The organism is Asticcacaulis sp., assembly GCF_035497195.1.
GTDB lineage: Bacteria > Pseudomonadota > Alphaproteobacteria > Caulobacterales > Caulobacteraceae > Asticcacaulis.
In genome coordinates this window covers 1-57323 of record NZ_DATJDZ010000016.1, presented here as the reverse complement: position 1 = coordinate 57323, position 57323 = coordinate 1, and the positions used below count along the sequence as shown (strand labels likewise).

Annotated in this window: 54 protein-coding genes (1 of these 54 running past the window's edge); 25 read left to right on the top strand and 29 right to left on the bottom strand. The window is 59.7% G+C overall.

Annotated elements, in window-relative coordinates; all coding sequences use genetic code 11:
* Positions 1–2093, top strand: partial view of a beta-galactosidase GalA gene (gene galA / locus VL130_RS08785; protein WP_325362468.1) — the 3' portion only. 382 nt of this gene lie to the left of the window's left edge; only the last 2093 of its 2475 coding nucleotides appear in the window; its start codon lies beyond the left edge, outside the window; its stop codon occupies positions 2091–2093.
* A gap of 37 nt (positions 2094–2130) precedes the next feature.
* On the opposite strand, the gene msrA is transcribed toward galA, so the two are convergent.
* On the bottom strand, positions 2131–2733 hold the full coding sequence (gene msrA, locus VL130_RS08780; RefSeq protein ID WP_325362467.1) for a peptide-methionine (S)-S-oxide reductase MsrA: 603 nt from the start codon (positions 2731–2733) through the stop codon (positions 2131–2133).
* Between the two features lie 9 nt (positions 2734–2742).
* Positions 2743–3210, bottom strand: coding sequence for a peptide-methionine (R)-S-oxide reductase MsrB (gene msrB, locus VL130_RS08775; RefSeq protein ID WP_325362466.1), 468 nt, complete (start codon positions 3208–3210; stop codon positions 2743–2745).
* Between the two features lie 250 nt (positions 3211–3460).
* Here msrB and VL130_RS08770 point away from each other — a divergent pair, with 250 nt between their 5' ends.
* The 5 genes from VL130_RS08770 (at position 3461) to pstB (ending at position 8560) form a co-directional block, all read left to right on the top strand.
* Positions 3461–4486 carry a porin gene (locus VL130_RS08770; RefSeq protein ID WP_325362465.1) on the top strand — a complete coding sequence of 342 codons (1026 nt, stop codon included), beginning with the start codon at positions 3461–3463 and terminating at the stop codon, positions 4484–4486.
* 153 nt (positions 4487–4639) lie between these two features.
* Complete coding sequence (pstS, locus tag VL130_RS08765; protein ID WP_325362464.1) at positions 4640–5695, top strand: phosphate ABC transporter substrate-binding protein PstS; 1056 nt, start codon at positions 4640–4642, stop codon at positions 5693–5695.
* 178 nt (positions 5696–5873) lie between these two features.
* On the top strand, positions 5874–6854 hold the full coding sequence (pstC, locus tag VL130_RS08760) for a phosphate ABC transporter permease subunit PstC (protein WP_325362463.1): 981 nt from the start codon (positions 5874–5876) through the stop codon (positions 6852–6854).
* Between the two features lie 12 nt (positions 6855–6866).
* The gene (pstA, locus tag VL130_RS08755; RefSeq protein ID WP_325362462.1) at positions 6867–7721 is read left to right on the top strand and encodes a phosphate ABC transporter permease PstA; all 855 of its coding nucleotides are present in this window, start codon (positions 6867–6869) and stop codon (positions 7719–7721) included.
* A gap of 29 nt (positions 7722–7750) precedes the next feature.
* Positions 7751–8560 carry a phosphate ABC transporter ATP-binding protein PstB gene (pstB, locus tag VL130_RS08750; RefSeq protein WP_325362461.1) on the top strand — a complete coding sequence of 270 codons (810 nt, stop codon included), beginning with the start codon at positions 7751–7753 and terminating at the stop codon, positions 8558–8560.
* A gap of 35 nt (positions 8561–8595) precedes the next feature.
* Here the strand turns inward: pstB and VL130_RS08745 are convergent, their stop codons facing one another.
* The 3 genes from VL130_RS08745 to VL130_RS08735 form a co-directional block, all read right to left on the bottom strand.
* The gene (locus tag VL130_RS08745; protein WP_325362460.1) at positions 8596–10578 is read right to left on the bottom strand and encodes an ArnT family glycosyltransferase; all 1983 of its coding nucleotides are present in this window, start codon (positions 10576–10578) and stop codon (positions 8596–8598) included.
* Between the two features lie 55 nt (positions 10579–10633).
* Positions 10634–10948, bottom strand: coding sequence for a Dabb family protein (locus VL130_RS08740; protein WP_325362459.1), 315 nt, complete (start codon positions 10946–10948; stop codon positions 10634–10636).
* 87 nt (positions 10949–11035) lie between these two features.
* Positions 11036–11452, bottom strand: a complete 417-nt coding sequence (locus tag VL130_RS08735) for a MerC domain-containing protein (RefSeq protein ID WP_325362458.1) — start codon at positions 11450–11452, stop codon at positions 11036–11038.
* Between the two features lie 221 nt (positions 11453–11673).
* On the opposite strand from VL130_RS08735, the gene VL130_RS08730 reads away from it, so the two are divergent.
* The 6 genes from VL130_RS08730 (at position 11674) to VL130_RS08705 (ending at position 19292) form a co-directional block, all read left to right on the top strand.
* Entirely contained in the window at positions 11674–12879 is a 1206-nt protein-coding gene (locus VL130_RS08730) for a glycosidase (RefSeq protein ID WP_325362457.1), read from the top strand.
* Positions 12876–14039, top strand: coding sequence for an AGE family epimerase/isomerase (locus tag VL130_RS08725; protein ID WP_325362456.1), 1164 nt, complete (start codon positions 12876–12878; stop codon positions 14037–14039). Before VL130_RS08730 ends, VL130_RS08725 begins: the two co-directional genes overlap by 4 nt.
* Positions 14040–14065: 26 nt before the next feature.
* Complete coding sequence (locus tag VL130_RS08720) at positions 14066–15955, top strand: sodium:solute symporter family protein (protein WP_325362455.1); 1890 nt, start codon at positions 14066–14068, stop codon at positions 15953–15955.
* Positions 15956–16006: 51 nt separating this feature from the next.
* A complete protein-coding gene (locus VL130_RS08715; RefSeq protein WP_325362454.1) occupies positions 16007–16573 on the top strand; it encodes a hypothetical protein in 567 nt (188 codons plus the stop codon).
* 63 nt (positions 16574–16636) lie between these two features.
* Entirely contained in the window at positions 16637–17314 is a 678-nt protein-coding gene (locus VL130_RS08710; RefSeq protein WP_325362453.1) for a DsbA family oxidoreductase, read from the top strand.
* Positions 17315–17411: 97 nt separating this feature from the next.
* Complete coding sequence (locus VL130_RS08705; protein ID WP_325362452.1) at positions 17412–19292, top strand: ABC transporter ATP-binding protein/permease; 1881 nt, start codon at positions 17412–17414, stop codon at positions 19290–19292.
* A gap of 77 nt (positions 19293–19369) precedes the next feature.
* On the opposite strand, the gene VL130_RS08700 is transcribed toward VL130_RS08705, so the two are convergent.
* The 4 genes from VL130_RS08700 to VL130_RS08685 all read right to left on the bottom strand — a co-directional run bounded on the left by VL130_RS08700 (position 19370) and on the right by VL130_RS08685 (position 21388).
* A complete protein-coding gene (locus tag VL130_RS08700; RefSeq protein ID WP_325362451.1) occupies positions 19370–19588 on the bottom strand; it encodes a hypothetical protein in 219 nt (72 codons plus the stop codon).
* A 155-nt stretch (positions 19589–19743) separates the two neighbouring features.
* Positions 19744–20529, bottom strand: a complete 786-nt coding sequence (locus tag VL130_RS08695) for a 3-hydroxybutyrate dehydrogenase (protein WP_325362450.1) — start codon at positions 20527–20529, stop codon at positions 19744–19746.
* 4 nt (positions 20530–20533) lie between these two features.
* Positions 20534–20881, bottom strand: coding sequence for a phasin (locus VL130_RS08690; RefSeq protein ID WP_325362449.1), 348 nt, complete (start codon positions 20879–20881; stop codon positions 20534–20536).
* Between the two features lie 111 nt (positions 20882–20992).
* Positions 20993–21388 (bottom strand): Tat pathway signal protein, encoded by a 396-nt coding sequence (locus VL130_RS08685; protein ID WP_325362448.1) that lies wholly within the window; start codon positions 21386–21388, stop codon positions 20993–20995.
* 160 nt (positions 21389–21548) lie between these two features.
* Here VL130_RS08685 and VL130_RS08680 point away from each other — a divergent pair, with 160 nt between their 5' ends.
* The 3 genes from VL130_RS08680 to VL130_RS08670 are packed head-to-tail and all read left to right on the top strand — an operon-like array spanning position 21549 to position 24834.
* Entirely contained in the window at positions 21549–22475 is a 927-nt protein-coding gene (locus tag VL130_RS08680) for a response regulator (RefSeq protein ID WP_325362447.1), read from the top strand.
* The gene (locus VL130_RS08675) at positions 22472–23641 is read left to right on the top strand and encodes a hypothetical protein (protein ID WP_325362446.1); all 1170 of its coding nucleotides are present in this window, start codon (positions 22472–22474) and stop codon (positions 23639–23641) included. The genes VL130_RS08680 and VL130_RS08675 overlap by 4 nt, the downstream gene beginning before the upstream one ends.
* Positions 23638–24834, top strand: a complete 1197-nt coding sequence (locus VL130_RS08670; RefSeq protein WP_325362445.1) for a hypothetical protein — start codon at positions 23638–23640, stop codon at positions 24832–24834. Before VL130_RS08675 ends, VL130_RS08670 begins: the two co-directional genes overlap by 4 nt.
* Positions 24835–25008: 174 nt before the next feature.
* On the opposite strand, the gene VL130_RS08665 is transcribed toward VL130_RS08670, so the two are convergent.
* The gene (locus VL130_RS08665; protein WP_325362444.1) at positions 25009–27099 is read right to left on the bottom strand and encodes a prolyl oligopeptidase family serine peptidase; all 2091 of its coding nucleotides are present in this window, start codon (positions 27097–27099) and stop codon (positions 25009–25011) included.
* Between the two features lie 248 nt (positions 27100–27347).
* Here VL130_RS08665 and phhA point away from each other — a divergent pair, with 248 nt between their 5' ends.
* On the top strand, positions 27348–28217 hold the full coding sequence (gene phhA, locus VL130_RS08660; RefSeq protein ID WP_325362443.1) for a phenylalanine 4-monooxygenase: 870 nt from the start codon (positions 27348–27350) through the stop codon (positions 28215–28217).
* 53 nt (positions 28218–28270) lie between these two features.
* Entirely contained in the window at positions 28271–29086 is an 816-nt protein-coding gene (locus VL130_RS08655; RefSeq protein WP_325362442.1) for a sugar phosphate isomerase/epimerase, read from the top strand.
* A gap of 153 nt (positions 29087–29239) precedes the next feature.
* On the opposite strand, the gene VL130_RS08650 is transcribed toward VL130_RS08655, so the two are convergent.
* Positions 29240–31129: a glycoside hydrolase family 2 protein gene (locus tag VL130_RS08650; protein WP_325362441.1), complete on the bottom strand. Its 1890-nt coding sequence runs from the start codon at positions 31127–31129 to the stop codon at positions 29240–29242.
* A gap of 123 nt (positions 31130–31252) precedes the next feature.
* Here VL130_RS08650 and VL130_RS08645 point away from each other — a divergent pair, with 123 nt between their 5' ends.
* The 3 genes from VL130_RS08645 to VL130_RS08635 all read left to right on the top strand — a co-directional run bounded on the left by VL130_RS08645 (position 31253) and on the right by VL130_RS08635 (position 32747).
* A complete protein-coding gene (locus VL130_RS08645) occupies positions 31253–31549 on the top strand; it encodes a 4a-hydroxytetrahydrobiopterin dehydratase (protein WP_325362439.1) in 297 nt (98 codons plus the stop codon).
* A gap of 119 nt (positions 31550–31668) precedes the next feature.
* A complete protein-coding gene (locus tag VL130_RS08640; RefSeq protein WP_325362438.1) occupies positions 31669–32364 on the top strand; it encodes a response regulator transcription factor in 696 nt (231 codons plus the stop codon).
* Positions 32365–32564: 200 nt separating this feature from the next.
* Entirely contained in the window at positions 32565–32747 is a 183-nt protein-coding gene (locus VL130_RS08635; RefSeq protein ID WP_325362437.1) for a DUF1328 domain-containing protein, read from the top strand.
* A gap of 74 nt (positions 32748–32821) precedes the next feature.
* Here VL130_RS08635 and VL130_RS08630 read toward each other — a convergent pair whose 3' ends face one another.
* From VL130_RS08630 to VL130_RS08590, 9 genes are all read right to left on the bottom strand, one after another.
* On the bottom strand, positions 32822–33559 hold the full coding sequence (locus VL130_RS08630) for a sensor histidine kinase (protein ID WP_325362436.1): 738 nt from the start codon (positions 33557–33559) through the stop codon (positions 32822–32824).
* A gap of 144 nt (positions 33560–33703) precedes the next feature.
* Complete coding sequence (locus tag VL130_RS08625) at positions 33704–34036, bottom strand: hypothetical protein (RefSeq protein ID WP_325362435.1); 333 nt, start codon at positions 34034–34036, stop codon at positions 33704–33706.
* A 35-nt stretch (positions 34037–34071) separates the two neighbouring features.
* Positions 34072–34239 carry a hypothetical protein gene (locus VL130_RS08620; protein ID WP_325362434.1) on the bottom strand — a complete coding sequence of 56 codons (168 nt, stop codon included), beginning with the start codon at positions 34237–34239 and terminating at the stop codon, positions 34072–34074.
* Positions 34240–34264: 25 nt separating this feature from the next.
* Positions 34265–34912 (bottom strand): hypothetical protein, encoded by a 648-nt coding sequence (locus tag VL130_RS08615; protein ID WP_325362433.1) that lies wholly within the window; start codon positions 34910–34912, stop codon positions 34265–34267.
* Positions 34913–35022: 110 nt separating this feature from the next.
* Entirely contained in the window at positions 35023–36648 is a 1626-nt protein-coding gene (locus VL130_RS08610) for a response regulator (protein WP_325362432.1), read from the bottom strand.
* Between the two features lie 14 nt (positions 36649–36662).
* Positions 36663–37109 (bottom strand): response regulator, encoded by a 447-nt coding sequence (locus VL130_RS08605; RefSeq protein ID WP_325362430.1) that lies wholly within the window; start codon positions 37107–37109, stop codon positions 36663–36665.
* Positions 37106–38947 carry a sensor histidine kinase gene (locus VL130_RS08600; protein ID WP_325362429.1) on the bottom strand — a complete coding sequence of 614 codons (1842 nt, stop codon included), beginning with the start codon at positions 38945–38947 and terminating at the stop codon, positions 37106–37108. The genes VL130_RS08605 and VL130_RS08600 overlap by 4 nt, the downstream gene beginning before the upstream one ends.
* A 149-nt stretch (positions 38948–39096) precedes the next feature.
* On the bottom strand, positions 39097–39525 hold the full coding sequence (locus tag VL130_RS08595; RefSeq protein WP_325362428.1) for a hypothetical protein: 429 nt from the start codon (positions 39523–39525) through the stop codon (positions 39097–39099).
* 24 nt (positions 39526–39549) lie between these two features.
* On the bottom strand, positions 39550–39876 hold the full coding sequence (locus VL130_RS08590) for a hypothetical protein (RefSeq protein ID WP_325362426.1): 327 nt from the start codon (positions 39874–39876) through the stop codon (positions 39550–39552).
* Between the two features lie 352 nt (positions 39877–40228).
* Here VL130_RS08590 and VL130_RS08585 point away from each other — a divergent pair, with 352 nt between their 5' ends.
* Positions 40229–40417, top strand: coding sequence for a hypothetical protein (locus VL130_RS08585; protein ID WP_325362425.1), 189 nt, complete (start codon positions 40229–40231; stop codon positions 40415–40417).
* 55 nt (positions 40418–40472) lie between these two features.
* Here VL130_RS08585 and VL130_RS08580 read toward each other — a convergent pair whose 3' ends face one another.
* The 3 genes from VL130_RS08580 to VL130_RS08570 all read right to left on the bottom strand — a co-directional run bounded on the left by VL130_RS08580 (position 40473) and on the right by VL130_RS08570 (position 45160).
* Complete coding sequence (locus tag VL130_RS08580; RefSeq protein WP_325362423.1) at positions 40473–41789, bottom strand: glycoside hydrolase family 130 protein; 1317 nt, start codon at positions 41787–41789, stop codon at positions 40473–40475.
* Between the two features lie 114 nt (positions 41790–41903).
* Positions 41904–44237, bottom strand: coding sequence for a glycosyltransferase family 4 protein (locus VL130_RS08575; protein WP_325362421.1), 2334 nt, complete (start codon positions 44235–44237; stop codon positions 41904–41906).
* Between the two features lie 206 nt (positions 44238–44443).
* Positions 44444–45160 carry a DUF6445 family protein gene (locus tag VL130_RS08570; protein ID WP_325362419.1) on the bottom strand — a complete coding sequence of 239 codons (717 nt, stop codon included), beginning with the start codon at positions 45158–45160 and terminating at the stop codon, positions 44444–44446.
* A 311-nt stretch (positions 45161–45471) separates the two neighbouring features.
* Between VL130_RS08570 and VL130_RS08565 the strand changes: the two genes are divergently transcribed.
* Complete coding sequence (locus VL130_RS08565) at positions 45472–46311, top strand: alpha/beta hydrolase (protein ID WP_325362417.1); 840 nt, start codon at positions 45472–45474, stop codon at positions 46309–46311.
* Between the two features lie 51 nt (positions 46312–46362).
* Here VL130_RS08565 and VL130_RS08560 read toward each other — a convergent pair whose 3' ends face one another.
* From VL130_RS08560 to VL130_RS08540, 5 genes are all read right to left on the bottom strand, one after another.
* The gene (locus VL130_RS08560) at positions 46363–47670 is read right to left on the bottom strand and encodes an efflux transporter outer membrane subunit (protein WP_325362415.1); all 1308 of its coding nucleotides are present in this window, start codon (positions 47668–47670) and stop codon (positions 46363–46365) included.
* A 29-nt stretch (positions 47671–47699) separates the two neighbouring features.
* The gene (locus VL130_RS08555; RefSeq protein WP_325362414.1) at positions 47700–49661 is read right to left on the bottom strand and encodes a MacB family efflux pump subunit; all 1962 of its coding nucleotides are present in this window, start codon (positions 49659–49661) and stop codon (positions 47700–47702) included.
* Complete coding sequence (locus tag VL130_RS08550) at positions 49661–50890, bottom strand: efflux RND transporter periplasmic adaptor subunit (protein ID WP_325362413.1); 1230 nt, start codon at positions 50888–50890, stop codon at positions 49661–49663. Before VL130_RS08550 ends, VL130_RS08555 begins: the two co-directional genes overlap by 1 nt.
* Before the next feature lie 108 nt (positions 50891–50998).
* Complete coding sequence (locus VL130_RS08545) at positions 50999–51997, bottom strand: Gfo/Idh/MocA family oxidoreductase (RefSeq protein WP_325362412.1); 999 nt, start codon at positions 51995–51997, stop codon at positions 50999–51001.
* A 2-nt stretch (positions 51998–51999) separates the two neighbouring features.
* Positions 52000–52782 carry a DUF72 domain-containing protein gene (locus VL130_RS08540; RefSeq protein WP_325362411.1) on the bottom strand — a complete coding sequence of 261 codons (783 nt, stop codon included), beginning with the start codon at positions 52780–52782 and terminating at the stop codon, positions 52000–52002.
* A gap of 121 nt (positions 52783–52903) precedes the next feature.
* Here VL130_RS08540 and dinB point away from each other — a divergent pair, with 121 nt between their 5' ends.
* Both dinB and moaA read left to right on the top strand, forming a co-directional pair.
* A complete protein-coding gene (gene dinB, locus VL130_RS08535) occupies positions 52904–53992 on the top strand; it encodes a DNA polymerase IV (RefSeq protein WP_325362409.1) in 1089 nt (362 codons plus the stop codon).
* Between the two features lie 209 nt (positions 53993–54201).
* Positions 54202–55224: a GTP 3',8-cyclase MoaA gene (moaA, locus tag VL130_RS08530; protein ID WP_325362407.1), complete on the top strand. Its 1023-nt coding sequence runs from the start codon at positions 54202–54204 to the stop codon at positions 55222–55224.
* Here the strand turns inward: moaA and mobA are convergent.
* Positions 55210–55785 carry a molybdenum cofactor guanylyltransferase gene (gene mobA / locus VL130_RS08525; RefSeq protein ID WP_325362406.1) on the bottom strand — a complete coding sequence of 192 codons (576 nt, stop codon included), beginning with the start codon at positions 55783–55785 and terminating at the stop codon, positions 55210–55212. The two genes, moaA and mobA, sit on opposite strands and share 15 nt — an antisense overlap.
* 205 nt (positions 55786–55990) lie before the next feature.
* On the opposite strand from mobA, the gene VL130_RS08520 reads away from it, so the two are divergent.
* A partial coding sequence (locus VL130_RS08520) for a CHASE3 domain-containing protein (RefSeq protein WP_325362404.1) occupies positions 55991–57323 on the top strand: 1333 nt, incomplete at its 3' end.

The window sequence follows — 57323 nt, the reverse complement described above, 5'->3', positions numbered from 1 at the left end:
GTTACAAGCCGCTCGGCCGCGACTATCCGGAAACCAGCGTCGGCTGGTATCGGAAGACGTTCACGCTTGAGGCCACCGATAAAGGCAAGCGCATTTCGCTGGAATTCGATGGCGTATTCCGTGATGCGATGGTGGTCATCAATGGCTACATCGTAAAGCGCAATGACAGCGGCTATACACCTTTCCGCGTCGAACTGAATGACTTCCTCAACACCGACGACACGCCGAATACGGTTCTGGTGCGCGTCGATGCGTCGCTGGGCGAGGGCTGGTTTTACGAAGGTGCCGGCATCTACCGCCATGTCTGGCTGGTCAATACAAACCCGGTGCATATCCCGCAATACGGCGTCTGTGTTCGGGCGAAGACCGACGGCACGGTCGAGGTCGCGACGACGGTGCGGAACGATTCAAACGTATCGCAGAAGGTCCGGGTTTCGTCGTCTGTTCATTACCAGGATATGCCTTCCAGTAATCCGAACACCTATGATGATTCTTCAGTCGAACTTGCCGCCTGGGGTTCTGCTGAAGTGGTGCATCACATAAAGGTCGACAAGCCTGCGCTTTGGTCTCTGGAAGAGCCGCACCTTTATTTCATCAATAGCAATCTGTGGTTAGACGATTTAAATGTCGATCTGGTTTCTACCCGCTTCGGCTTCCGCGACATCAGGTTCGATGCGCAAACCGGCTTTTTCCTCAATGACAAGTCCGTCAAGCTCAAGGGCACCTGCAATCACCAGGACCATACCGGGGTCGGCGCGGCTATCCCTGACGCCCTGCAACGCTGGCGCTTGCAGCAACTGAAGGACATGGGCTGCAACGCCTATCGCGCCTCGCACAATCCGCCGACACCTGAATTGCTCGACCTGTGCGACGAAATGGGCATACTGGTCATCGACGAAACGCGCATGATGACCTCGTCGCCGGAAGGTCTGGCGCAACTGGAAACCCTGATCAGACGCGACCGCAATCACCCGTCGGTCATCCTCTGGTCGATCGGCAATGAGGAACCGCAGCAGGGCACCGAGCGCGGCGCCCATATCGCCCGCACCATGAAGCGCCTGTGCAATGAACTGGACCCGACGCGCCTGATCACGGCGGCGATGGATAACGGCTATGGCGAGGGCATCACTGAGGTGATCGACGTTATCGGCTTCAATTACCGCGACCACCTGATCGACGACTTCCACGCCAAATATCCGAACCTGCCGATCATCGGCACGGAAACGGCCTCGACCGTTTCGACGCGCGGCGAATATATCAAGGATGACGCCGCCCATATCGTGCCGGCCTATGATACGACCGCGCCGTGGTGGGCCACGACCGCCGAAGGCTGGTGGCCGCATTTCGACGCCAAACCCTATATCGCCGGCGGCTTTATCTGGACCGGTTTCGATTATCGCGGCGAGCCGACGCCCTATAGCTCATGGCCCAGCATCTCGTCGCAATTCGGCGCGCTTGATACCTGCGGCTTCCCGAAAGACAACTACTGGTATTATCGCGCCTGGTGGCAGCCGGAACCCCTGCTGCACCTCTTCCCGCATTGGAACTGGGAAGGCAAGGAAGGGCAGGATATTTCGGTCTGGGCGCACAGCAATGCCGATGAGGTTGAACTGTTCGTCAATGGCAAGTCGGCCGGTCGCAAGACGGTCACAAAGGATTTGCACGTCGAATGGGTCGTGCCGTATCAGCCGGGCAGGATCGAAGCCTTCGCTTACAAGGCAGGCAAGGTGATCCTGAAGGACAAGCGCGAAACGGCGGGCGCGCCGGCGAAGGTGGTGCTGACGACCGACCGCACGGCGCTTGTCAATGACGGCATGGATTGCACGGTGATCAAGGCGGAGGTGTTCGATGCGAAAGGCCGTCCGGTGCCGAAGGCGGATAATCTGATCCGGTTTGCTGTGTCGGGACCAGGTGCTGTGATTGGCGTCGGCAATGGTAATCCGAACAGCCATGAAGCGGACAAGGCGTCTGAGCGCAAGGCGTTCAACGGGCTGTGCTGTGCTATTGTGCAGGTCACCGGCGCGGGCGGGATTACGGTCGCCGCGAGTGCTGAGGGGCTGAGCGGGAGCAAGGTGGTGTTGAGGTCGGCCTGACTTCAATCCTCCCCCGCTTTGCAGGGGAGGATAAAGATTACCCCGCCTGATCGCCCCACAGCTTCTTCAATGCCGGGCCACGGCCGCAGCCGTTATAATAGGCGTTGTAGTGCGCGGCGTGGGTCTGCCAGTAGTGCTGGTGATAATCTTCCGCCGGATAGAAGGGCAGGCCGGTCTGGGTCGATTTGACCACCAGCGTATAGATCGGCTTGTTCAGTTGCTTGCCGACCGCGATCTTTGAATTGACCGCCGCGGCATATTGCGCGTCCGAGAAGGTGAAGATGGCCGTGCGGTAATTATCGCCGCCGTCGCAGATGACGCGCGCCCTGGTCGTCGGGTCGGTCGAATGCCAGAAGACATCGAGCAACTGGTTATACGTCACCTTGTCGGGATCGTATGTGACTTCCACCGCTTCGACATGGCCGGTGCCGCCGCCGATTACATCCTCATAGCTGGGGTTTTTCACCGAACCGCCCATAAAGCCGGCGCGGGTATTGCTCACGCCCTTCACATGGTCGAAAGCCTTTTGCGTACTCCAGAAGCAGCCGCCGGCGAAGACGGCCACCTGCGGCGCGGCGGCGAGGGCATTGCCGGCAAAACTCAGGGCCAGAATACTTGTCACAAACAGTCGTCTCAGCATCTGGGCCTCCTAAGCGGGAATAAATTTCAAGGCGACGCCATTGTTGCAATAGCGCTTTCCGGTGGGGGCGGGGCCATCATCGAACAGGTGGCCGTGGTGACCGCCACAACGGGCGCAGTGATATTCGGTGCGCGGAATGCCGATGGCGAAATCAGTTCTGGTTTGCAGGTGGCCGGGAATGGCGCGGAAGAAGCTGGGCCAGCCGGTGCCCGATTCGAACTTGGCGTCGGAATTGAACAGGGCCAGGTCGCAGCCGATACAGGCGAAGATTCCCTTGCGATGCTCATTAAGCAAAGGGCTGGAGCCGGGGCGCTCGGTCGCCGCGCGGCGCAGCACGTTATAGGCGGCGGGCGACAGGCGCTTTTTCCATTCGGCGTCGCTGAGCTTCAGGGACGCGATCGTTTCGGCTTCGCTGCGCGAACAGGCGGCGGCTAAAGCACCAATTCCAGCCAGGGAGAGAAAATGACGGCGTAACATAATGACACTCCGTAAATGACTTACCGAGACTTATACGCTCGAAATCCGGATTGGGTTACAGGTTAAGAACTGTGATGTTTATAACGCAGTCCGCAGCGCTCTGACTTGTAAAGGCCGTGTAAAGACGGTCGTCACATAAGTGTCAAGCAAGCTACACGCGACTGTCACAGAGCGCGCCTATTGCGCCGTGCGTGGCCCTGGCTGTTCGGGGTTCAAAAAATTACAAGCACACGCACAAGGTAATTTCACCATGAAAAAATCGTCTCTCGTTATCGGCGTGGCCGCCGCCGCTTTTGCGATGGTCGCCATCGTTTCCGGCGCCTCGGCGCAGGATACGAAGATCTCGGGCCGGATGTATGCCGACTTCTCCAATATCGACAACACCGTCGATGGCGTTGAAGCGGCGCCGTCGGGCACGGGCTTCGACATCAAGCGCCTTTATATCGGCATTGATCATAGCTTCAACGACATGTTCTCGGCCAATGTGACGACCGATTTCCAGTACAAGTCGGAAATCAGCTCGACCGAAATCTACCTCAAGAAGGCCTACCTGCAAGCCAAGTTCAACGACGCCTTCGTTGTGCGCGTCGGTGCTACGGATATGCCCTGGGTGCCTTACGCCGAAGACATCTACGGTTATCGTTATGTTGAAAACACTGTGGCCGACCGGGTGAAGGTCGCTACCTCGGCTGACTGGGGCCTGCACGCTTCGGGTAAGTTCGGCGGCAACTTCTCCTACGCCGTGGCCGCCGTCAATGGCGCCGGCTACAAGAACCCGACCCGTTCGAAGGGCATGGACTTTGAAGGCCGCCTGAGCGCCAAGTTCGACCAGTGGAACTTCGGTATCGGTGGTTACACCGGCAAGCTCGGCCAGGAAGTCGCCGGTGTCGCCACGCCGAACACCGCTACCCGCGTTGATGCCCTGGCCGCCTATGTCGGCGAGCGTGGCCGCATTGGCGTCGAATATTTCGCCGCCAACGACTACTCCGCCGCCCTGGTCAAGGATCCGCTCAAGGAAGACAAGGCTGATGGTTATTCGGTCTTTGGTTCCTACCGCCTGACTCCGGTTTACACCGTCTTTGGTCGCGCTGAAGAAGTGAAGCCTTCCAAGACCCTCTCGCCTTCCAAGAAGGACCAGTACTACAACGCTGGCGTTTCCTTCGCCGCCTTCAAGGGCGTGTCGTTCGCCGCTGTCATCAAGCATGACGAAGTGACCTCGATCGGCCACAAGACCACCAACAACGAAATCGGCATCTGGACCGAGGTTCGTTATTAAAAACCAAATAAAGACAGGCTGTTGTGACCCAACAGCCTGTTTCTATAACGCCTTGTCTTTTTAAATTCCGCCGGCTGTTACAAAACTGTCGTAAAAAGCAGTTAGAGCATCACGCAAGACAGTCTGCACACATCCCTTTCCAAGGAGATATGAATGTTCAAGTTTCTGAAAGTTGTTATGGCCGCTGCCGTGATGACCGCCTCGTTCGGTTCGGCCGCGATGGCCGCCGACACGATTTCCGGCGCCGGCGCCACCTTCCCCGCGCCGCTGTACGCCAAGTGGGCCGAAGGCTACAAGCGTAGCACCGGCAACCAGCTTAACTATCAGGCCATCGGTTCCGGCGGCGGCATCAAGCAAATCCAGGCCAAGACGGTCGATTTCGGCGCGTCCGATAAGCCGCTGACTCCGGATGAACTCGACAAGTACGGCCTCTATCAGTTCCCGACCGTCGTTGGCGGCGTGGTGCCGGCCATCAACGTTCCTGGCATCGCCAGCGGCAAGCTGAAGCTGCCGGGCGTGGTTCTGGCCGATATCTTCCTCGGCAAGATCACCATGTGGAACGATCCGGCCATCGCCAAGTGGAACGCCGGCCTCAATCTGCCGGCCCTGCCGATCACCGTCGTTCACCGTTCGGATGGTTCGGGCACCAGCTTCCTGTTCACCTCCTACCTGTCGATCGCCTCGGCCGAGTGGAAGCAGAACGTCGGCGCCAATGACGCCGTTGAATGGCCGACCGGCCTCGGCGGCAAGGGTAATGACGGCGTTGCCGCCCTGGTTCGTCAGACTGCCGGCTCGATCGGTTACGTCGAATATGCCTACGTCATGAAGACCGGCATCAGCTACGCCCTGGTCGCCTCGAAAGACGCCACCTGGCCGATGCCGACTGCCGCCAACTTCAAGGCAGCGACCGCCGGCGCCGACTGGGCGCACGCCCCCGGCAACTACGTGCTGATCCTGAACCAGCCGGGCGCCAATGCCTGGCCCATCACCGGCGCGACCTTCATCCTGATGTACAAGGAACAGGCTAACGCCGCCAAGGCCGCCGAAGTGTTGAAGTTCTTCGATTACGCCTACAAGGGCGGCGACTTCAACGCCAACGAGCTGTACTATGTGCCGCTGCCGGCTTCGGTGAAGTCGATGGTGCGCAAGCAGTGGACTGCCAATATCAAGTCGAACGGCGCCCCGGTCTATACCTCGCCGAACCCCTAATCGGTGATGTGATACGCCCTGACAGGTTCGTATAGGCCTGGAAGAACTAGAGGGGCGAGGTCTTTTTTCGGCCTCGCCCCAGTCTTGTATCTGATGTCCCGAATGACTACTGATACCCGTTATTGCCAACCGGCTCGCTGGAGCCGATACAGTCCGGATTTTAAGAGAACCTTGAAGAATGTCTGTTAAAACCAAAGCGCCTCGCGTTGATCTGACCGACCCCATCTTCCGCTGGGTGTCCTTCGCCGCGGCTACCCTGCTTCTGGTGGTTCTGGCCTCGCTGATCGGCCTGCTGCTGGTCGGCGGCTGGCCCGCCCTGTCGAAGTTCGGTTTCGACTTCTTCCTGAAATTCAAGGAATGCCCGGTCGGCCAGGGGCCGATCTGCATCGACACACCGTGGAACCCGGTCACCGACAACTACAGCGCCACGGCGCCGATCCTCGGTACCATCATCACCTCCTTCATCGCGCTGGTTTTCGCCCTGCCTATCGCCATCGGCATCGCGGTCTTCCTTACCCAATTTTGCCCGCAGCGCATCGCCCAGCCGCTGTCGACCGCCGTCGAGTTGCTGGCCGGCATCCCCTCCATCGTCTATGGCATGTGGGGCTTGTTCGTTTTCGCGCCGTGGTTCGCCAAGACCATCCAGACGCCGCTGCTGATCGCCGCCTCGCAGTCTCCCGATTCCTTCCTCGCCAAGCTGGTGGCCGGCGTGCCCAACGGCGCCAATCTCTTCACCGCCTCGATCATCCTGGCCATCATGATCCTGCCTTACATGGCGGCTGTCTTCCGCGAACTGTTCCGCTCGATCCCGGCTCAGGTGCGCGAAGCCGCCTTTGGCGTCGGAGCCACGCCATTCGAGGTCGTCACCGCCGTCATCATCCCCTACGTACAAAAGGGCATGATCGGGGTGGTCATGCTGGGCCTTGGCCGCGCGCTGGGTGAGACGATGGCGGTCACCTTCATCATCGGCAATTCGCACAAGTTCCCCAAGTCGCTGTTCGACTCGTCGTCGACCCTGGCCTCGACCATCGCCAACGAGTTCGCCGAAGCCGCCGATATCCACCGCTCGGCGCTGATCGCGCTTGGCCTCGTCCTCTTCCTGATCACTTTCACGGTTCTGGCGATCGCGCGCTGGCTGCTGTCCTCGCAACGCTACTAGGGAGACGTAAAAATGGACCGCGCCCTTCGCCGCAAACTCGCTAACTACGTTTTCATCGGCCTGTGCCTGCTCGGCACCGGTATCGCCCTGCTGTCGCTTGCCCTGATCTTGTGGTCGCTGTTCACTCAGGGCTTTGGCGGGCTGAACCTGCACCTGTTCACTATGGATACCCCCGCCGCGGGTTCCGAAGGCGGCCTGCGCAACGCTATCGTCGGCTCTGTTTTGATGTGCGGCGTTGCCATGATCATCGCCATTGTGGTCGGCATCCTGGCCGGCACCTGGCTGGCCGAAATCGGCGGTGACACGCCCTACGGCCATGCCGTCCGCTTCCTCAACGACGTGCTGCTGTCGGCGCCCTCCATCCTGATCGGCGTCTTTGTGGCGCAGATTCTGGTCACCGGCAGCCCGTTCGCGCTCGGTCACTTCTCCGGCTGGGCCGGCGCCGTGGCGCTGGCCATTCTCGCCACACCGATTGTGACGCGGACGACCGAGGATATCCTCAATCTGCAACCCAACGCCCTGCGCGAAGCCGGCATGGCGCTCGGCGCCTCGCAGTTCACCACCATCCGCACCATCATCTGGAAGGCGGCGGGCGCCGGCCTTCTGACCGGTGGCCTGCTCGGTTTCGCCCGGATTTCCGGCGAAACCGCCCCACTTCTGTTTACCGCGCTGGGCAACCAGTTTTTCAACGCCGACATGGGGCAGGCGATGGAAAGCCTGCCGCACGTCATGTACAACTTCGCGCTGACGCCTTACGAAGATCTGAACAAGCTGGCCTGGGCTGCCGCCCTGCTGGTGGCGCTGGCCGTGCTCGGCGTCAATATCCTCGGCCGCTGGCTGGGCCGCGACAAGAACGCCGGCCACTAATCCTTTCATCCTGACTTGAGAATGAGTTCATGACCGACACGACTTTACCTGACTTCAAGAGCGTTATCGTTCCGCCGCCGGAAGGCAGCCTTGTGCTCGAATGCAAGAAGCTGAGTTTCTTCTATGGCCAGAACCAGGCGCTGTTCGACGTCGATCTGCCGGTCAAGAAACACGCCATTACCGCGCTGATCGGCCCGTCGGGTTGTGGCAAGTCGACCCTGCTGCGCACCATCAACCGCATCTATGATCTTTATCCCGGCCAGCGCGCCGAGGGCGAAATCAACTTTGAGGGTGAAAACCTGATCGGTCCCAAGGTGGATGTGGCGGCCCTGCGCGCCCGCATCGGCATGGTGTTCCAGAAGCCGACGCCGTTCCCGATGTCGATCTATGACAATGTCGCCTTTGGCGTTCGTCTGCATTCCAACAAGTCGAAGGCCGAACTGGACGAGATCGTCGAACGCTCGATCCGCCGTGCGGCGCTGTGGGACGAAGTGAAGGACAAGCTGCACAAGTCGGGTCTCGGCCTTTCCGGTGGCCAGCAGCAGCGCCTGTGCGTGGCGCGCGGCATCGCGGTCAATCCGGAAATCCTGCTGCTCGATGAGCCGGCTTCGGCGCTGGACCCGATCTCGACGGCCAAGCTGGAAGACACGCTGGAAGAACTGAAGAGCGACTACACCATCGTCATCGTGACGCACAACCTGCAACAGGCGGCGCGTCTGTCGGACTATACCGGCTTCATGTTCCTCGGCAAGATGATCGAGTTCGGCCCGACCGATGAGCTGTTCGTCAAGCCAAAGGTCGATAAGACTTCGGAATATATCGGTGGCCGTTTTGGCTAATGGGGTTTGGGGCCACAGGCCCCAAACCCCATTTGTCAATGCACGTACAGCGTCCGCGCATCGCTGTCGAACGTCGTGCCGTCGGTCCGTGTGGCGCGGATGCTGAGCTTGTGCTCGCCGGACTTCAGTGATCCCGCCGGGAACTTGAAATCATATTGCAGCTTCGGCCAGTTCGGATCGTATTTCAGCAGGTTCGGCACGCGGAATTCCTTTGGGTTCAGACCGTAATTGGCCCGTGTCACCACCTTGCCGTCTATCAGGATGTCGACCGCCGTAATCCCTTTCGGATCGGCGGCGGCGCCATGATAATTGCCGGTATCGCCACTGCCGAGGAAGGCGCCGCGCTCAGGATGGGCGATATAGGCTTGTGGGAAAAACGGGCAGGGCGCGCCGGAAATATCGGTCAACGGATGCACGCGTACCTTCGCCGTATAGAAATCGACCGCCATCTTGTAGGGCGGCAAACTGACAATACGGAACGGTTCGATCTGCTCGAAGTTCTGGCAGAGCTTGGTATACATCGCCGTCTTGTCGGCCTCGTGATAGATATATGACGGCTCCAGCATGGCCAGCATCACGCCCTTGCCGGCCTGTTTCTCTATCAGGCTCGACATATCCAGCCCCCACTTGTGCCGCGCCACCACGAAGCGCGTCAGTTCGTCATTCGGATCATCGAGCGTATAGAAGCGGCGGTGACTGTCGCCGCTGCCGGGAAATTCCATGTGCACGGCGCTCATATGGCTGTTGGCCGCCCATACCACATCCGGCCCGAAACGCGCCCTGGCGCGGGCGTCGGCAGCGGCGATGGCCGGCTCCAGCAGGGACCAGTTCTCATTTTTCAGGATGTTGCGCTCACGCAGGGCATAGGGCAGTTCCGCCGAATGGACAAAGGCCCACTGATAGGCCGTGCCGGCGACGCCGATCGCCAGCGCCATCAGCGGCGCCGTAGCGATAAGGGCCATGCGCAGGTTCCGCTTGCCGACGCTTGTGGCGCGACTCATGAAATTTTCCAGCAGGTCGGGCACAAACGGCAACAGCGGGATGAAGGCCATGAAGGGCCAGTGCGGCATGATCTTCTTGTTGAAGATGGTCTGCACGCCATAGAAAACGAGGATAACGACAAACTGCCAGGCCAGCAGGCTTTCCGGCTTGTTGCGGTCGCGGAACAGGCCGTTTTTCGCCGCCACCAGCATGGCGATGAAAAAGACCGGCGTGGCCAGCGCGAACTGGGTTTCGAGATAGCTGAGGACACGGCCGGGATCGGGCTTGAACTGCGGCCGGTTCAGCACATGGAACTGGATGGCCGGCCATTCGTTAAGGGCGTTATAGATCAGCGACGGCATCAGGCCGAGCAGGGCGATGCCGGCGGTGATCCAGACGCCGGGTTTGGTCCACAATTTGCGGCCCTGCGTCGTGGCCAGCATGAAGACAACGACGGCGAGGCCAGGCGCGAGGAAGCGGAAATGCACCAGCAAGCCGAGCGCGGCGCAGATGCCGGTCAGCACCCACCATTTGAGTTTGTCCTGCTGGACCGCCCGGATCAGGCAGCCGAGCATCAGGGCCATCAGCACCTGGAGCGCGCCTTCGGGATAAAAGACCGTGCCGTTGAGCGTCAGAGGCGGCAGCAGCAAGGCGATCATCGCCGCCCACAGGGCATTGCGGTGACTGACCAGCGGCGTCGCCATGAAATAGACGGCGAACGGCATCATCGTGGCGATGATCAACGCCACGATGCGCAGCGGCAGCACATGCCAACCGAAGATCGCCGTCACCAGTCGGGCCAGCCAGGGAAAGCCGGCCGGGATATCGGGATAGCCGAGATCGAGATAGGCGCCGGAGACGACGAAATGGCCCTCTTCCCAGATGACATGGCTGATCAGGGCGATATAGAGCTTCCACAAGACCAGTATGGCGCCCAAAATAAAGGTGGCGCGGATCAGGCTTTTGTCGTCGCCCAGAAAAGGTTTTTGCGGCTTAAGCGGCGGGCGTTCGCCATGCAGATCGTAGAATTCAGCCATGATATCTCCCCAGCTTTAACCGTTATAGCGGGCGATGGGGAGCCTGGTAAAGGCCTTAAGCCTTGATGAGTTGGCGCGTGGCGTTGGAGACGGTGTAATCGGCGGCGACGCGGACATCGCGCAGATGACGAACCTGGCGGATCGATTCGGCGTACAGCGGATGGGCCTTGTAGGCGCGGAAGTCCTCGATCGTGGCGAATTCGCCATAGACGATGATGTCGATGTCATTGGCGATCTGGTCGATCTTTTCGTTGTAGGAGACTTCAAGTAGCGCCGCGTGCTCGATCTGGGTCAGGACCGACAGGCCGCGATAGATGGCTTCGCGGTCCGCTTCATTCGGGCTGGAAAACATAACGATGTGACGGATCATGAGCGGGCTTTTCGTAACAAATCTAACGACCCGCTTCCCTTAAACCGTGAGGATTATCCGTCAAGCGTCGATTTTGCCGCAGAAGACCTATTCCCCGGCCAGACCTTCGGCATGGCCGCAGGCGCGATCATGGATATGGACCGGACGATGATTGCGCAGATAGTTATAGGCGTGTCCGGTGGCAATCAGCAGCGCGCCGATAACGCTCAAGGTCACTTCGATAGCCGCCAGAGCCGGAATAAAGGCCGCCAGCGCCAACAGAATCAGGCCGGCGACGATCGGCACGGAGATCTGCCACTTACGCCAGACATGCGAGGCGCGGATAGCCCACAGGCTGATCGGCGCGGCGGTGAGCACCAGCGCGGCATGGACCCAGCTTCCGGTAAAGGGCGTCAGGGCCGGCAGGAGGACGACCAGGAAGGGTAGGGCCAGGCAGTGCACCACGCACAGAGCGGACAGGCCCAGTGAGGCGATATCAAGCCATGTTTTCTTTACGTGCAGCATAGTGGCCTTTCCGTATGCCCCTGCGGGCACATATGTTATAGCATAACTTATTACAAGGGCGGCGAAGAATTTGATGGAGAATTATTTCATCGCGTTTGATGTTACTTTATAACATTACAAATTGATCTGTCCAGCCTGCTGTGAAAAAAACCTTGCTCATTTAATAAATCAATTTTACTTAATCGAACGAAGCCGGACCACACGGATATGGGGAGACGCATATGAGTTTGACTGCGGAACAGCGACTGGCGGACCTGCGTGCGGAATTCGAGGCCCTGGTCTCCGCGCCCAATGCGCCGCATCACAGCATGACAGCCCCCGGCAACGGCATCTATCAGCGCTGGCAGCATCCGGTGATCACCGCCGCCCATGTACCGCTGGAGTGGCGCTATGATTTTAATCCGCAGACCAATCCCTTCATGATGGAACGGCTGGGCATCAACGCCACCTTCAATGCCGGGGCGATGAAATGGCAGGGTAAGTCTATTGTCGTGGTGCGTGTCGAGGGAAACGACCGCAAGTCATTCTTCGCTATTGCCGAAAGCGCCAATGGTGTCGATGGTTTCCGCTTCTGGCCGAAGCCGGTGGTGCTGCCGCAAACAGAAGACCCAGACACCAATGTCTATGATATGCGCCTGACTCAGCACGAAGATGGCTGGATTTACGGTCTCTTCTGCACCGAGCGCAAGGATCGCGCCCTGCCGGATGATCTGTCAGCAGCGACGGCCCAATGCGGCATCGCCCGCACAAAGGACCTGATCACCTGGGAACGCCTGCCGGACCTGATCACCCACTCCGGCCAGCAGCGCAATGTGGTGTTGCACCCGGAATTTGTCGACGGCCAATACGCGCTCTACACCCGTCCGCAGGATGGGTTTATCTCGGTCGGCGCCGGCGGTGGTATCGGCTGGGGTCTGTGCGATGACATGACCAAGGCGGTGATTCAGCAGGAAGTCATCGTCGATAACAAGGCCTATCACACCATCAAGGAAGTGAAAAACGGCCAGGGGCCTGCACCTATAAAGACATTCGAAGGCTGGCTGCATCTGGCGCATGGCGTGCGCAATACGGCCGCGGGCCTGCGCTATGTGCTGTACATGTTCATGACCGCGCTTGATCAGCCGTGGTGTATCATCCATGCGCCGGGCGGGCATTTTATCGCGCCGCAGGGTCAGGAACGTATTGGTGACGTGTCGAATGTCGTCTTCTCCAACGGCTGGATCGCCGATGACGATGGCCGGGTGCTCATCTACTACGCCTCGTCGGATACCCGCCTGCATGTGGCGACCTCGACGGTGGCGCAACTGATCGATTATTGCAAAAACACCCCTGCTGACCCGCTGGCTTCGGCGGCCTGCGTGCAGCAGCGCATCGACCTTATCGACCGCAATGCGGCTTTTCTGGCCAAAAATCCGGTAAGCCAATGAGCCTGCGAGACGAAGCCCATGCGGAAGGTCTGCGCCTGCTTGACTGGTGGGAGGGCCATCTGGTCGATGGGCGCGGCGGCTTTTATGGTGAGGTCGATGCCGGGGACCGGCCGGTTTTGGAGGCGTCAAAAAGCATCATCCTCAATACGCGGCTGCTGTGGTTTTTCAGCGCCATGTCCGGTTGGTCGGGTGATGCGCGGGCGCTGACTCTGGCACGGCGCGCGGCCGACTATATCCGCACGCATTTCCATGACGCCGAGCAGGGTGGCCTGTATTGGCGGCTGACGGCGGCGGGCCTGCCCGAAGACACGCGCAAGCAGGCTTATGCGCAAGGATTTGCCGTCTATGCCTTCGCCGAATATCACCAGGCGACCGGGGATGCGGGGGCGCTGACCTTCGCCCGGGATTTGCAGAATCTGATCGAAGCAAAATACTGGGACGCCGGCGCTGGCGGCTATATCGAGGCGCTGAGTGCCGATTGGCGAGCCTTGCCAGATCAGCGCCTGTCCGACAAGGATCTCAATGCGCCCAAGACGATGAACACGCACCTGCATGTGCTGGAAGCCTATAGCCGGCTGCATGGAGTGGCGCCGGCGGAGGACACGCGCGCGGCCCTGCACCGCATTTTTACTCTGTTTCTCGATCGCTTTGTTGCACCGGAGGGCCATCTGCGCCTGTTTTTCGGCATGGACTGGAATGACCTGACGCGCTCGGTCTCCTATGGCCACGATATCGAGGCGAGTTGGCTGATCTGGGAAGCGGCGGAGGCGCTGGGCGATGAAACCCTGCTCGCACGCGCCCGGCCGGTGGTGCTGGCCTTGGCGGAAACAACGCGGTGCGAAGGCTTGAGGGCGGATGGAGCGCTGGCCTATGAAAAAGGACACGGCGGTCATCTCGATCCGGATGGCGAATGGTGGGAGCAGGCCGAGGCGCTGGTCGGTTTCGTCAATGCCTGGCAGATGACCGGTGAGGCTGGTTGGTTGGGAACGGCCGAACGCGTCTGGAACTATACCAAGGCGCAATATGGTGCCGGCGGCGCGACCGAATGGACATGGTACGCCGCCTTGGCGCCACGTGAGAAAATCTACAAGGCGGGCCAATGGAAATGCCCGTATCATAATGGACGCGCCATGATCGAACTCGATCGCCGGCTCAGATAACAATAACCCGAACAGGGGCAGGAAACATGAATTTACAACCCATCGATCTGGCGATTGTCGCGGGCTATATATTGCTGACTATAGGCCTTGGATTCTGGGTGGCGAAACTGTCTTCAGGCAGCCTGCAAAGCTATTTCCTGGCCGGAAACAAGCTGCCGTGGTGGGTGCTGGGGCTTTCCAATGCGTCGGGCATGTTCGATGTGGCCGGTACCATGTGGATGGTCGGGCTGCTGGTCGTCTACGGCCTGAAATCGGTGTTCATTCCGTGGCTGTGGCCAGTGTTCAACCAGATTTTCCTGATGGCCTTCCTCGCCATATGGCTGCGCCGATCGGGTAAGCTGACCGGCGCCGAATGGATCAGTTTTCGCTTCGGCGAGGATGCCGGCGCGCGGGCCTCGCACCTGATCAATGTGATATTCGCGCTGATCAATGTGGTGGGGATGCTGGCCTTTGGCTTCCTCGGCATCGGCAAGCTGGCGGCTGAATTTATCCCCTATCAGTTCGTGGCCGATCCTATGGTCAACGACAAGATCTACGGCCTGATCGTCGTGGCGCTGACCACCATCTATTCGGTCAAGGGCGGCATGTATTCGGTGGTGATGACCGAGATATTGCAGTTCTTCATCAAGCTTGTGGTCTGTTTCGCCATCGCCTGGGTCGCCATGACCCTGGTGACGCCGGAGATGATCGCGGCCGTGGTGCCGGCCGGCTGGCACGATATCTTTTTCGGCTGGCACCTCAATCTCGACTGGACCGGTGTGGCGCAGACCGCCAAACCGGAAAACAAGGTGGTGGCGACGACGGCGATCTCCGTCATCACCAATGAAGGCCATTCGGCGTTTGGCATCTTCTTCATTCTGATGACCTTCCAGGGCCTGTTCAAGGCGATGGCCGGACCGGCGCCGAACTACGATATGCAGCGCCTGCTGTCGGCGAAATCGCCCACCGAGGCGGCCAAGATTTCCGGCTTCGTCAATATCGCTCTGCTATTTCCGCGTTATCTGATGATCGCCGGCATGGCGGTGCTGGCCTTGTGTTTCATCGGACCACAATGGACACATCTCGAAGCCGCCGCCGTCGCCTCCGGCCAGGCCTATGCCGGCGATATCGATTCCGTCCTGCCGTGGGTGATCCGCAACTATATGCCGGCCGGGCTGATGGGGCTGGCGCTGGCGGGGATGCTGTCGGCCTTCATGGCGACCTATTCGGCCTCGCTCAATGCCGCGCCGGCCTATGTGGTCAATGACATCTACAAGAAGTACATCCGGCCCGATGCGCCGGAAAAGACACTGGTTCATTTGTCCTACGCCACGTCGCTGACCTTCGCGGTGCTGGGCGCTTTCATTGGCTGGCAACTGACCTCGATCAACGATATCGTTGGCTGGATCACCACCGGGCTTTACGGCGGCTACACGGTCGCCAATGTCATCAAATGGTATTGGTGGCGGCTGAATGGCGCGGGCTATGCGGCCTCCATGACCCTCGGCGTGGCGGTGGCGATGTGGATGGTGGTTTACAAGGACCCGAACGGTCATGCCATCGACGCCCTGGCGGCTTTTCCGTGGCTGTTCGCGGCCTGCACGGCGGTGGCGGTCGCCGGGTCGTACCTGACCAAACCGACCGACATGACCGTGCTGAAAGCCTTCTACAAAAAGACCCGGCCGTGGGGTTTCTGGGGACCGGTTTTGCAGGCCTTGCGTGAAGATGAACCGAACGCGCAACCGAACAGGGACTTTGCCCGCGATATGTTCAATTCGATTATCGGCGTGCTGTGGCAGACGGCGATCACGGCTTCGGCGATTTTCCTGATCATCCGTGAAATGGACCGGTTCTGGTTGTCGCTGGGATTGGTGGTGGTGTGTTCGGTGGTGATGAAGTTCACCTGGTGGGACCGGATGCGGGATGAGCCGCTCTGAGCCATAATCCCGTCACAACCTTTCGGTTAGCTGCGCGGGGAGGGGGTTATCATGTTGAAAGCTGTTCTTGCAGTTTTGGGGTTTCTGGTTATGCCGCCCGCTGTGCAGGCTGCCGATTGTTCCTATAATCATGCGCAGTTGCTGGCTCTGGATTACAAGGCGTTCGATCATGAAGGTTGGCGTTCGCTCGCGGCCATAGACGATTGTAAGTTGGCGGCCGCCGATCTGATCCGGGATTATCGCGGCGCACACCCCGACTTGTCCGCCGATAATATGCGAGGCCTGAGTTGGCACGAAGGTCAGATGCGGGCTGCCTTCGGCGATTATGAAGGCGCCATCCCGCTGCTGTCGGTCGATAATCCAGATCCGGCAATGCGTGACTATGCCGCTGCCACCGTCGCTTTTCTTCGGCATGACAAGGCAGCTTTGCTGGCCGCGCGGGCGCAATTGATTGCAGAACCCAAGCCCGACGGGTGGGATGAGGCGGTAGCGGAACTCAAAGCAAATGGTGAGACGATCTTGTGGCCGTTAAATCTGGAGATCGTGGACGGCCTGATCGCCTGCTTTGATAAGCCATATGCGGAGGCCTACGGCTGTCGGGTTAAAGCCGCAGGTTAGCCCCTTGCATCAAACTGTAACCTGACTACATACAGTAGGCGCAAAAATTGAGGAGCACCTGCCGTGAAAATCGAAATCTGGTCCGATGTCATCTGTCCGTTCTGCTATATCGGCAAGGCGAATCTCGAACAGGCGCTGGCGCAGATCGGCGGTGAGGCGGACATCGTGCACCGCGCCTTTCGTCTGTCACCGGGCGAGCCGGTGATCCCGACCGATCAGATGTTGAGCCGCAAATATGGCCTGACGACGCAGCAGGTGACGGCCAATCAGGCCAGCCTTGAAGCCCGCGCGGCGGAGGCCGGTCTGGAATTTCATCTGTTGGGCACCCTGGCCGGCGATACCACAGACGCCCATCGCCTGATTGCGCTGGCGGCTGGCAAGGGCAAACAGGCCGAGGCCATCGAGCATCTCTATCGCACCTATTTCACCGATGGCCGCAATATCTTCGACCGCGCCGTGCTGCACGAGATCGGCGCCGAAATCGGCCTGACCGCGACCGATATCGACGCCGCCTTTACCTCGTCAGAGATCGATATGCAGATCGCGCTCGACCAGCGTCAGGCGCAATCTATCGGCGTGTGCGGGGTACCGTTCGTGGTGGTCGATGGCAAATATGCCGTTTCCGGCGCGCAACCGGTCGCGGCTTTCGTCCAGACCTTTCAGGCCGCCGCCGCGGAAGCCGCAAAAAATCCGGTCATCGCAGGCGACGCCTGCGGCATCGATGGCTGCGATCCCGCATAAAATAAATAGTCTTGATCGATTGGCGAAGCGGAAGGCGCGGCCTATATAGGCCGGTAACCTCCATGCCCGTTCTGAGCCAGTCGAAAGCGACCGCCTGATGAGTCCGCCTCCCAATTTGCAAAATACGCCGATGCCGAAGTCCCAGGGCAAGTTTTCCGAAACCCTGGCCTTCCTCAAGCCCTACCTCTGGCCTGCCGACCGGGCCGATCTGAAACTTCAGGTCGTTTTCGCGCTTCTGTGTATGCTTCTCGGCAAAGGGGTGACGGTCATTATCCCGTTCACCTACAAGTGGGCGGTCAATGCGTTAACGCCAGGCGCCATGTCGGTTCATGCCGGCCCGCCGGGCTTCTGGACGCTGATGATCGCGGCCCCAATCATCATGGTGATCGCCTATAATGTGGCGCGGCTTTTCTCGAACGTTTTCAACCAGGTGCGCGACGCCCAATTCGCCGCCGTCGGCCAGCACGCCGTGCGCGGCCTGGCCAACCGCACCTTCGCCCACCTGCATCATCTGTCCTTGCGCTTCCATCTTCAGCGCCGCACCGGCGGCCTGTCGCGGGTCATGGAACGCGGCAAGTCGGGCATCGAAACCATTATCCGCCTGACCATGATGGTCGGCATCCCGACCCTGATCGAGTTCATCCTGACCTCGATCATCCTTATCTGCCAGTTCAATATCTGGTACGTCGTCGTGGTCGCCGTCACGGTCGTCGTCTATGTCTGGTTCTCCATCGTGGCCTCGAACTGGCGCATCGCCATCCGCCGCGATATGAACGAGGCCGATACGGATTCGATGTCGAAGGCGATCGATTCGCTGCTCAATTTCGAGACCGTCAAATATTTCAATAATGAGCAGCAGGAAGCCGACCGCTACAATGTGGCGACGGCGCAATACGAAAAAGCGGCGATCAAGACCTATACCTCGCTGGCTTGGCTCAACCTCGGCCAGGCGGTGATCTTCACCATCGGCATGGCCATCGTGATGCTGATGTCGGCCTGGGAAGTGACGACCGGCCGCCAGACAGTCGGCCATTTCGTCATGATCAACGCCTTCATGATCCAGCTTTCGATTCCGCTCAACTTCATCGGCACATTGTACCGTGAAATCTCGACCGGCCTTATCGACATGGAAGCGATGTTCAAGCTGCTCGACGAGCCGGCCGAAGTGATCGACGCGCCGGATGCCACCGAACTGGTGGTGAGCGACGGCGCCATCGCCTTCAAGGACGTGCACTTCTCCTACGATCCGGACCGCCAGATCCTGAAAGGTGTCACCTTCGAGGTGCCGGCCGGCAAGACGGTGGCCGTGGTCGGGCCTTCGGGCGCCGGCAAGTCCACCCTGTCACGGCTGCTGTATCGCTTCTATGATGTCACCAGCGGCGCCATCGAGATTGATGGTCAGGACGTGCGCACGGTCACCCAGGCAAGCGTGCGCAAGGCGATCGGTATGGTGCCGCAGGATACGGTGCTGTTCAACGACACCATCGCCTACAATATCGGCTACGGTCAGTTCGGCGCGTCACGCGAGCAGGTCGAGGAAGCGGCTGAATCGGCGCAGATCGCCGGCTTTATCGCCACCCTGCCGAAGGGCTACGACACCGAGGTCGGTGAGCGCGGCCTCAAGCTCTCCGGTGGTGAAAAGCAGCGTGTCGCCATCGCCCGCACCCTGCTGAAAGCGCCGCCGATCCTGATCCTCGATGAGGCCACTTCTGCGCTCGATACCCATACCGAGCGCGAAATCCAGGCGTCGCTCGATGATGTCTCGAAAAATCGCACGACTCTGGTGATCGCCCACAGGTTATCCACCGTGGTCGGCGCCGATGAGATTCTGGTGCTGAAAGATGGTGTTATCGCCGAGCGAGGCAAACACGCCGACCTGATGAAGCTGAACGGCCTCTATCATTCAATGTGGGAACGCCAGCGCGCCGCCGACGCCGCCCGCGAAACGCTTGCCAAGGTCGCTGCCGAGGTCGAATAAGGCGAACATCAAGGCGCAAAAAAAGCCCCTCGCGCCATGACGGGTGCGAGGGGCTTTTTTGTGTAGGTTCGTTCGGCTTACGAGGACGAAGACGTCGTCGTCGTGGTCGTCGTCGAAACGGCGGCGTCCGAAGCCGGGGCTTCCGACATCGGGGCCATGGCGTCAACGGCCGGCGACGTCACCTCGGTCGAGGTTTCAGTCGTGGTCGATGTATCTGCCGGCTTCGAGCAGGCGGCGACCGACAGCGAAGCAGCGGCCACGGCAGCGATAGCGATGAATTTAAACGTATTGCGCATGATTGTGATTCCTTCTCACCAAGACGTGATGGACTATGGCGGAGGGAGAATATGGAAGCGCTGTGGGTGGAGCCTGTTATTCATAAAAAAGTTGTAAGGATTGGCCGGAGTTCGAAAACGCCATCATATTATCGGAGGCAGGGGCTGTGCCCCTTCTACTGCGCCACCCAGCCGCCATCGATGCTGAGGGGGGCGCCGTTGATCGCCTTGCCGGCGTCCGAGCACAGGAAGACGGCCAGCGCGGTGATGTCCTCGACCGAAACGAACTCGCCGGTCGGCTGGGCGGCCAGGATGACCTCCTTGATCACCTGTTCACGCGTCATGTTGCGCGCCTTCATGGTGTCGGGGATCTGTTTGTCGACCAGCGGCGTATGGACATAGCCGGGGCAGATGGCGTTGGCCGTAATACCGAAGGCCGCGCCTTCCAGGGCGATGGTTTTGGTGAAGCCGAGCAGGCCGTGCTTGGCGGCGACATAGGCCGACTTGAACGGCGAGGCGACCAGGGCATGAGCCGAGGCGATATTGACGATGCGGCCCCATTTCTTCGCCTTCATGCCGGGAAAGGTCAGGCGCGTGGTGTGGAAGCTGGCGGTCAGGTTGAGGCCGATAATGGCGTCCCACTTTTCCGGCGGGAAGTCCTCGATCGGCGACACGAACTGGATGCCGGCATTGTTGACGAGGATATCGACCCCGCCGAGCGTGACGTCGATCTCCTTGATCAGGGTGGCAATCTGGTCCGCCTTGGTCAGGTCGGCGCCGTTAAAGCGCACCTCGACGCCGTGATCGGCGGCCAGTCCGGCGCGGACTTTCTCGATCTCGCCAGCGTCGCCGAAACCGTTGAGCATGATGTTCGCCCCCTGCGCCGCCAGCCCTGTCGCTATGGCTAATCCGATACCGCTCGTGGAGCCTGTGATGAGCGCGGTTTTGCCAGATAATGACATGAGTTTATTCCTTGGATTTGGGGGAGGAGTCCTGGGCATGGGAGGCGACATTGAGCGCCTGCTTGCCGCATTGTTCGACGAAGGTCATGGTCGCCTTGGTCTGGTCCTGGCCGTATTTCAGGCAGGTGGCGGCCCATTTCTTTTGCAGTTCGGCGACCGATGCCGGATCGCGCTTTCTGGAGGCCTCGTTCATCAGGGTGATCGCTTCCTGGGTGAAGGCGGCGGTATCTTCGGCATAACGGTGTGAGGTGGTGCTGATCATCTCGATCAGGTTGATCAGGCTGCGCGCGGCGCGCTGCTGCTGATCGGCCATCAGGCGCAGGCCGTTTTCAAAGGGTGAGGGCGTGCTCATGTCCGCGGTCTCCTCAATCAGTATGGTATATTCTCAAGGGAATACCGCAAAACTATGGCCGGTTTCGCAAGGGTGCGCAAATGCAAAAAAAAGATCATCCGGCGATCCCGGTCAGTTCAATAAAACCGTGCCGAGCAGAACCTTTGCACCCTTGCGGCCAAGGATCGCATCCGTGGCGGTCTGGAGTTGCATGACGATGAAGTCCGCATTGACCAGGGCGCTCGAATTGAGGCTGCCGGCATAGGCCTGTAACCGCGCGACATAGGCATCCTGCAAACGCGGCTGATATAGCCTGATCTGCTCGACCAGCTTCGCGTCATCGCTGTAGAGGCCCATATCGACGCTGAGCGTACCGTGGCGGCGCCGGCTGGCTTCGGTAAATACATTGATCGTGTTGAACTGCGTATAGCCTTCGCCACCGCCCTTTTTCTTGGGTTCGGAAGCGGTGGCGGCCGGTGCGATAAGGCTGGCAACGACGGTAAGGGCGAGGAACTGTCTGCGGATCATGCCTGTCAGTATAGCCCCCCGGCGTTAAGGCCTGGTTTATTTGGAGTAAATAAAAGGTAACCATAAATTCCCATAAATTCAAAGATATAAGTCAACACGGAATTAAGGGATTTGCGGTATTCTGCGGGATGGTGACGGGCAACGGACGAATTTCAACCCTATGAACATGCTTCATTCACAGACCCAGCGCCTGTTGCGAAAGGTCAACTGCACGGCGGTCAGTCTGCTGATCGTTGAGGATAATGACGCCTCGCGCCGCCTGGTGGTGGAGTTGCTGCGCGCCGCCGGCTTCACCAGTCTGAGCTTCGCCCGAAACGCCGAAGAGGCCCTGGAACACCTGCAAAACCAGGCGCCCGACCTCATGTTGCTGGACTGGAACCTGCCGGGCATGTCGGGGCTGGAACTGGTGACCCTGATCCGTGGGGCGGCGCTTAAACCGGATGGACGCATTCCCGATCCCGCCTTGCCGATCGTCATGCTGACGGCGCGCCAGCGCGCTGATGATGTGACGCGGGCGCGTGACGCGGGCATCAACGAATTCGTCGTCAAACCATTCTCGACCACATCCCTGCTGCGGGCCATTTCGTCCGCCCTGACCCAAAAGCGTCAACCGGTGGCGGAGGCTGTCGTTTCGGAGCGCCGCCGCCGCAAGGCGCAACTGTTTCCGGGACTGCTGCGGCGGCCTGAAAGCAATGGCAAGCCGAATCCGATCGACACAGGGCTGAATACCCTGCGCGGCCTGATAAGTCATGCGGGCCAAAAAACCGCTCATAAAACCGCCAAAAAAACCGATGTCGAAGCGGTTAATCAGACGGTTCTGGATCTGATGCAGAGCCATGCCGAGGCGCATACATTCCGCCTGCGGCTGGTTGAACTGGCGGCGCAATCCCTCAACGACTATATGCGGTTGTTTGGCGATCACGCCGATCCGGAGGTGGTTGACGTGCACCTCGATGCGCTCATCCGGCTCAATGAGGTGCCTTATGCCCATCCGGACGACGCCCAGGATATTGTCCGGCACCTGAAAGTGCTCGTCACCAAACGTAAAACCACGCGCAAGGCCGTCCCCAAAAAGGTCGCGCAATGAACGCCTTCGCCGCCCTGGACAATCGCGCACCCATCAGCAACACCCTGTCGAACCGCGATCTGCGCAGCCTCGCCAATCTCGGTGAAACGGCCTCGACGAGCCGCGTGCTGAACCTGTCGGCTATTCATGTCAATTCGGCGCGCGAAAAGGACTACCAGTTAAAACCGTTCTTCCGCGACTCGCAGATGAACAAGTGCATCCTGGTCAAGCATACCCTGCGCGCCAACGAACGCGACCTGTTCGGCCGCCATCGCCGCACGGCCACCAAGATCATCCTGCCGTTCGATGCGACGGACCTCAAGCTGGGCGGGCGCTCGATCCTGATCAACCAGGCCGGCTTCGACGCCTTCTGCCGCGGCTATTTCGGTGACGACATCAACGCCAATACCGATGTGCAGATCCTGCGCCTGCTCGATCAGTTGCCGTCACTCGATCCATTCCTGGTGCGCGAACACCTGGCGCGCCAAGGTTTCCGGCCGGGCGCCTGCTATCTCAAGATTTCATCGCATGATATCCAGCGCATGATCGGCTTCGCCAATGAAGAGATCGAGCGGCTGGTGCGCACGGCCTTTTCCGGTTCGCTTGGCGGCGGATCGGCCATCAAGCTGGCCGGCAAGATACTCGCCAACGAACTCGACACGGAACTGTGGCCGCTGAAATCGACCCTGCGCATGTCGGACGATGAATTTTCCGATGGCATCTTCTCGTGGCGCGGTTTCCTCTATTTCAAATGGCGCCATATCGAATTGCAGGACGAGATGCGCCGCGTGCTGGACGGCCTGTCGACCTACCAGCCGATCGGCGCTTGCGATGATGGCACACGCGATTATCTGAAAGAGGTGCGCCCGCGCCTGGTGCGCCGGATCGTCAACGCCGTCGCCAGTGTCGGCCGCACGCTCAATGTCTATGACCAAGCCTATCATGCCCTGGTTCATGGCGAAAATCCCGGTCCGTTCCGCCGCTTCCTGCTCGACGGGCCGAGCCTGTTTTTTGAACTGGGCGAAAGCATCGGAATCCTGAGTCATATCGCCTCTTTCTGGACCTATCGCATGGGGCAGCAAATGATGACCCAGCGCCTGACGCCATTCGAATATGGCGACATCCTGATGGATTTCGAAGATTCGCTGTCGGTCGTTTCGCTCGATGACGAGGAGAGTGGCAGATGATCGGCACCAGTCTGGCCTTTACCGACGGCCTGAATCGCGCCGTCTCGGACAGCGAATTCACCTCGACGCGTGAAGTGCGCAATCTCGCCAACCTGAACCGAACCTGGTCGTCCTGCCGGGTGCTGAACCTCGCCAAGATCTATACGACCTACCGCGATAATGAGGACTATATCGCCAAGCCCCTGTTCGAGCACTCGGCGCTCAATCGCGCTCTGATTCTCAAGCACACTTTGCGGCTGGATGAGCGCGACCTCTTTCCCGGCGGGCGTCGTACGGTCACCAAGGTGATCATGCCCTATGATCCGTATGATCTGCGTCTGGGCGGCCGGTCGTTCTTCGTGCGCCAGACCCAATACGAACCGCTGATGCGCAATTATCTCGGTATCGAGGATATGGGCAAGAACCGTGACGCCCAACTGTTGCGCACGATCGACGATCTGCCGTCTCTTGATCCTTTCCTGCTGCGCGAACACCTCGACAAGGCCGGCTGCAACCCGTCCGGCGTCTATTTTCAGATTTCGGCGCATGACCTGAAGGCCATGACGGCCTTCACGGCGCGTGAAATCGAGAATCTGGTCAATGTGGCCCTGGGGCAGGACAAGACCAGCCGCGAGGCCACCCGGCTCGGCGCCAAGATTTTATCGGACAAGCTGAGCCAGACGCTGGAACCGCTGCAAAAAACCCTGCGGATGAACGATGAGGAATTTCAGGAAGGCATCACCTGCTGGCGCGGATTTCTCTATTACAAATGGTGCCATGTCGAACTGCAAAACGGCCTGCGCGACGTGCTGGGCGGCCTCGGCAGCTATCGCACGTCCGGCAGCTATGATGAAACCCTGCGCAGTTATCTGAAAAAAGCCCGCCCGCGTATCGCCAAGGCCGTGGTCGAGGTCATCAGCGACGCCCGCGATACGCTCGATCATTACGATCAGGTCTATCACGCGCTGGCGGTGCGGCGCGATCCGGAGCCGTTCCGGCAATTCCTGCTGTTCGGCTCGGAACTGTTTATCGAACTGGGCAACAAGATCGGCACGCTGAACCATATCGCGTCGTTCTGGAAGTATCGTATGGCGCGGCTCAACCGCAAAGGCGCCAAGCCGTTGCAGGATATCGAATTCGCCGACATGCTGATCGATTTCGAGGCCAGCCTGTTCAACAGCATGAAGAAAGACCCGATGCGCCAGCGGGCTTAAGGCTGATTAAAGAACTCCCCCTGATTTGGTTGCGCCGAACTTCGTTTCAGGGGGAGATGTCGCCCTTGCGACAAAGGGGGTTATTACCAGCGTCACGGCAAACTGATACGTCGGTTGTAACCCCACCCGGCGCTTTGCGCCACCCTCCCCTGATATCAGGGGAGGTTCTGTTTCCTACTTATCCATCAGTTTCTGCATGAAGTAGGTATAGTCGATAGCGTATCTGCGGGCGCGTTCCGGCAGGTTTGACGCCGCCGCATGGCCGCCTTCGGTATTCTCATAATAATAGAACGGCAGGCCCATCTCTTCAAACAAAGCCGCCATCTTGCGGGCATGAACCGGGCCGACGCGATCGTCCTTGGTCGAGGTTTCGAACAAAGGCTCCGGATAGGCGACACCGGCCTTTACGTTATGATAGGGCGAGATGCCGCGCAGGAAAGCGCCTTCGACCGGATCGGCGGGATCGCCATATTCGCCTTGCCACGAAGCGCCGGCCGACATTTTCGTGTAGTTGACCATATCGAGCAGCGGGACCTGCACATCGACGGCGTTCCACAGGTCCGGACGCTGGGTGAGCTGGACGCCCATCAGAAGCCCGCCATTGGAGCCGCCCATGATGCCGAGATGGCGCGGCGTGGTGATCTTTTTCGCGATCAGGTCTTCGGCCACCGCCTGAAAATCGTTATAGATATTCTGGCGCTTGGTTTTCAGGCCGGCTTCATGCCAGGACGGACCGAATTCGCCGCCGCCACGGATATTGGCCAGCACGAAGGCGCCGCCCTTTTCCAGCCACAGCTTGCCGATCGTGCCGGAATAATAAGGGGTCGAGGAAACCTCGAAGCCGCCGTAGGCATTGAGGATGGTCGGCGTCGTGCCATCGAGCCTGATGTCTTTTCTGGCGATGAAGAAGTAGGGCACCTTCGTGCCGTCCTTTGAGGTCGCCCAATATTGCTGCACCTGCAAGCCCTCGGCATTGAAACGCGCCGGCGAGGATTTGAGCGTTTCGAGCTGGCCTGTCGCCGCATCGACATTGACCAGGGTGGCCGGGATCAGGAAGGATGAAACCGTGAGCAGGACGCGATCGCTTTCATCGTCGGTCGAGGCGATATCGAGCGCCGAATTGGCCGGCAGGTCGAGTTTTTTCGCCGACCATTTGCCACCGCTATAGTCATAGCTCCAGATCTCGCCGGTGACGTTCGACAGCAGCGACAGGATCAGGCGGTTCTTCGTCTGGCTGATGGCCTCGACCGACTGGTGCGCATCGGGCTGAAAGAGCAGCGTGGGTTCGAGTTTTGCCGGATCAGCCAGCGCCTTCGCCAGATTAAATACCAGCACCGCGCCGGACTTGAAAACGGTGCCCTTCGCCGAGGTCCAGTCTTCCTTGAGGCTGTAGATCGCCTGGCCATCCATATAGCCATTGAAGTTCGACGATTGCGGCAGGGGCAGTTCGACGGCTTTGTCGCCGGCATAGAACAGTTGCTGCGTATGAAAGAAATCGAGGCCGCGATAGGCGTAGTCCATGACATATGCGCCGCTGACATCGCGCAGCACGGTGCGGCCGGCGCTGACATCGCTTTTAGCGCCGCGATAGATTTCCACCGCCTGATCAAGGCTCTGGCCGCGTTTCAGCGATTTGGTGATGTAGGCGTAGGACGACGCGGTGACGTCGCCCGGTTGCCATTCGCGGGTGATATAGACCGTATCGGCGTCACGCCAGGTAATGCTCTGCTTGCCTTCGGGCAGTGTGAATCCACCGGGGATGAAGCTCTTGGTGGTGATGTCGAACTCGCGGACGGTGGTGGCGTCCTTGCCGCCGTCCGACAATTCAATCAGGCAGCGCGTATAGTCAGGCGCCAGGCAGTTGGCGCCTTCCCACACCCAGTTCTTGCCCTCGGCCTTGGAGAGCGCGTCGATATCGAGGATGGTGTCCCATTGCGGCGTGGCGGTCTTGTATGAGCCCCAGGTCGTCTGGCGCCAGATGCCGTGAGTATGTTCGGCGTCCTGCCAGAAGTTCTGCACCATGCCCTTGTGCGCGAAACCCGGCACGGCGATACGGTCGGTGGCCTGCAATATGGTCAGGGCCTCGGCTTGGTTCTGGGCGAAGCGCGGGTCTTTCGAGAGCTTGTCGATGGTGGTCTGGTTGTGCGCCAGCACCCATTTTATGGCCTCGGCGCCGTCGATTTCATCGAGGAAGGCGCGCGGATCGGGGGCATCTTTTGCGGCGGTATGGGGATTGTCGGCGACGGCTTTGGCGACGGTAGTCATTTGTGCCCATGAGAATGAGGGTTGGCTGAGGGCGACCGCAACGAGCGCCGTGGTCATACATAGGGATTTCAGGGAAATGCGCATCGGGGAGCCCCACTTTTTTCTGACGCTAATAGATTGCATGTGAAACTAGCGGCTTTCAGGGGCTTGACAAGATTACAAAAAAGTCATGAATCGCCGTCACGAAAAAATCATTTCAATAGAAACCAGTTTGACGCTAAACTTCGTAAAAACCAGAGGAGGCCGTCATGCAGGATGCGGATGAGAAGCACGGAATTGTCGGCGGCTATGTGCCGGAACGGGCCGACTGGACCATTCCGCAGGACTGGTCGCTCTACTCCAGCGAAGAACACGCCACCTGGAAGACGCTTTACGAGCGCCAGATGAAGCTGATCCCCGGCCGGGCGTCGCAGCATTATCTCGACGGGCTGGCCGACCTGCCGATCACCGCCGACGCCATCCCCGATTTTGAGCGGCTGTCAGATGTCCTGGAAAAGCGCACCGGCTGGCGGGTGGTGGCGGTGCCGGGCATGGTGCCCAATGACGTCTTTTTCGACCATATGGCCAATCGCCGGTTTCCGGCCGGGCAGTTTATCCGCAAAAGCCATCAGCTCGATTATTTGCAGGAGCCGGACGTCTTCCACGATATTTTCGGCCATGTGCCGATGATGGTCAATCCGGTGATGGCCGACTTCATGCAGGCCTATGGCGAGGGCGGATTGAAAGCCATGCGGCTCGGTGAACTGGACCGGATCGCCCGGCTCTACTGGTACACGGTCGAGTTCGGCCTGATCGCGGAGAAGGGTGACGTGCGCATCTTTGGCGGCGGCATCCTGTCGTCGTTTACCGAGACGCAATTCGCGCTGGAAAGTCCGTCGCCCAACCGCATCGGTTTCGACCTAGAGCGCGTGATGCGCACGCATTACCGCATCGACGAATTCCAGGAGACCTATTTCGTCATGCCGTCGATCGACACCCTGTTCGACATGGCGAATACTGATTTCGGGCCGATCTATGAGCGGCTGAAATCCGTGCGGGATTACGGCCTGTCCGAAGTCCTGCCGGGCGACCATATCTATACCCGTGGCACGGGGGAATATCACCGGGCGCTGGCCTGAATTTGACAGCCCGTCGCACACGTGGTCTGTGTTGGAAAACGGGAGAAAACGTCATGGATATGAATCGCCGTCACCTGCTGGCCGGTTTCTCGGCGCTTGGTCTGATTGGCCTGTCCGCCAATGCCGCGGCAATCAAGCAGCCTTACCAGAAGATCGGCCTGCAACTCTATACGGTGCGTGACGCCTTCACCGCCGATCCATCCGGCACACTGCAAAAGATCAAGGGGCTGGGCTATGATTATGTCGAGACCATTTCCTTTGGCGGCATGGCGCCGGCGGCCTTCAAGGCGAAGCTGGATGAGATCGGCCTGAGCGCACCTTCCTCGCATATTGGTCTGGCGGACTGGAATACGCGTCCGGAAACGGCGCTCGATGACATGACAGCCCTTGGCGCCGACTATGCCGTGCTGGCGTGGATGCCGCCTGAAGACCGCAAGGACTGGAAGGCGCTGGGCGACAAGATGAACACATGGGGCGCGCTGGCGAAGGCGCGAAACTTAGGCTTCGCCTATCACAACCACGATTTCGAATTCACCAAGACGGCTGAGGGCGAAATGCCCTACCATCTGCTGCTGGAAAATACCGATCCGGCCCTGGTGAGTTTCGAACTGGATTGCTACTGGGCCAGCTTTGCCGGGCACGATCCGCTGCATATCCTGAAAGAACATGGCGACCGCATTCGGATGCTGCACCTGAAGGACAAACTCGCGGATGGTTCGATGGCGCCGGTCGGTGAAGGCGTGATCGATTATGCGGCTGTGCTGGCCAAGGCCAATGACCTCGGTATCAAGTACGGCTTTGTCGAGCATGACAATCCGGCCGATCCGTGGGCGAGCATTGCGACGAGCATAAAGAATTTGAAGGGATAACTTTAAGCTCTCCCCCTCTTGGAGGGGGAGCTGAGCGGCATTGCCTGCAATGGCGATCAGAGGGGGTAAGCAGACGGCGGGTTTATCCCCTGTCGTCTTCGTATACTACGCAAACAAAGCTACTCTCCCCCATCATGATGGGGAGGAGATTTTCTATTCCCCTGCCTTCTTCTGGTAATAATCCCCCAACACAAAGAAGGCTGCCTTGCGCTGGCCGGTTTCGGAAAGCAGGCCCTTGCGGTTCCAGCCTTGCTGATAGGTGTTCTGCCGGCGCGGCGAGCGGAAGTCCTTCAGGATCCACGGTGACAGGCCAGCCAGGAACGGAATATGATCGGCCATTTCCAGCGTCGCCTTGTAATAGCTGGCCTGGTAATCCTCGCTGAACCGGTGCTGCTGCGCCGGGTCGTGATAGCCGTATTTCGCGCCGGCGCCGAACTCGGAGAAAATCATCGGCTTGTCGTAATCCGAATGCCAGACCGTCTTGCGGACGTCTTCCAGCGTGCCGTTGCCATACCAGCCATTATAGGTGTTGATGCCGATGACATCGAGATAGGCGCCCAGCGGGTCCTTGATCGAAATGTCGTTGGGGCCGTTACTGGTGGCCGTATTCAGCGCCGCCGAGACCAGCCGCGAACCGTCGAGATCGCGCGCCTCCTGCGCCAGCGCGCCGAGAAAATGATTGCGCGCGTCCGATACCGGGGTTTCATTGCCCACGCTCCAGATGATGACGGCGGCGCGGTTGCGGTCGCGCAGGATGTTTTCGGCGATCATCTTCTGCGCCGCCTGGAGTGTTTCCGGTCGGTTGAAATTGACGCTCCAATAAACCGGAATCTCGCTCCACACCAGCAGGCCCAGCTCATCGGCCATGCGCGTCGTTACCTCGGAATGCGGATAGTGCGCCAGCCGGACATAGTTGCCATGCAGGCCGGTTTTTATCTCGTTGAGCAGGGCGCGCGAGGCCTCCGGCGTGATGCGGCGCGACGGATCGGGGCCGAACTCTTCCTCATGCAGGGAAATGCCGCGCAGGAAGACCGGCTTGCCATTAAGGATGATCTGGCTGCCCTTCACTTCGATGGTGCGGAAACCGATGCGGTCGCTTAAGGAGTCGGCGCCAGCGGTCACGGTGACGTCATAAAGGGTCGGCGCATCCGGTGACCAGCGTTTCAACCCCGCAGGCGCCTTGGCCGCGAGGCTGACCCGGCCATCAGCGCCGGTCGTGCCCTTGAGGTTGAGTTTCAGCGCCGGCACGCGGACTTCCACCGCCTGCCCGGCTTTTTGCGGACCGTCGAGGGCCACGTCCGCTTCGATGCGACCGGTCTTGGTCAGGCGGATGAAATCGTCGTCGATATAGGTCTGCGGCGTGACGACGAGGGTCACATCCCGCGTAATGCCGCCATAGGTTTCCCAGTCGGTGACCGTCGGCGGAATGGTGTCGGGGGTGCGCGTCGAATCGACCGCCACGACGAGGTTGTTATCCTTGGCGCGCAGTTTGTCCGTCACGTCGAAGGAAAACGGTGTGAAGCCGCCTTCATGTTCGCCGATGGCCTGGCCATTGAGATAGACGGTGGCGTGGTAGTCCGCCGCGCCGAAACGGAGGAAGATGCGCTTGCCGTCTGCTTTAGGCGCGTCGAAGCTCTTCTGATACCACATCAGGCCGTTATAATAGCGCAATTGCAGATCGTAGCCGATCCAGGAGCCGGGCACATCGGCGGTTGGCGCGCGGCCGAGATCGTATTCGTAGAGCGCATTGGGATTGTCGCGCGACGCCTGCTCGACATTGACATCCGCCCCGCGCGACAGGCGGGGATTGACCGGCCGGCCCAGAAAATCGGCCTGCCCGTCGCGGTAGGGATCGACGCTGTAATGCCACGGACCGGAGAGCGACAGACCGTCGCGTTTGTCGGCGTTTACCAGCACGAACGGCGGCACCAGCGCGGTATAGGCCGCATTATCGGCCGGTTTGGCCGGCGCAGCGTGAAGCGGCGTTGTGGTCAGCGCCAGAGCAACGAAAATGGACGATAAAACGAGCCTGTTCCGGCGCATGGGAGTTTCCTGTCCTGTTATTTTGCGCCGAGGCTATCCGCTTAAGACACCGGTGGCAAGATGCCGCAGAATTGACCTGTGGCGGCGCTTGTCAAAAGCGGTGCCGGCGCGCAAGATGCCCCTATGAGATCCGTACTTTCGACTGATGAATTAGCTGCCCTTTCGCGTGGCCTGCCGGACTGGAGGCTGGAAAGCGACGGGAAAGCGATTTCCCGCACGCTCAAATTCGCTGATTTCAAACAGGCCTTCGCTTTCATGACCAAGGTTGCCGCTGAGGCCGACCGGTTGGATCATCATCCCGAATGGTCCAATGTCTATAATACCGTCTCCATTCGCTTGACGACGCATGATTCAGGGGGGCTGACGCAAAGCGATATCAAACTGGCGAGATTGATCGATAAGGCGGCGTTGAGCATATAAGCCACTCACGCATTTAATTTTTATTTTTCTGCCCGTAGTTCTTGTTTCACCAAAAGTTAGTGATCTCCTGTTTGCAGGGGTCCGGCGGCGTCTATATTTTAGAGGATCACGGAGTATCCATGCTCGAAAAGAAAAACACCATTCTGATCGTCGACGATGAAGAAGAAATCCGCAAGATGCTGAGCATCTTTCTCGATGCGGCGGATTTCAAGGTGTGCGAATGCGATTCAGGCAAGCAGGCCCTGCGCATGAGCGCGTCGGTTCGTCCCGATCTTATCCTGCTCGATCTCGGCCTGCCCGATATCGACGGCAAGGAAGTCATCACCAAGATCCGCGAATGGTCGAATGTGCCGATCGTCGTGCTGACCGCTCGTTCGGAAGATGCCGACGCGGCGCCGGCGCTCAATATCGGCGCCGACGACTATGTTACCAAGCCGTTTTCGGCCGAGGTTCTGCTGGCGCGCATCAACGCCAACCTGCGCAAGTCGGCGGTCAAGGAGGTCGGTGACCCGGAAATCGTCCACGGTCCGATCCGCATGGACCTTGTGCGTCACGAAGTCTTTATCGACGACGAACGTATCGGCTTCACGCCCAAGGAATACGACCTGCTGCGCTATTTCCTGGTCAATCGCGGCCGGATGCTGACCCACAAGCAGATTTTGAAAGAAGTCTGGGGACCGGCCCACCTGGAGGATACGCAGTATTTACGTGTCTATATCGGTCAGGTGCGTGACAAGCTGGAGACCCGTCCGGGTCTTGGCAAGTCGATCGTGTCGGAATCCGGCATCGGCTATCGCATGGATATGGTCAACTAGAACCATCAGCGACGCATTACAGAAATCCGGTAAGGTGCGCGCCTGCCGGATTTTTTGTGTCCGTTTTGCGGAAAGGCAGGTCTTTTATTCCATCCTTATCTTATGATCGCGGGTCGTCTTTGTATATTTATGACCGGACGCATAGGTTGGAGTCAATTATCTGCGCCATTCCGGGCGGGGTTGCTTAACAGGAGACCACTATGCTCAACTGGATTGTCACTTTCTTCATTCTGGCCGTTATCGCGGCCTTTTTCGGCTTTACCGGTCTGGCCGGCACTTTCGCCGAAATCGCCAAGTTCATCGCCGTGGTCTTCGTGGTTCTGTTCGTGGCCAGCCTGGTTTATCGCATGATTACCGGGCGAAGCGCCAATCCGCCTCTATAGCTTTCCTGATTTTGGAAGCGTTGAAAGCCGGCCTCATATCGAGGCCGGTTTTTTCGTACCTGTTCGTAGTCTTCTTACGCTTTCTTGTTCGCGTACCACAAAGTAAAAATAGCCCCGCCTTCGGGGTGGTTATGTAGCTCGATCCGGCCATCGAGCAGACGCATGATGTACTGGCTGATGGTCAGGCCAAGCCCGGTGCTGGCGGTCTGCTGGTCGGTCTTCTGCAGGCGGGTATATTTGTCGAAAACCGCCGCCTGCTTTTCGGGCGGGATGCCTTCGCCATGATCGCGGATGCGGACGAAGCCCTCATTGCCCTTAATGCCATACTCGACCTCAATAGCAGGAATGCTGGCCTTTCGGCCGCCGAACTTGAAGGCATTATGCAGCACTAGGCCGATGGCGCGGCTGCCGAGCATCGAATCGGTCACCAGATCATCCGCGTCGCCCACGGCGTTGATCTTGATCTCCCCTTTGGTTTTGAGCGGACCCAGACGCGCCAGGCTGTCGTTGATCATCTGGCTGAGGCGGGCGCTCTCGAAACGCGGCTTGACGGCATCGGCCTCGAACTTGGCCATGTCGAGAATGTTGGTGATGAAGTGGTCGAGCCGGAAGGCTTCGGTCAGGGCCGAACTGATCAGCGACTTGCGCTTTTCCTCGCTCAGCTTGTCGTAAAGCATGGTCATGACCTCCAGCGAGCCGATGATGGTGGCCAGCGGTGTTTTCAGGTCATGCGATACCGACGACAGCATCTGGCGATGCAGGTATTCGCGGATCTCATCGTGTGTCGGAGAGGTTATGTCTTGGGGCTTCATGGCCGTTCTTACCAACATTGTATGGGCAGCGCAAACGGACTCAACCGGGGCGCAAAAAAAGGGAGCAAGGGGGTTCGCCCTTGCTCCCTTCAAATGCCGAGGTAACGGCAGCCAGGGGAAAACTGCGGCGTCGGCAATGGGGGATCAGGGGTGCTTATCCTGTTTCTTTTGTGTGTCGGCGGCGGTTTCAGAAACCGTGCTGGCCGCCGCCTTGCCGGTCTTTGAAAGTGCCGAAGAGGCGGCCTGTCCGGTATCCTTGATAGCGTCGCCAACCTTGTCGAGGTTGTCCTTGTCGGTCACTTCGTCGGCCGCCTTACTGACAACGGCAGGGATGGCGTCTACCGCCTTGCCGACATGATCGCCGGCGGTGACGACATGCGTCTTGTTATAATACCAGACGCCGGCGACAACGACGATCAGCAGCAGGATGATAACGACGAACCGGCCGAAACCGGAGCCGCGTGTGTATTCTGTCATTGGCTAATCGTTCCCAATTCTAATCGTTCCCGACCTTAATCGTTCCACGTGTCGGCGATGTGGGCATAGATCGTCAGTTCGTCGAAATCCTCGTCGGCATCGAACAGTTCGGGAATCTCGTCCTCGAAATATTCACCATCGATACTGACCTGACGGACTGGGGCGGGCTTTGGGGCGGGGAAAGGGATGATCTGGGCGTTCATGTCTGGCTCCTGTATCAGGGCGGAATTACATCTTGGGGTCCATGACCGGGGGGATCTCCGACGGCAGTTCCGGATTTCCGTCAGGCGCCGGCGGATCGTATTCGGGTGCGTTGTCGGGCGGGGACGTATCCGGGCTCAGTGGTTCGATTTCGGGGTTTTCCGGATCATTGGGGCCGGCGAAAGTCTGCTCCACGGCCGGAATCAGACCGCTGATACGGCGCAGGGCGCGCGAAATGTCGTCGATCCGGCGTTCCTGGTCATCGGTCGGCGCGTTGCCGCCTTCGCCTTCAAAACGCAGGAAATCGTCGAGCGATAGCGCCAGTTCCTTCTGAGCCTCAATCAGGGTGTCGTAACCGGCCTCGCTGATCTTTTGCGCGGCGTCGAGGCCCTTGAGATAGGTCGTGGTCCAGTCATTGAGTTTGGCCACTTGCAGCTTGACGTCGGTCTTGAGGCGGGCGGCGTCGCAGCCGGTCAGCAGGCGCTTGAGGTCGTGCGACATCTTCTGCACGGATTCGATATGATCCTGGTCATACAGCGCTGCCAGGCCTTCCGAGCCGAGCGCGTGCGTGCCGGCGGGCGCGCTTTTCACCTCGTTTGAGGTAACGCCCTGGCTGGTCGGACTGGTGCGGACATGGTTGTCGCGGATCCGGGTATCCTGCATGGTTTCTGGCATGGCGCTCTGCTCCTGCGAATTGCTCTTGAAACATACCCTAGGCCCAAAGCCTGCAAGGGCTCAGTGCCTAAGCTTCGCAATGCGGATAAGGGAGCGGTAAGGAAAAAACCTTACGCCGGCTGGCGCGCAGTAATGGCGCCGAGTTTCTGCGCCAGGATACCAGGCAGGACGGGCTTGGAAATATAGTCGTCCATGCCCGCCGCCAGGCAGCGTTCGCGGTCGCCGGCCAGGGCGTGGGCGGTGACGCCGATGATGGTGTGGCGCGGCACGCCCGACTGTTCGCCATCGCGGATATGGCGCGTGGTATCCAGCCCGTCCATGCCGTGCATCTGCACGTCCATCAGGATGGCATGGAAGGGCGGAGACCCTTCGATCAGGTGCAGTGCTTCGAGGCCGGAGGTGGCGGACACCGTTTCATAGCCCAGTTCTTCCAGCATCAGGTTGAGCACCATGATATTGGGTTCATAATCCTCAACGATCAGCACCGTCGGTTTGACGCCACCCGCCACTTCCGGCGCGCGGTAATCCGGCGCCGGTTCGGCCAGCTTTTCCGGGGCTGAGGCGCGCGGCAGGTCGAGGGTGATGGTAAAGCTGGAGCCGGTGCCGGGATCGCTCTCGACGACGACATCGCCGCCCATCAGTTCGACCAGTGACCGGGCGATGGACAGACCGAGGCCGGAGCCGCCGAAACGCCGGGTGATGCTCTCGTCGGCCTGGGTGAATTTCTCGAAGATAAGCGGCAGTTTGTCGGGCGGAATGCCGATACCGCTGTCATGCACCCGGATCATCAGGCCGTATGTCTCGTCTGTCCCTGGCCGGATATGCGCTTCGATGGCGATCTCGCCATTGTCGGTGAATTTCAACGCATTGCTGACAAGATTCATCAAAACCTGCTGGAGACGCGAGCGGTCGCCGAGCATCCATAAGGCTTGTGTTTCGTCCTCGACGCGCAGGCTCAGGCCCTTGCGCTCGATATCCTGTTCGAACATGACGCGGATATCCTGCAAAATGGCCGAAACCTGGAACGGGATGGTCTCCAGTTCGATGTGATCGTCCTCGATGCGGCTGATATCGAGCAGGTCATTGATCAGCTTGAGCAGCAGGTCGGCATTGGTGCGCAGGGTATCGACGATCTTCTGCTGGTGGTCATCGAGACGGGTGTGGGCCAGCACAGTGGCGAGGCCGGTCACCACATTCATCGGCGTGCGGATTTCATGGCTCATGGTGGCGAGGAAGCGGCTCTTGGCCTGGTTGGCGGCCTCGGCGCGCTCCTTGGCCAGCATCAGTTCGACACTTTGCTGGGCGTTTTCACGCAGCAGACGCTCCTTGGTGAAGGCGGCGACCATGATGGCCGGCAACAGGTCGAGATAGGTCTGGTTGACATCCTTGACCGCGTAGTCGGCGGCGCCTTTTTCAAGCGCTTCCAGGGCGATGCGTTCATCACCGCCGGCGGTCAGGATAACGGCGGGCGGCACCACGGCCAGTTCAGTCAGCCGGTCGAGCATTTGCAGGCCGTTCATGCCCGGCAGGTTGTAATCGACCAGCAGCAGGTCGAAATCGCGCTGGTGGAGCAGGGCCAGCGCTTCCTCGGCGGTGACGACGGTCTCGACCTTCAGCCCGATCCGCTCCATGCGCTTTTGCAGCAGGCGCGCCAGCGCGGCGTCATCCTCGACATAAAGGATGTTCTGCATGGCGGGATGCAAGGTCTTCGAGGGGCTGACAGGGGGATTTGACATGAATTCAGGCACACTCAGGGTCTGGTATGGGGAACGCGAACTATGGTCAACATAAGGCCAAGCTTTTGTATGGCCTCGGAAAAATCATTGTAGCCGACCGGCTTGGTCATGAAGGCGTTGCAGCCAAGTGCATAGCAGCGGTCGATATCGCGCGGATTGTCGGTGGTGGTCAGCACGATCACCGGAATGCGCCGCGTGGTCTCGTCGGTCTTGAGGCGGCCGAGGATTTCGAAGCCATCGACATCCGGCAGGTTGAGGTCGAGCACGACCACCGTCTTGTCGAGGGGCTGGGTGTGGGCGTCGCTGCCGAAGAAGTAGGTCAGGGCCTCGTGCCCGTCGCGCAAACGGGTGATCGGATTGAGCACGCCGGCGCGCTGAAGGTTGCGGTTGATCAGGTTGGCGTGGCCTTCGTCATCCTCGATCAGGACTACAGAAAAGGGTTGGGTAAAGGTGCTGATCATGCCGCGTCCTCTCCCTTTTCTGCCTGGTCGTTGGAAGCGGTGGCAGGGGTGCGTTTCGGCAAGCTTACATGGAAGGCCGTGCCGACACCGAGCTGCGATTCGAACCAGATGGCGCCGTTCATCTTGCGCAGGGTGGCTTTCACGAAGGCCATGCCGAGGCCGAGGCCCCGCACATCACCGGTATTGCGGGCGCGGCGGAAAATATTGAAAACACGGTCGGAATCCTCGGCGTCGATGCCCCGGCCATTATCGCGGATGGTGAACACATAGTCGCGGCTTGTCTCCTGGCAGGACATCTCGATGCGTCCCGGTTCGCCAGGTTTGAGATATTTGACGGCGTTATCGAGCAGGTTGGAAAAGACCTGTTCGAGCGCGATCGGATCGGTGACCAGTTTCGGCAGGGGCTTGATCGTTACATCGACATTCTTGCTGGCGACCTCATAACTCTGCGCGCCCAGGCATTTGTCGAAAACGGCCTGGGCGTCGACCAGTTCGTCGCGGTAGATGAACTTGCCGATGCGTGACAGGTCGAGGATGGCGGTCGTCAGGGTGTCCATGCGATCGACGGCATTGCCGATGAAGCCGAGCGCTTCGGGGATATCCTTGCGCAGGATGTGCTCCAGCCGCGCCCAGGCCTCAGTGCCGAGTTTTGTCTGTTGCGGCTCCAGCAGGTCGTCGACCTCCTGCACCGCCAGGGCCAGCTCGTGCGAGAAGCCCTTGAGATTGACCAGGGGCGAGCGCATGTCGTGCGAGGTAATGTAGGTGAAGGCTTCCATGTCATTATTGAGTTGGCGCAGTTCTTCCTCGCGGTTTTTCTGCTCGGTGATGTCGGTATGGGTGCCGATCATGGTGCGGATCTGGCCGAACTTGTCCCAGGTGCCGATGCCGCGCGCCATCATCCAGCGCCAGGCGCCGTCCTTGTGTTTCAGGCGGAAGATGTTGTTGTAAAGTGGGGTCTGCTTGATGATGTAATCGTGGCGCACCTGCATGTAGGCGTCGAAATCATCGGGATGGATGAGGGTGTTGAAAGTGTGCATGTCGTTATCCAGCGCGTCCTCGCCGAAGCCGAGCATGGCCTTGAATTCCTTTGACATATAGATGGTTTCATTGACGAAATTCAGCTCGAAGACGCCATCGTTGGTGCCGTTCATCACGGCGCGGAAACGGCTCTCGGCGCCTTCGTTCTGCGCCAGGATATCTTCGCTCTCGCTTTCCAGGCGGATGATCAGCACGGTGCCGGCCAGGATGATGCCGACGCCGAGGATCGTGCCGATGAGCAGGATGTAGAAGAAGTTAGTCTTGCGCGGCTCCACCTGGTCGCGGCGGGTCTTCACGCTGGCCAGGCGATGGGCGATGCTGGTCTCGATGATGGTCTCAACCTCATTCATCTGGGTGCGCTGGATGCTGAGGGCGTTCTGACTGATCTGCCCGCGACCGTGGACGTGCATATAGTTCATCTGCGATTCCAACAGCTTTTGCAGGCTGTTGACGCGATCAAGCAGGCTGTTGGTTTCGGCGAAGGCGTTGGATTCATAATAGGTCGCCTGGCGCAGGGCCATGATCTCGCCGGGCAGGCGGTCGGAGGCGATGTCATAAGGGTGCAGGTAGGTTTTATCGCCCGTCAAAACATATCCGCGCACACCGGTTTCCATATCGACGATATCCATCAGGATGTTCTTGGTCCGGCGGATGTTTTCGTACTCGTAGCGCATGTAATCGTTCAGATTTTGCGACTTCTGGTACTGGTCATAGATGATGAGGCTGAAAGCGCACAGGGCTATCGAAATGACGCTGAAAAAGGCCAGGTACAGATGCTTGACATTGAGTCCCCACGGCATTCTCATTGCGACTGGCCAAACCCCTGTGGCGCTGTAAGGTACAAAAACACGATTTATGAAAGGGTCAGGCTATCTCACGAGCGGTAATAGGGCAATAAGCGAGGGCGGGAATATTATAAAGATGCCGTAAGGGCGGCGCGGCGGAAATGTCAGCGCCGGGCGTGCTCGGCAGCCTTTTTCGGCTTGTTCCGCAGGCCGGACAGGAAGGAGCCTGCGACGTTGCTCACCTTGGTAATCACCGGCGCTATAATCGGTGACTGGCTGTGAAAAATCTGTTCGACATCGGCGCGGACGCGACCGAACACCGCCGCCGCCCACAGAGCGGCGACGGCAAGTATGGCGAGCGTCAGGGCCGCCGTGCAGAGCGTGGCGGCCAGAACGCTAAAGCCTGACAGGACAAGCTGGAGATAGATGAGATACAGCAGGCCGCCGATCATGATGGCGGACAAAAATATGCCGAACATACCCAGAAGCAGCGCCACCATCAGGTTGGACACAGCGCTCATGACATGGGCTTTCGAGTCGTTGAGCTTCTTCGTCGCCGACAGAAGCTCGAAAATTCGTGTTACCCAGAACATGACTGGCGTATCTCCGGTTATTGTTTAGCGGCGGGTCAGCAACGCGCCCAATATAAAGCCGGCGCCGAGCGCGATGGCGGAGGAACGAACCGGGTTGGTCTTGATCTCGGTTTCGATCTTGTGGGTGGCGCTCTTGCTGTTGTCGAGGGTGCGGTCAAACAAACCGCGCACCTTCTGGCCGGCTTCGTTGGCATAGCCGCTGACATCGCTCAGAACATCGTGACCGCGATCATTCAGATCCTGCACGGCATCGCGGGCATTGTTGGCGGCGTCGCGGGCGCTGCTGCGGATATCGTGCTCGGCCAGGCTCTTGGTGACATTGGCGGCGGCCTTGGTGGCGGAAGACAGCATGGTATAATCTCCTGACTAAGAAGCTAAGTTCAGTATTTCGGGGGGAGGAAGAATGGGGGTCACGTCCACGTCAGGCTTGTCTGAAACCCAGGGGCTGGGGGGGCGGAGAAGGGCTTGAGACAAACGGACGTGGACGTGATGGCTTGAGATTACCGGCCGGGCTTTAAGGAAGCCATGTGTAGGCCGCAAGCCATAAATAAAGAAGCCATAAGCGCACTTTGTATTGCAAAGTGATTTACCCCATCCTTACCGGCAGGGATGCGCTCCGGTGCGTCAATTTTACAGGCAAACCCCTATAGTCACGATGACCGCCGGGAATGCTCGCGGCGTCTGTTTTTATAGGAGAAACCCCATGACTGTTAAAGCCAGCATCAAGGAAACCACTGGCGCCGCCGAAGAAGAACTGGGCGAAGCGCTGGGCGATACCAAAATGGCCGACAAGGGCCGTCAACTGCGCAATGAAGGCCGCATCGAAAACGGCAAGACGCCGAAGACGACCGTGCCCGGTACGCAGAAAGACAAGCACCATATGGGGTCGTAGGTTTTACAGGCGACCGGCCAAAAAGCGCTCTCTGCCCGGATGGACAGAGGGCGCATTACTCCGCCGCATTCTTTTGCGCCGCCGCCGTATCGTATCCCAGGTGCGCCAGCAGGTCCTTGATCTTGATCGAGGCGAAGTGGATCGAGGAATCGGCCACGCCATACGGCATGAATATCCACTCGCCGCAGCGCAGTGCGCCGCAAGTATAGATGACGTTCGGCACATAGCCTTCGCGGTTGTCTTCCGAGGGTGACAGCAGCGGCTCCTTCGAACGCGCCAGCACGATGCGCGGATCGTTCTTGTCGAGCAGGGCGGCGCCGAGCGAATAGCGCCGCACCGGTCCGACGCCGTGGGTCAGCACCAGCCAGCCTTCCTCAATCTCGATCGGCGAGCCGCAATTGCCCATCTGGATCAGTTCCCACGGCGCTTCCGGACCGAGGATCTTCTCCCCGTTGTTCCAGGTGTATTTGTCGTCGCTTTCGAGATAGAAGACGCTCTCGTGATCGAGCCGGCCGACCGCCGCCCAGCGTCCGTTGATCTTGCGCGGGAAGAAGCCCAGGCCCTTGTGCTGCGAGGCCGCACCGCGGAAAGGTGTCAGCCGGAAGGAGCGGAAATCAGAGGTCTCGAAACATTCGCAGGCAATTTCGCGGCCATTATAGGCCGTATAGGTGCCCATGATAGCCGCAGTGCCGTTTTCATCGATGAACCTGACCATGCGCAGGTCTTCCAGACCATTGCTCTGTGAACGGGTGACGGGGAACAGCACGGTTTCGGAGATCGGGCAGGCCTGATGGCCGTGGACGGTGATGGCGCCATCGAGCGGCGCATTGCCCAGCGGCTTGGCGGCGACGGCGAAATCGGCCTCCGCCTTCAATTCCATCGTGCCGTCTTTGTAAAAAGTGCCTTCGCGGAACGAAATGGTCGAGATATGGCCTTCGCCGACGGTGCGCGTCGACATGATGAAATTTGTGCCGCCGTTGGCATTGCTCTGGTCGGGGTGCGGTACGACCGAAGGGTTCATGACCGCCGCCGCCTGGTAGCTGTATTCATGGCAAAAATAGGCGCCGATCAGCGCCATGTGGTCCTCGTCGAGATTTTCCATGCCGCCATGCATGGTCTGCATGGCCTTGAAACGATCGAGGAAGATGCCGCGCGTCTGCCAGTGCCGGCCGGTGAAATCGCGGTTGACAATTTCCAGCTCAGCCTGGACGGTTGCGGGCGACATGGCGGCGATGGAGTCGCAGATACGGGTGACGCGCGACATCGCCCCCATTGCGCTGTCACGCGGGTTTACGGAAATCGAGAACGGCAGAATGACGACGCGATCCGGGTTGGAGCGCAGCATCGTCGGGCTGATCAGCATATCGGTCATTTTATAACCCCCTCAGATGGGTAGTTTAGCAACGCGTAGCGCGGGTCGCTTTCGCAACCCGCCTGTTTTGTGAACGGTCCGTATTTTGCGAACCTGATTATAGGTCGCCTTCCATTACAGGTCGGCTTTCAAGGCGGCCCAGCTCATGGGGTAGGACAGGATGGATTCCGCCCCCTGATTGAGATTGAGACCATTCGGATTAAGCCCGTCGTAGCAACCGCCCTCACCATCGAGCAATGACAGGCCGGCGGTGTTTTCGCCGTGGAACCAGGCGAAGGCGCGCGTCGCCTCGTCCTGCCACTGGCTGTCACCGGTAATCCGCAAAGCGCTGAGGCAGGCGTCGATGGTTGCCAGCACTTCCAGTGGCTGCTGATCGTAAAGCGGATGATCCGGGCCGTCATCGGAGAATTTCGAATTGGGGACCGGCACGAAGACGCCCCCTTCTTTCCCGGCAATAAAGCGCGTCTGCTTTTTCATCAGCCAGCGCTGGGCGGCCAGGCCATCCGCGACCATGTCCGCTTCGGCAAGGAAGGCGCCGCCGACGATCAGGCCCTCACTGATGCGGGCGTTGTCATAGGACAGGTTCGCCTCGAACCATTCATGGCCGGGGCGCGACTGAGACTTGAAGCGCTGATGCAGGTCACGGCTGAAATAACGGATCAGCGCCTGGATTTCCTGGCCATCGCCAAAGACTCCGAACGTGCGGACCAGTGCCCTGATCATGACGGCGCGCGACCGCAGGCTTGTCCAGCTATCGACCCTTGGCATGATCAGGCTGCCGAGATCGCCGGCCCATTGGCGCAGATCGGCTGGCAGGTCTGAACGGGCGACATCGACCAGCGATTCAAACGAACGGGCGTTGCAGTCGTCGAACCCGCCGTCATCGAGCCAGTCACGGCCATAGGACATGAAGTTGCGGAAACTCTCGCCGTTCCACGCGTGGTTCATGAAAGCGGCATATCGGTAGGCCAATGATGTCTGATCGGGCGTAAGCGGCGCCAGCCTTGATTGGCGGGCCACCAGCGACAGGGCGCGGGCATTGTCGTCGGCGCAATAGCCGTGCTGGCGGTCGGGCAGGCGGTAGCGGCCATGCTGGAAGATGCCGCAGTCGTCGGTCATGCGTTCGATCGCGCTCCACGATGGCGGCGCGGGCAGGACGGCGGCGCGCGCCTTCGGGGCTTCGTAGTTTTCCACATCCGCCACGGCGCAGGCGACATAGGCCTGCGCCACCGATGACCAGCGCGACGGCTGGGCGGCCATATAGGCGCGCATCGACATATCGGCGCGCACTTTATCAGAGGCCAGCAGGCGCGAGATCGCCTTGGCGAAGGCCTTGGTGTCGTGGAAATCACACAGGATGCCGACGCCGCCGGCCAGGGCTTCGACGGCGTGCCAGTAGGGTGTCGAGACCGTCGGTCGGCCGAGCGCCAGGGCGTAGGCCAGGGTGCCGGAGGTGATCTGGGTTTCGGTCAGGTAGGGCGTGACATAGACATCGGTCGCCTGAAGGATATCGATCAGGTCGTTGTCATTCACGAACCGGTTGATGAAACGGATATTGTCCTCAACGCCCAGGTCACGCGCCATGTCTTTCAGGCCGTCGCGGTACTTTTCGCCTTCGTTTCTGAGCAGGTGCGGGTGGGTGGCCCCGATAACGAGATAGACCACATCCGGGCAGGTTTCGCGGATTTCCGGCAGGGCGGCGATGACCGTCTCGATGCCTTTGTTAGGAGACAGCAGGCCGAAAGTGGTCAGGGTTTTCTTGCCGGCCAGATGCAGATGCGACTTGAATTCGGCGGTATTGCGCAGGGGCCGCGACGGCGCGCCGTGTGGCACGACGCTGATCTGTGCGGGTTTGACGCCATAGACGCGTTGCAGGATGTCCGCGCCCTTCTGCGCCATGGTGACGAGGGTCGAGGAGAGACGGATCAGCGACTGCATGACGCGCTTTTGCTCGTCGTTTGGCGTTTCCAGGATGGTATGGAGCGTTGTGACAATCGGGAAATTGACGCGCTCCAGACATTCGATCAGCCAAGCGCCAGACGGGCCGCCATAGATGCCGAATTCGTGCTGCACGAACAGGACCTGGGTGCCGTCGTCATTGAGCGTCTTTGCAAGATCACGATAGGCGGCGACGTCGTTTTGCGGAATCTGGTGGGTGACTTCGAGCGGATAGTCATAGGTCGCGCCCGGATCGTTCATGGCGATAACGTCCCAGTCGGTGTTCGGCAAGGCCTTTGCCAGGCAGGCGTACATGTCGCGTGTGAAGGTGGCCAGGCCGCACTGGCGCGGCGGGAAATTGCCGATGATCGCCGCCTTCGACAGGACGGCTTCGGTAGCGGGAAGCTGGGTAAGGGCGCTGGTGTTCAGTGCGGTGGCGACATTATGGGGCAGGCCTTCCGTCTCAACTTCGACATCGTGGGCAATTTCGAAACTGTTGGTCTGTAGCATATCCGCGCTCCTGCAAGGGTGATATCTGGCCCGGCAGAAAAAGTTACAGATAAACGGTCTGAGAAAAACCTTTTGCGGGCGCCGATTTTATGAAGGCGGCAAGGCTGATATTACCTCGCCCGGCAAACCGACAGTGGCGGTTCGCCTGTAAAGATTCAGTATGGTTCAAGGTGCGCTGCAATAAGCGCGTCGTCACACTTGCGTGTTTAAACGGTGCGCGCCGGCGTGAAAAAGCTGTTGGCCGTCAGTCGGCCGGTGCGCGGATCATCCGTCAGGCGGGCGCCGTCGAACAGGGCGCAGTGCAGAACATGGCTGCGATAAATCACCAGGCGGTTGAATTTGGGGTCGACGGTCTCCAGCAATTCATAGTTGGGAGTCCGGGGACCGGTATAACCGGTCAGGCTGTCACCCAGGGCCTCCAGCTCTTGGGTGACCTGCTGCATGTAGGCTTCGCGGCGGGTGGAGTCAATCGATTCAAATCCGCTGGCGGTATGACGAAAGAAACCGGTGCCGCCGGCCTGGCCGCGGCCGAGGTAATGCACCATGGCCAGGCAACGCGGATCGGGCTGGTCATAGTGCGGAATCTTTTGCAGCGGCAGCATTTCCTCGGCCCGCTTCGTCGAAAGGGCGAAGAAGGCGCGGGCTGTCAGCGCCGACTGGCCGACGCCAAAAGCGCGCATCAGGCTGGGCCGCAATACCGGCAAAAGGGTAGTCAGATAGGTGGGCGGAAGGGCTGCGTTCAGGCCGGGATACCAGGTCGCTTCGGGGGCGGAAAAGCGCGCTTTGGCAGCGCATTCGATCAGGTCATCCGGATTGAGCAGCAGGTCGTCGATGACGATAAGCGGCTGTTGTTCTTCGCCATAATGGCGAAGTTGCACGCGCGCGGCGGGATTGATTTCGATGGCGGTATCAGCGGAGAACATACACGATATTAACCGGAATTCAGGCTTTTGGCGCGCCAAAAAATATTGCGCCTGATGCGGTAAAAAAATATTGATGCGGCGCAGCATGGGAAGGCTTGACGCCGGATGCCCCATTGGCTTTACTGCGCGGCGTAGTCTTGGCCTTTCCGGCGTAAATTGTCACCTAAACCGCGTATGACGACCCGCTATAAATGATGCGTGATCATTTATAATTCCGACCCGTGCAAAGCGTTATTTTTCCGGCGCGTCAGTTCATCTGGCGAAAGCGGTTCTGCGCGCCATGAAACCATTCCCTCTACAGGAGCCTTAAAATGACTGGCAAATCTTTCGTTATCACCCAGGACGGTACACAGATATTCTATAAGGACTGGGGTCCGAAGACCGCCCAGACTATCGTTTTCCATCATGGCTGGCCTTTGTCATCCGACGACTGGGATACCCAGATGCTGTATTTCCTGGGTAAGGGTTTCCGCGTCGTCGCCCATGATCGCCGCGGGCACGGCCGGTCTTCGCAGGTCAGCGAAGGCCATGACATGGACACCTACGCCGCCGATGCCAATGCGGTCGTCGAACATCTTGACCTGAAGAATGCCGTCCATATAGGCCATTCGACCGGCGGCGGTGAAGTGGCGCGCTATGTGGCGAAGTTTGGCGGCAATGGCCGGGTTTCAAAGGCGGTTCTGATCAGCGCCGTGACGCCGATCATGCTGAAGACCGAGGCCTTCCCGCTCGGACTGCCGATCGAGGTCTTTGATGGCCTGCGTGAACAGACCGCCAATAACCGCGCGCAATTCTACAAGGACCTGCCGATACCTTTTTATGGTTTCAACCGCGACGGTGTGAAGCCGATCGACGGGGTGATTGACAACTGGTGGCGTCAGGGCATGACGGGCGCAGCCCTGGCCCATTATGAAGGCATCAAGGCCTTCTCGGAAACCGACCTGAGCGGCGACCTGAAAGCGATCGAGGTGCCGGTGCTGATCCTGCATGGCGATGACGACCAGATCGTGCCGTACAAGGCCGCAGCCCTGGAAGCGATCAAGCTGGTAAAGCACGGTACGCTGAAAATTTACGAAGGCTATCCGCATGGCATGTGCACCACGCACGCCGATGTCATCAATCCGGACCTGCTGGCTTTTATTCAGGCTTAGGCTTGATCGATAACGGATGCGCCGCCGGTCTCCTTGAGGCCGGCGGTTTTTTTAAGTGCCCCCGCCGAGCGCTTGATACAGGGTCGATTGATTGATCAGTTGCGACAGGCGGTTGTTGTCATAGCTCAGTTGCGACGACCGCAGGGATTGTTGCGCATCCAGCCAGACGCGCAGCGCCACCGCACCGGTGCGGTAACGCAGGGCGTAGAGCGCCTCGGCCTTGCGTGCGGCTTCCAGACTGGCCAGTTGCGCCGCGCCCTGTTCCGCCAGTTGCGTGCGGTTGGACAGGGCGTTGTCAGTATCGGCCAGGGCCTGCAACAGGGTCGTCTTGAAGTTCAGCACGGCGATGTCATAGCTTTTCTGCGAAATCTTCACATTGCGGCTGAGGCGCGGGAAATCGAGGAAGGGCAGGCTGAGCGCCGCGCCGATCGCGCCGGTCGGGTTATTGAACAGCGACCCCAGTTCGGCGGAAGAGGCGCCGCCGGAGGCGGTCAGGCCGAGGCCGGGATAGAAGGCCGCTCTGGCGATATCGACATCGGCCAGGGTTTCGCGCAGGCGCAGTTCGGCGGCGCGCAGGTCCGGCCGGCGGCTGAGCAGTTCGGCGGGCACACCAGCGCGCACCTCCGGCAGGGGGATATCAGGCAGGGTTTGCGGCTCGCCGCTTTCCGGCCACGGCGTACCGCCCAGAAGCACAGTGATGGCCGAGCGATATTCAACCAGTTGCTGTTGCAGGCCGGACAGGCTGGCGCGCTGTGAATTGACGCTTTGATCGGCCTCGGCCACTTCGACACCGGAAACCGCACCGGCATTGTGCTGGACGGTGACGAGGTCGCGCACCTTGATGGCGTAGTCGAGATTTTGTTCGCCGACCGTGATCTGCTGATGGGTATAGGCGATGCGCCAGTAAAGCTCGGCTGTGGTGCCGATCAGCGCCAGTTGTGCGGCCTGCCGGTCCTCCTCGGTGGCCTGCGCCTCCCAGTTGGCGGCGCGGCTGTTGGCGGCGAGACGGCCCCACAGATCGACCTCATAGGAAACGCCGAGACTGGCCGAATAACGCGTACTGTCGGATGTGCTGGCGCTCAAACCGCCATTTGCCGACGGGAACTGATCGAGCCGGGTCAGCCCGGCCTGAAGTTGCGCCTGCTGTACCCGCAGGGCGGCGGCGGCCAGGTCATTGTTGCGCGCCAGAACATCGGTGACCAGCGTGTTAAGCGCCGGGTCACCGAAGGCGGTCCACCAGTCGGCCGGTTGGCTGGCGGCGTCCGTACCTTCCCCAGCATGGTTGAACTGCGCCGTCATTGGCGCCTGCGGCGTGTCGTAAGGCGTCGAGGCGCAGGCACTGAGTAAAAGCGCGCTCACTAAAATTCCGATTTTTGGGAAATATGTCATCAGTCCCTCGCCAGGGCGGTTACGGGGTCAAGGCGGGCGGCATTGCGCGCCGGCAGGAAGCCGAAGATGACGCCGATCAGGGTCGAGCACAGGAAGGCCGAGATGATCGAGGCCGCTGAATAGACCAGCGTGAAATCTGTGCTGAACAGACCGAACACCAGGCCGAAGCCGAGCGCCATGATAATGCCGAGCACCCCGCCGATCAGGCAGACCAGGACGGCCTCGATAAGGAATTGCTGCATGATGTCGCGCGTGCGGGCGCCGACCGCCATGCGCACGCCGATTTCGCTCGTTCGCTCCGTCACCGAAACCAGCATGATATTCATGACGCCGATGCCGCCGACGATCAGCGAAATGATGGCGATGGCCGAGATCAGTATGGTCAGGGTATTGGTGGTGGCGGTGATGGTCTGGCGGATTTCATCCGTGTTGAGGATGGTGAAATCGACGGCGCCGTGACGCTGGGTCAGGAGTTGGGTGACGCCCGACTGGGCCACGGACGACTCGGTGTCGTCTTTCACGCGGACGGTGATGCTGCGCAGCACGCTGGTGCCCAGCATACGCGAATTGACCGCCGTAAAGGCCATGTAGATGTTGAGCGTGTCCTGGTTGCCGCCGCCGACGCCGCTCGACTTGTTGGTGACCCCGACGATGCGCGCCGGCACCGATCCGAGCAGGATGACCTGCCCCAGTGGCTTGCCGCTATTGGGATAAAGGGTGTTGTAGGTGTTGTCATCGATCACCACGTCCTGACTGAGGCCGCTGACATCTTCCGCCGTCAGCCAGCGGCCCTGCGCCATCGTCAGGCCGCGCACGCGGTCATACTGGTCGCCGACGCCCATGACGGTGGCGTTGGCGGAAATTGAGCCGGAACGCATGACCACATTGGTCTGGACAAGCGGCGTCACGCTGTCGGCATAGGGCTGTTTGGCCAGGGCGTCGGCGTCGGAGACCACCAGGGTGCGCACCCGCCCGGAGCGGATATCGCCGAAGCCGCGCCCCGGATTGATCTGCAGGGTATTGGTGCCGATTGAGGCGATCTGGGCCAGCACCTGTTGGCGCGAGCCTTCGCCCAGCGCCACGACGCAGACCACTGAGGCGATGCCGATAATGATGCCGAGCATGGTCAGGAAGGTGCGCATCCGGTGGGCGTTCATGGCCAGCACCGCCATGCGGAAGGCTTCATTGAAGCTATCGATCGTCGCCCGCAGGCCCCCGTGTGTGGCGGTGGCTATGGGCGGCAATCCCTGAGCCTCGGCGACACCGCGACCCTCGCCCTTGCGGTCATTGATGATATGGCCGTCGCGGATTTCGATGACGCGTTCACAGTGCTCGGCCACTTCCGGGTCATGGGTGACGATGATGACCGTATGGCCCTCCTGGTGCAGTCCCTTCAGGATGCGCATGACCTCCTCGCCGGAGGTGGTGTCGAGCGCGCCGGTCGGCTCATCGGCCAGCACGATTTCGCCGCCGTTCATCAGGGCGCGGGCGATGGAAACGCGCTGCTGCTGGCCGCCGGACAACTGTCCGGGCCGGTGGCCGGTGCGGTCCGCCAGGCCCAGCCGGCCGAGCAGTTCGGTGGCGCGGCTTTTGCGCTGATCCGCAGGCGTGCCGGAATAGATGGCTGGCACTTCGACATTGCCGAGCGCGGACAGGTCGCCGAGCAGATGATAGCGCTGGAAGATGAAGCCAAAATGCTCGCGGCGCAGTTCGGCCAGGTCGTTCGGATCGAGTTCCGAGGTGGCCCGGCCACCGACCTTGTACGTGCCGGCGGTCGGCCGGTCGAGGCAGCCGAGAATGTTCATCAGCGTCGATTTGCCCGAACCGGACTGACCGACAATGGCCAGCATTTCGCCGGGCGCCACGGTCAGGTCGATGTCGTGCAGGACGGTGATCGTCCCTTCGCCGGCGGGAAAGTCACGCCGCAGTTTCGAGACTTCCAGTGCGGGAGGCGTGGTCATCAGAGACCCCGCGGCGGACGCGTGCTGCCGCCAAGGGCGCTGGAGCCTGCGCGATTATTGCGGTTGCCACCGGAAGAGGTGGATGATCCGGAGGCAGACGCCTGGGCGATAACCACCTGCTGGCCGGCTGTCAGTCCGCTCAGGATTTGCACATTGGTGCCGTCATTGATACCGGTTTTGACCTTCACCGGCTCCGGCTTGGTCTTGTCCTTGCCGATGATGCGGACGGTATAGCTGCCATCCTTGCCCTTGCGACCGAGCGCCGCCGAAGGAATAGTCAGCACATTATTGGCGCTTTCCTGGATGATATAGACCTGGGCGGTCATCGACGGGCGCAGGGTGCCGTCGGGATTATCGACATCAAACAGGCCGTAATAATAGATGGCTGAGGAGGTGTTGCCCGTGGTGGTCTCGCCGGTGAAATCGGTCGGGGCCGGCTCGACACTGCGCAAGGTGGCGTAATATTTCTTGTCCGGATCGCCGAGGGTGGTGAAATAGACCTTCATGCCGGATTTGATGCGGATGACATCGGCTTCGGAGATTTCCGCCTTGACGGTCATCTTGTTAAGCTGGCCGAGCACGACGATGGTGGGCGCCGACTGGTTAGCATTGACTGTCTGGCCCTGCTTGGTGATGATGGCGATGACCGTGCCGTTCATCGGCGCCACGATGCGGGTATAGCCGAGATTGACATTGGCGGTATTGACCGAGATCGTCGCCTGCTGGATCTGCGAATTGGCGGCATCGAGGCTGGCCTGTGCCGCCTTCAGTTGTTGCACGGCGCTTTCATAATCGGCTTTCGAGCCGGCATCGGCCTGATAAAGCGTCTGCTGGCGGGTGAAATTGCTTTGCGCCTGCGCCAGTGACGCCATGGCCGAGGCGCGCTGGGCCTTCTGGTTATTGAGCGCGGCCTGGCTGGTGGCCAAATCGTTTTTCTGCTTTTGCGAGTCGATTTCGGCGATCAGGTCACCGGCCTTGACCTCATCCCCCAGTTCAACGTTGAGTTTGGTCACCTGACCGGAAACCTGCGCGCCGACATTGACCTGCTCGAACGGCTCAAGCGTGCCCGAAGCCAGGACAGTCTTCTCGACATTGCCGATAGCCGCAGGTTGCGTCACCAGTTCCGGCCGCTTGGGTTTATTGAAGAACAGCAGCCACAGGACGAGTACGACAAGCACCGCAGCCGCGACGCCGGCGATGGTGAGGAACCGCTTGTTTTTATACCACATGCTTTTGCCGTACTTTCAGGAGGTCCGGGGGATGGACACATCCATTCCACGCAGCAGTCATGAAATATCCGTCGTAAAAAAACGATGAGGTTCGCTAGAAGTCTTAATTTATAAGGGTTCCCACTGGCCAGATGTTTCCGAACGAAACAAAGCGTCGATGATGCGCATATTGATACGGGCGTCTTCTATGCCGTAGGGCAGGGGCGCTTCACCGGTGACGGCGCGGGTGAAGGCTTCGCCCATCAGGGTGTACTGGTTTGACGGTTGCAGGGTGTGCGTCACGGCCGTTGCGCCATTGAAGCTGTGGCCATCATCGATCGTGATGACTTGTGGCGCGTCGGGCGGCTGGTTGAACGGAATGGACAAGCTCAGACGGGCCTTGTCGCCCATTATGGTGACGGCCTGGCCCGGCGTCAGCGCGGTCGAAACGGCGAAGGTCAGTTGGCGACCGTCACCAAAATCGAGCAGGCCGGAGGTGATGGTGTCGGTGCCGAAAGTCTTGTCGCGGCTGATCAGGGCCATGACGCGCACCGGCTCAGCCTCGAAGAAGAAGCGCCCGGCGACGATGGGATAGCAGCCGATATCCATCAGTCCGCCGCCGCCCCAATCGACCTTGTTGCGGATATTGTTGGCGTCGGTATTGGTGTAACTGAACCACGACTGGATGATTTTTGGCGCGCCGATTGCGCCGTCGCGGATCAGCCGGCGCGCCTCCAGCCATTGCAGGCTGTGGCGCACCATAAAGGCTTCCATGATATGGACTTTATGCGCCACCTCGCTCAGTTCGTCGATCTCACGGGCATTGAGCGCCATCGGTTTTTCGCACAACACAGACTTGCCGGCGCGCGCCGCGGCCAGGGTCATCGGCACATGCAGATGATTGGGCAGGGGATTATAGACGACCTCGATATCCGGATCGGCCAGAAGGTCTTCATAAGAGCCGTAGGCGGTTTCCAGACCAAGCTTGTCAGCGGCGTCCTGCGCGGCTTCGATATCGCGTGAGGCGATGCCCTTTACACGGATCAACTCGCTCTGCATCAGGGCCGGAATGACCTTGGTGACGCCGATCTTCGCCGTGCTCAGCACGCCCCATGTGGTTTTGGTCATTATCAAAGTCTCTCTATGAGGGCCATAGCCGCGGCGGGGTTCAGCGTCTTGTAGCCGCTGATGACATACAGGAAGACGTCGTGAGGCTTAGGCGCCGGTTTTTCGCCATAGGTCGCCAGATCGCCGGGCACCTGGCCTTCAGCCAGCGTGCGGGCGCGATAGGCCCACTCATCCAGCGCCTGTTCACTATAGCCTTTTTCGTGCTGGTCGGTCGTGCCCATGATGCGGACATAGGCGAAATCGGCGGTCAGGTCGGCGATGACCGGAAAGTCCGAATCGGCGCCGGTGATGATCGCCACGCCATAGTGCCGCGCCAGATCAACGAACTCAGCGCACTGGAAGGTCGGGTGGCGCACCTCGACGGCATGACGCAGCCTGACACCATCGACTTCCGGCGGCAGCAGTTTTAAGAAATTCTCGAAATCGGCCGGATCGAACTTTTTTGTCGCCATGAACTGCCAATTGATCGGGCCGAGCTTTTCCTTCAGCTCGCTGATGCCCGAATTGAGGAAGCGGTCCACGCTGTCCTTCGATTCCGCCAGGTTCTTGCGATTGGTGGCGTAGCGCGTGCCTTTGACGGAAAAGACGAAGCCATCCGGGGTTTCCGCCCGCCATTTCTGAAACGATGACGGCTTCTGCGCGCCGTAATAGGTGCCGTTGATCTCGATCGAGGTCAGTTTGGATGACGCATATTCCAGTTCGCGCTTCTGCGTCAGGCCTTCGGGATAAAAGGGGCCGCGCCAGTCCTCGTAGGTCCAGCCGCCGATGCCGACATAGATGGTCATGTGTTCCTCCTGACAGGTCTTGTCTCAATGCGTGCCAAACTATTCTATAAGGACGCAACCCGTTTTTGACAGCATTTTACATGTTCACTTTATGTTCTGGTTGTGGCATGAGTCAATGACCATGGACGATGAAAAACACTCGCCACAAAGAAAGATCATCCACGTCGATATGGATGCCTTTTTCGCGTCGGTCGAACAGCGCGATCATCCGGAGCTGCGCGGCAAGCCGGTAGCGGTCGGCGGCGGCTCGGAACGCGGGGTCGTGGCGGCTGCCAGCTATGAGGCGCGTAAGTTCGGCGTCCACTCCGCCATGCCTTCGGTCACGGCCAAACGCAAATGTCCGGAGCTGATTTTTGTGCGCGGTAATTTCGAGGTCTATAAAGCGGTGTCGCGCCAGATCCGCGAGATATTCGAGGATTACACGCCGCTGGTCGAACCTTTGTCGCTCGATGAGGCCTATCTCGACGTCACCGAAAATCGCAAGGGCATGGCCTCGGCTACCGAGATCGCCGAAGACATCCGCGCCCGCATCTGGGAGGCGACGCAACTGACCGCCTCGGCCGGCGTGTCCTATAACAAGTTCCTCGCCAAGCTGGCCTCGGATCAGAACAAGCCCAACGGCCTGTTCGTCATCAAACCGGCGATGGGGCCGGCGTTCGCGGCGTCTTTACCGGTGAAGAAGTTCCACGGCATCGGCCCGGCGACGGCGGCGAAGATGAACCGGCTGGGGCTTTATACCGGTGAGGATATTCGCAACCAGACGCTCGATTTCCTGGAGCAGCATTTTGGAGTCTCAGGGCGCTATTATTACGGTATTTCGCGCGGGATAGATCATCGCCAGGTCCGGCCGGATCGTGAGCGTAAATCGATCGGCGCCGAGAATACCTTCTTCACAGACACGACCGATTTCGATACCGCCTGGGGGTTTCTAGAACCCTTGATCGATAAGGTGTGGCGCTATGTCGAGACCAATGACATCAAAGGCCGGACGGTCACGCTCAAGGTCAAGTTTTCCGATTTTCGCCTCATTACCCGCAGCCGTTCCGGGCTTGTGCCGGTGATGAGCAAGAGTGAGTTGACGGGCTATGTGCGGGCGCTTCTGGAAGGGGTGTTTCCGGTGCCGAAGGGTATCCGTTTGCTGGGCGTTTCGATGTCGTCTCTGGGGGAGAAGGAAGAGAGGGCGGTCGAGCAGTTGAGCTTGTCACTTTAAGCAAGATACCCCACCACCAACGCGCAAGAGCGCGTCGGTCCCCCTCCCCAACAAGTTGGGGAGGTATAAAACTGGTTTTTTCTTGTACCTCCCCGGCACAGCCGGGGAGGGGGACCGCGCCCGAAGGGCGGGGTGGTGGGGTTTCTTGCTTTGCTGCTGTCACATATCCTAAGCTTGTTATTTGATCGGGGTGCGCCTAGATTAAACTCATGTCCCTGCGTTCCCCTCTCATTGATGGTTTCGGCCGCCGCCTCAGCTATGTGCGGCTGTCGGTAACGGACCGCTGCGACCTGCGCTGCACCTACTGCATGAGCGAGCACCAGACCTTTTTGCCGCGCAAGGACCTGCTCAGTTTCGAGGAAATGGAACGCCTCAGCCTGTTCCTGATCGATAGCGGCGTCGAACGCCTGCGCATTACCGGCGGTGAGCCGCTGGTGCGCAAGGGCGTGCTCGATTTCATCACCAAGCTTGGCGACCAGGTGCATAAGGGACGCCTCAAGGAACTGACCCTGACGACCAACGGCACCCTGCTCGAAGACGCGGCGCCGGTGCTGGCCGGGGCGGGAATCAAACGCATCAATGTGTCGTGCGACAGCCTGAAACCAGAGGTCTATCGCCGTATCACCCGCGGCGGTGATCTGAACAAGGTGCTGGCCGGCATCGCGGCGGCACAGGCGCACGGCATCCATATCAAGCTCAATGTCGTGGCGCTCGCCCAGGATAATCGCGCTGAAATTCCCGATATTATCCGCTTTGCCCATGACCGCGGCATCGACGTCTCGCTGATCGAAACCATGCCATTGGGCGATGAAATTTCCGGCCGCGAAGCGCAGTTCGTGTCGCTGAAAGACGTGCTCTCTGACCTGCGCAGTTTCTGGCAGGTTGACGGCATTACCGACACGACGGGCGGTCCGGCGCGTTATTATCGCGTGGCGGAAACCGGCGGAAAGCTGGGCCTGATCACGCCGCTCAGTCATAATTTCTGCGACACCTGCAATCGCGTACGCATCACCTGCACCGGCCAGCTGTATATGTGCCTGGGACAGGATGATCAGGTCGATCTGCGCGGTCCTTTGCGCGAAGATGCGACGGACGCCGGTTTGCAGGCAGCATTGGCCGAAGCCCTGGCGCACAAACCGAAAGCGCATGATTTTTTCATCGCCGAAGCCGGTTTGCCGCAACCGCAACGCAGCCATGCGCCGGCGCGCACCATGTCCCTAACCGGGGGCTAATGGCGGGTAGTTGATATTCGCAAACGCCGCGTCGTCGTCCACGGCGATTGTGCGCACATTCTGCGTCGCCAGGAAGCGCATGACCGCCAGTCCGCCCTCGACCTGTTGCAGGGCGTTGCGCAAAGGGTCCGCCACTGAAATCCGCCACAGCGCGCACAGCGGATAATCGCGCGCGCCCTTGAAATACACCACGTCGGCCGGCGGGGCGGCGAGCAATCGCGCCACCATGTCGTCCGGCAGGTCGGGCATGTCGCACGGTGCGGTGATCACCATCGCATCCCCCGCCGCCCGCGCCATTTCGAGCGCACTCAGAACCCCGCTTAAGGGGCCCAGGCCCTCAAACGCCGGATCATCAAAGATCAAGCCGGCGTCAAGACATGACAAGGGCAACACCAGGGGGGACGTTTTTGCACCGGCATTGATGACGATCTCACGCACCTGCGGCCGCAGGCGCGCCAGCGTGGTTTCGATCAGGGTCGATTGTCCATAGGGCGCAAAGGGTTTGTCGCCGCCCATGCGTTTGCCTTTGCCGCCGGCCAGGAGTACAAGCTTCGGTGTCATGATAGTACCAGTTTAGCGAAGTGGCGGGGGTTTGGCAAAGGGCGGTTTTTAACCCTGTAAACTTCTGAATTATAACTATCCTTATGGCTTTTTTATAAGGCGTATCCCGCTCCTTATTGGATGCTTACGCTACGGCCCATAGGGTTTTTGCAATGGAACGAACGGCCAGAAGTCCATTCTGGCCGCATGGGGGCATGGAAGACGGATGACCAAGAATAAAACCGCGCAGCCGAATCGCCAGCTACGCATGGACCTGAGCGTGTCGCTCGGACTGTCGCTGGTCGCGGTGTTTTTCATCATCAGCGGCATCGTTTCCTATCTCAATATCCAGACCCTCAAGCGTGACAGCGATCAGATCGGCCACACGCACGAAGTCCTGCTCGGTTTGAATAACGTTCTCTCCACCATGAAGGACGCCGAAACCGGTCAGCGCGGCTACATCATCACCGGTCAGGAAAGCTATCTCGAACCCTATTCCGACGCCTTGACGGGCATCGAGGAACAGGTGCTGCGGATCGAGCAGCTTACCAAGGATAATCCCGATCAGCAGCGCCGTATCGCACCCCTGAAATCGCACATCGCGGCCAAGCTCCAGGAACTGGGCGCCGGTATCGAAATGCGACGCAGCGAAGGCCTGTCGGCAGCTGTGGCGCGCGTGGCGACCAATCGCGGCAAGGAAGACATGGACGCCATCCGCGCCCAGGTGGCGTTGATGCAGGATACCGAAGGCGACCTGCGCCAACAGCGCATTATCGAGATGAAGGACGCCTACGATACGGCTGTCGTCAGCGTGGCGGTCACCGCCCTGATCGGCGTGCTGTTGTCGATCGCCATCACCACCATGATCAGCCGCGCCTCCGCTGCCCGCCGCCGGGAGGAATGGTTGCAGGCCGGCCAGGTCGGTGTGTCCGCCGCCATGATGGGTGAGCAAAGGCTTGATCAGCTTGGCCACAGCATCCTGGCCTTCCTGTCCGAATACACCCAGGCCAGTGCCGGCGCTTTTTACGCCCTGACGGACGGCGCCTACCGCCGCACGGCGATGCTTGGCGTACCGGAGCAAAATACCGTGCCCGCCACCTTCACGCCGAAGGACGGCCTGCTCGGTCAGGCGGTCAGCGAAGGCAAGCCGATCCTTCTGCATGATCTGTCTGAAAGCCATCTGTCGGTTGGCGCCGCGCTGGGTCAGTGGCGGCCACGCCATCTGCTGATTTCGCCGGCCCGGTCGGAGCGGACGGTGGATGCCGTCATCGAACTCGGCTTCCTGTCGCCGCTGTCGGACCTGACGCGCGTCCTTCTGGAACGGGTGTCCGAAACCATCAGCGTCGCCGTGCAGACGGCCAATTACCGCGCCAATCTGCAAAACCTGCTGGAAGAGACCCAGCGCCAGTCCGAGGAACTGCAAAGCCAGGGCGAAGAGCTGCGCGTCAATAATGAAGAGCTTGAGGAGCAGGGCCGGGCGCTCAAGGAATCGCACGCCCGTCTCGAACAGCAGCAGGCCGAACTGGAGCAGACCAATTCGCAGCTTGAGGAACAGGCCG

Coding starts and splice junctions, on each gene's coding strand:
- msrA (WP_325362467.1), bottom strand. CDS start 2,733: ATGCTGAGACGACTGTTTGTGACAAGTATTCTGGCCCTGAGTTTTGCC.
- msrB (WP_325362466.1), bottom strand. CDS start 3,210: ATGTTACGCCGTCATTTTCTCTCCCTGGCTGGAATTGGTGCTTTAGCC.
- VL130_RS08770 (WP_325362465.1), top strand. CDS start 3,461: ATGAAAAAATCGTCTCTCGTTATCGGCGTGGCCGCCGCCGCTTTTGCG.
- pstS (WP_325362464.1), top strand. CDS start 4,640: ATGTTCAAGTTTCTGAAAGTTGTTATGGCCGCTGCCGTGATGACCGCC.
- pstC (WP_325362463.1), top strand. CDS start 5,874: ATGTCTGTTAAAACCAAAGCGCCTCGCGTTGATCTGACCGACCCCATC.
- pstA (WP_325362462.1), top strand. CDS start 6,867: ATGGACCGCGCCCTTCGCCGCAAACTCGCTAACTACGTTTTCATCGGC.
- pstB (WP_325362461.1), top strand. CDS start 7,751: ATGACCGACACGACTTTACCTGACTTCAAGAGCGTTATCGTTCCGCCG.
- VL130_RS08745 (WP_325362460.1), bottom strand. CDS start 10,578: ATGGCTGAATTCTACGATCTGCATGGCGAACGCCCGCCGCTTAAGCCG.
- VL130_RS08740 (WP_325362459.1), bottom strand. CDS start 10,948: ATGATCCGTCACATCGTTATGTTTTCCAGCCCGAATGAAGCGGACCGC.
- VL130_RS08735 (WP_325362458.1), bottom strand. CDS start 11,452: ATGCTGCACGTAAAGAAAACATGGCTTGATATCGCCTCACTGGGCCTG.
- VL130_RS08730 (WP_325362457.1), top strand. CDS start 11,674: ATGAGTTTGACTGCGGAACAGCGACTGGCGGACCTGCGTGCGGAATTC.
- VL130_RS08725 (WP_325362456.1), top strand. CDS start 12,876: ATGAGCCTGCGAGACGAAGCCCATGCGGAAGGTCTGCGCCTGCTTGAC.
- VL130_RS08720 (WP_325362455.1), top strand. CDS start 14,066: ATGAATTTACAACCCATCGATCTGGCGATTGTCGCGGGCTATATATTG.
- VL130_RS08715 (WP_325362454.1), top strand. CDS start 16,007: ATGTTGAAAGCTGTTCTTGCAGTTTTGGGGTTTCTGGTTATGCCGCCC.
- VL130_RS08705 (WP_325362452.1), top strand. CDS start 17,412: ATGAGTCCGCCTCCCAATTTGCAAAATACGCCGATGCCGAAGTCCCAG.
- VL130_RS08700 (WP_325362451.1), bottom strand. CDS start 19,588: ATGCGCAATACGTTTAAATTCATCGCTATCGCTGCCGTGGCCGCTGCT.
- VL130_RS08695 (WP_325362450.1), bottom strand. CDS start 20,529: ATGTCATTATCTGGCAAAACCGCGCTCATCACAGGCTCCACGAGCGGT.
- VL130_RS08690 (WP_325362449.1), bottom strand. CDS start 20,881: ATGAGCACGCCCTCACCCTTTGAAAACGGCCTGCGCCTGATGGCCGAT.
- VL130_RS08685 (WP_325362448.1), bottom strand. CDS start 21,388: ATGATCCGCAGACAGTTCCTCGCCCTTACCGTCGTTGCCAGCCTTATC.
- VL130_RS08680 (WP_325362447.1), top strand. CDS start 21,549: ATGAACATGCTTCATTCACAGACCCAGCGCCTGTTGCGAAAGGTCAAC.
- VL130_RS08675 (WP_325362446.1), top strand. CDS start 22,472: ATGAACGCCTTCGCCGCCCTGGACAATCGCGCACCCATCAGCAACACC.
- VL130_RS08670 (WP_325362445.1), top strand. CDS start 23,638: ATGATCGGCACCAGTCTGGCCTTTACCGACGGCCTGAATCGCGCCGTC.
- VL130_RS08665 (WP_325362444.1), bottom strand. CDS start 27,099: ATGACTACCGTCGCCAAAGCCGTCGCCGACAATCCCCATACCGCCGCA.
- phhA (WP_325362443.1), top strand. CDS start 27,348: ATGCAGGATGCGGATGAGAAGCACGGAATTGTCGGCGGCTATGTGCCG.
- VL130_RS08655 (WP_325362442.1), top strand. CDS start 28,271: ATGGATATGAATCGCCGTCACCTGCTGGCCGGTTTCTCGGCGCTTGGT.
- VL130_RS08650 (WP_325362441.1), bottom strand. CDS start 31,129: ATGCGCCGGAACAGGCTCGTTTTATCGTCCATTTTCGTTGCTCTGGCG.
- VL130_RS08645 (WP_325362439.1), top strand. CDS start 31,253: ATGAGATCCGTACTTTCGACTGATGAATTAGCTGCCCTTTCGCGTGGC.
- VL130_RS08640 (WP_325362438.1), top strand. CDS start 31,669: ATGCTCGAAAAGAAAAACACCATTCTGATCGTCGACGATGAAGAAGAA.
- VL130_RS08635 (WP_325362437.1), top strand. CDS start 32,565: ATGCTCAACTGGATTGTCACTTTCTTCATTCTGGCCGTTATCGCGGCC.
- VL130_RS08630 (WP_325362436.1), bottom strand. CDS start 33,559: ATGAAGCCCCAAGACATAACCTCTCCGACACACGATGAGATCCGCGAA.
- VL130_RS08625 (WP_325362435.1), bottom strand. CDS start 34,036: ATGACAGAATACACACGCGGCTCCGGTTTCGGCCGGTTCGTCGTTATC.
- VL130_RS08620 (WP_325362434.1), bottom strand. CDS start 34,239: ATGAACGCCCAGATCATCCCTTTCCCCGCCCCAAAGCCCGCCCCAGTC.
- VL130_RS08615 (WP_325362433.1), bottom strand. CDS start 34,912: ATGCCAGAAACCATGCAGGATACCCGGATCCGCGACAACCATGTCCGC.
- VL130_RS08610 (WP_325362432.1), bottom strand. CDS start 36,648: ATGTCAAATCCCCCTGTCAGCCCCTCGAAGACCTTGCATCCCGCCATG.
- VL130_RS08605 (WP_325362430.1), bottom strand. CDS start 37,109: ATGATCAGCACCTTTACCCAACCCTTTTCTGTAGTCCTGATCGAGGAT.
- VL130_RS08600 (WP_325362429.1), bottom strand. CDS start 38,947: ATGCCGTGGGGACTCAATGTCAAGCATCTGTACCTGGCCTTTTTCAGC.
- VL130_RS08595 (WP_325362428.1), bottom strand. CDS start 39,525: ATGTTCTGGGTAACACGAATTTTCGAGCTTCTGTCGGCGACGAAGAAG.
- VL130_RS08590 (WP_325362426.1), bottom strand. CDS start 39,876: ATGCTGTCTTCCGCCACCAAGGCCGCCGCCAATGTCACCAAGAGCCTG.
- VL130_RS08585 (WP_325362425.1), top strand. CDS start 40,229: ATGACTGTTAAAGCCAGCATCAAGGAAACCACTGGCGCCGCCGAAGAA.
- VL130_RS08580 (WP_325362423.1), bottom strand. CDS start 41,789: ATGACCGATATGCTGATCAGCCCGACGATGCTGCGCTCCAACCCGGAT.
- VL130_RS08575 (WP_325362421.1), bottom strand. CDS start 44,237: ATGCTACAGACCAACAGTTTCGAAATTGCCCACGATGTCGAAGTTGAG.
- VL130_RS08570 (WP_325362419.1), bottom strand. CDS start 45,160: ATGTTCTCCGCTGATACCGCCATCGAAATCAATCCCGCCGCGCGCGTG.
- VL130_RS08565 (WP_325362417.1), top strand. CDS start 45,472: ATGACTGGCAAATCTTTCGTTATCACCCAGGACGGTACACAGATATTC.
- VL130_RS08555 (WP_325362414.1), bottom strand. CDS start 49,661: ATGACCACGCCTCCCGCACTGGAAGTCTCGAAACTGCGGCGTGACTTT.
- VL130_RS08550 (WP_325362413.1), bottom strand. CDS start 50,890: ATGTGGTATAAAAACAAGCGGTTCCTCACCATCGCCGGCGTCGCGGCT.
- VL130_RS08545 (WP_325362412.1), bottom strand. CDS start 51,997: ATGACCAAAACCACATGGGGCGTGCTGAGCACGGCGAAGATCGGCGTC.
- VL130_RS08540 (WP_325362411.1), bottom strand. CDS start 52,782: ATGACCATCTATGTCGGCATCGGCGGCTGGACCTACGAGGACTGGCGC.
- dinB (WP_325362409.1), top strand. CDS start 52,904: ATGGACGATGAAAAACACTCGCCACAAAGAAAGATCATCCACGTCGAT.
- moaA (WP_325362407.1), top strand. CDS start 54,202: ATGTCCCTGCGTTCCCCTCTCATTGATGGTTTCGGCCGCCGCCTCAGC.
- mobA (WP_325362406.1), bottom strand. CDS start 55,785: ATGACACCGAAGCTTGTACTCCTGGCCGGCGGCAAAGGCAAACGCATG.